A 41,720-nucleotide genomic window follows, 5' to 3' on the forward strand; every position below is an offset into this window, starting at 1 on the left:
AGTAACTAAGAAAGCTGGTAAGACAACCTATAAGAGCAACTATTCTAAGATTAAAGTTAAAAACGGAAAGATCTATGTAAAGAAAGGTGCTAAGAAAGGTACTTACAAGATTACAGTTACTGTAAAAGATACTAACTACAAAACTGTAAAAAAGACAATTAAAGTTAGAGTTAAATAATTTTGTTAGATTAGCGAAAAATTCCCTGACCACGCAGGGAATTTTTTTATTACCTTTCTTATCTCTTGCCAAGGCAACATTTGTAACGTATAATAGAAATTGTCTTTAAATGTATCCTGTGAGGAAAAGAAATATCCTGCAAAGGAGAAAAGAAGATAGAAATGCTATCTAGGAGGAATTCTTGTGAAGAGAGAATTAGTGATTGTAATTGACTTTGGCGGTCAATATAACCAGCTGGTTGCAAGACGTGTCAGAGAATGTAATGTTTACTGCGAGATTTATTCGTACAAGACAGATCTTGAGAAAATCAAAGCAATGAATCCTATGGGAATTATTCTGACTGGTGGACCAAACAGCTGCTATGAAGTCGATTCACCAACATATAAAAAAGAATTATTCGAATTAGGAATCCCGGTTCTTGGACTTTGCTATGGTGCTCAGCTTATGATGCATGTTCTTGGCGGAAAAGTAGAACTTTCCGATGTAAAAGAATATGGAAAGACAGAAGTATTGGTAGATAAGAAAGATTCCAAGATTTTTGAAAATGTATCAGAGAAGACAATCTGCTGGATGAGTCATACAGATTATATTTCAAAACTTGCGCCTGGATTTGAAGTGACAGCGCATACGGCGAATTGTCCGGTGGCAGCAGCAGAAGATGTAGAACATGGCTTATATGCGATTCAGTATCATCCGGAAGTACTTCATTCTGTAGAAGGAACAAAGATGCTATCCAATTTTGTGCTTGGAGTTTGCGGATGTGCAGGTGACTGGAGGATGGATTCATTTGTGGAAGAATCGATCAAACAGATCCGTGAAAAGGTCGGAAACGGCAAAGTGTTATGCGCTTTATCCGGAGGTGTTGATTCTTCAGTAGCAGCTGTATTGCTTTCCAAAGCAGTAGGGGATCAGCTGACATGTGTATTTGTAGATCACGGTCTTTTGAGGAAGAATGAAGGGGATGAAGTTGAAGCTGTATTCGGACCGGAAGGTTCTTATGATCTGAACTTTATTCGTGTGAATGCACAGCAGAGATTTTATAATAAACTTGCCGGAGTAACAGAACCAGAGAAGAAGAGAAAGATCATCGGAGAAGAATTTATCCGTGTATTTGAAGAAGAAGCAAAGAAAATCGGGGCAGTAGATTTCCTTGTGCAGGGAACGATTTATCCGGACGTTGTAGAAAGTGGTCTGGGTGGAGAATCTGCAGTGATTAAGTCTCACCATAATGTTGGTGGACTTCCGGATTATGTAGATTTCAAAGAAATCATCGAGCCACTTCGTGATCTGTTCAAGGATGAAGTACGTAAAGCAGGACTGGAGCTTGGTATTCCGGAGAGATTGGTATTCCGTCAGCCATTCCCGGGACCGGGACTTGGAATCCGTATCATTGGCGAAGTAACGGAAAAGAAAGTTAAGATTGTTCAGGATGCAGATGCTATTTACCGTGAGGAGATGGACAAAGCCGGAATGAACAAGACAGTCGGACAGTATTTTGCAGCACTTACAAATATGCGAAGTGTAGGAGTTATGGGCGATTTTAGAACATATGATTATGCAGTTGCACTTCGTGCGGTTAATACGATCGACTTTATGACAGCAGAAGCAGCCGAAGTTCCTTATGAAGTACTGAATAAGGTAATGAACCGAATTATTAATGAGGTAACAGGTGTCAACAGAGTAATGTATGATCTGACGAGTAAGCCGCCTGGAACGATTGAGTTTGAGTAGCTTGAAAAATCGCGGAAAAGCCCATAAATAAAGGCTTTGCAGAGTGTGAACAGCCTATTGTGGCAACGATATGGCAGCACCAACAAATTTTAGACCTATTTATATGAATAAAACCTTACTGATTTTGAGGAGTCAGTAAGGTTTTTTGTAGCAGACGTCAAAAACGTCCTTCTCATCATGCATATAGATTCTGTTATTCTGGGAGTCGTCCCTCATACATAATGCTGAGTTCACCGTAGACCCGTCCCCAGTTTCTAATGCTCATAGTCCATTTTTTTTGTGGCTTCAAAAGTTGCCAGATACAGGGCTTTCAGGAATGCTGTATCACTTGGAAATACGCTTCTCTGACGGTTGAGCTTACGGTAGGTAGAATTCAGACTTTCAATTGCATTGGTCGTGTAAATAACCTTTCCGACATCCGGTGAAAACTTGAAAATCGGCGTTATTGCATCCCAGTTATCATACCAGTGTTTCATAGAATTCGGGTATTTTGCGGTCCATTTTTCAGTAACACGATCTAGTACTTTTTAAGATAAAGTAGAAATAGTGCAATTTTCACAGGATATTATACAAGAATTACATAGAAATATATTGTATTATTGATATAGTATTCTTGAATTGTATGTGAGGAGAAAACTATGGCAGCTGAAAGAAAAACATTAACACAGTTATCTGTGCCAATATGCTTAGAAACTTTATTTTATATGCTTTCAGGTATGGTCGATACGCTTATGCTATCATCTGTAAGCGACCAGGCTGTAGGAGCAGTGGGAACAGCAAATACATATATAGGTGTTTTTATTATCATGTTCGGCGTAATATCGTCGGGTATGATAGCTGTTATGTCACAAAATATCGGAGCCGGAAGACCGGGGATAGCGTATCAGGCAAGACAACTTGGACTTATATTCAATGCATTGATAGGTATCGTAATGTCTGTAATTCTTGCTACTTTTTCTGGTGGGATACTTCGAATCGTAAGTATTGCTCCGGCTTTGCTTGAGCCGGCTGAAATATATCTTAGAATTGTTGGCGGCGCATGTTTTTTAAATGCACTGATTCCTATTTTCTCCAGTTATTTGAGAGTGTTTGGATATACAAAACATTCTTTGATAGGAACTGTTGTTGGAAATGTTCTCAATATAATACTTAATTCAGTATTCTTATTTGTATTCAACTGGGGTGTAATGGGAGTTGCTGTTGCCACGGTTATTTCAAGAGTTGTAAATCTTATTATTGTAGTAGGTATGGGGGCTGTGCTTATAAAAGCAAAACAGAGTCCTGAGCGAATTGCATCAAGAAAGATATTTGCGCAGATTGTTAAGATTGGTTTTCCTTCTGCGCTTGAAACAGCACTTTACAACATCGCAATGACCTTTATTGTGCGTTTTATGAATCAGATGGATGTGGATGGAATGAATGTTACAGCACGCTCATATGCTGTACAGATTGCAAATTTTTCATATTGTGTGGGAGCTGCCCTTGCTCAGGCAAATGCAATTATGACTGGTTGGAGAATTGGAGCAAAAGAGTTTGAGGAATGTAAAAGGGGAACGAGAAAAGCTGCGATATACGGTATCATCACAGCGACCTGTTTTTCCGTGACATTTGCATTGGCAGGACATTTTATCGTGCATATATTTACTGATGATACACAGATGATAAATCTTGTGGTAAAGTTGTTAATAGTAGATGTCTTTCTTGAATTTGGAAGGGTAACAAACCTTGTATATGGTCAGGCATTAAAAACGAGTGGAGACGCACTTTTCCCGGTTATACTAGGTGCAATATTTATGTATTTGTTTGCAGTTGGCGGAACTTATTTTCTCGGAATACACATGGGACTTCTGGCTGTAGGATCACATATTGCTATGGCAGGTGACGAATGTGCGAGAGCTGTGGGAATGGTACTTAGATGGAAGAGTGGAAAATGGAAAAGTAAAGGTCTTATAGAAGTATAGGAGAGATTATGTACTTTGAATTAAAGGAAAATAAACCGCATGGTACAAAGGATGATCCGTTTAGTACATATTATATAAAAAATGAGGGACGATCATTTCAGATACCGGTACATTGGCATGATGAACTGGAAATTATATATGTAAAAAGTGGGTTTTTGACTGTAAGTATATCAGGAGAAAATTACATTGGAACCCCCGGGGATGCTTTTGTAGTGTCGCCGGGCAATCTGCATTTCATGGGTTCACAGACTGGAGAAGTGGATTATTTTACTTTCCTTTTTCCACTTGAATATATCTCTTTTTGCACAGATGACATGTTAGATGATAAATTGCTTACTCCATTAAAAAATGGTCATTTGATGATAAGACCAAGGATCAAGGATGCAGCAAAAGAGTTGTGTGAGCAGTTGGCCGAAATATATATGGCAAAAAATGATGAAAAGAAGTTGGAAATAGCTGTTCAGATAAAGACAAAAATAATTCTTTTACAATTTATTCTTCACATGTGGGAGAATGGATTTATAATCGAAAATGATAAAAGTGGAAGAAATACTGTAGAAAAAGAGATGATTTCATACATACAGCAGAGTTTTACAGGGGAGATATCATTAAAGGAATTTGGGAAACAGTTCCATCTTTCTGAAAAATATGTATCGCAATATTTTAAAGAACATTTTCATATTACGCTTTCAAAATATGTTACATATTTGCGGTTGGAGCATGCAAAACAGTTGTTACAAAATTCGGACATTCCAGTTACAGAGGTTGCAATGCTCAGTGGCTATCAGAATGTAAGTTATTTTATCAGAAGCTTCAAAAAAACATACGGAGTGTCTCCGTTAAAATATAGAAAAAATGAGCCGAGTACATGGATTTAGCGGAGTGTGAAAGAAACATAAACGATGTTACAAACAAAAGGTTAGGGAACACCTGAAAGGGAGTTTCCTAACCTTTTGTTGTATAGAGTTGTTATCAGTCTGCTCAATCAATAAATAATCAGGCAATTTTATGCTACAGGAACATTTCCTGTAGATTTCTTTTCAATCAGCTGTGTATGCAATAAAAATGTACTGATTGAAACGCCATTAAGAAGACTGGATAACGCAAAGAATCCACTTTTTCCCAGTTCAATACGATCTTGTCTGATTGTAGTCAGTGGAGGTGATGTATAAGCAGTGATTGGCAGATCATCAAACCCGATAATGCTGACATCATCAGGAACCTGATATCCGAGCTGTTGGCATTGGATAAAGGTTCAAGTTATTTATGGGAGGATAAAAGGGATGGAAGAGAAAGTAATGAAGGATTGTAAAGTATTGGCATTATGTTCACAAAAAGGTGGAGTTGGCAAGACAACAAGTTGCGTGAATCTGGCAGTTGGATTAGCAGGTTAAAGGGCAGGTTAAATAAACCAGTAGGCGCTTTTATTGTACACCTCTTTTGCTATTCTATAGCTATCAAAGAAACACGACATGCCGGGGAGCCGGTCACAATAGCAAGGAGAGTGGCAAATATGAAAGGTTATACAACAGCACAGGGATATATGGGATATGTAGACGGAAGTTATATGTTATTCGCAAGTGAGGACGATTATTTGGAATATGTAGAAGGATAAAAGGAAAGCGTTGAGGAAAATATTATGAATGAGAAACAGATAACAAAATTGATTGGTGCAAGTATTTTTGCAGTGTTATTTCTTTGGGGAGTGTATGTATTTTCCGGATATTACAGCCAGTGGCAGGAAAAGAAAGCGCAGCAGGAGCAGCACGCAAGAGAGCAGATGGCAGAACAATATATGTCATCTTATACAGAGAAGCTGCAGAAGACACTTGAAAAAGCCGGACTGGAAGGTGTGGAGGTTTTGTATCAGTATGACAAATATTCGGGATCGACGCCGGAGTATGATGAATATGGCAGAGAAATAGAAGATGATGAGGATGAAGACAGTGCTATCTGCGATGAAGATGGTGATTATCCATTTTCGTACAGTGTTGAGTTTACATGTGTGAAGTTGGATGAAATTTATAATGAAAACAAAAGCTATAAAGAAGTCTGTAATTATATGAAGCCGGCATATGATATACTGCAAACATCCCAGGTAGAGCGAAAGTTTCTTAACTACAAAAACGACAGGAATGTGGTTGTGTATACGAACGTCTCTGATAAGATGGACATAAAGACGAAAGCTGGATGGTATATTCTTACGAAAAAGGGAGACGATGAGTACATTTTGACAGATTCAAAGAGACAGCAGTTGTATGCAGATGAGGCAGAAGAAGATGATTATGACGATGCAGATGAGTACGAGGATACAGATGAGAATGATGAAGATGACAGTGACGCGAGCGGCGGTCCTGTTATAAAAGCTGGAGGAAGACTCATGGGAGAATCTGATTCGAAAGACACGTCTGACAGCGATAATGATACGACGAGTTCTAAGAACACACAAAAGGAGAAAAAATATGATCCGTATGACGTGTATGATTATGATGATCCAGACGATTTTGCTGATGAGTGGGCAGAAGAATTTGGAGATGGAGATTACGACAATGGGTATGATGATGCATATGATTACTGGGAGGAGAAGAACAGGTAGGGGAATTATTATTTTGTGATAAGTTTTTAATAAATAAAGTGCTTGCATAAAAATAGAAATATATAATATAATTTATTTACGAAAACAAATTTGCTATTTGGACAGAACGAACGGAGAGTAAAAACAGCAGTTATAGCAGTTTTTACTCTCCGTTCTGCTATTGATAAATAAAAAAGAGCTTGCATAGCAAGCTCATCCACACACTGTGGGTCACATCAAAGTGACGATTTGAATAAATTCTTATTTGAACTTATGATGTAAAGTCTAATATGGTACTAAACTTGTCTTTAGTATAGAGAATATTGGAAATAAAGTCAATATAAAATAAACAATTAATAAAGCAAAAGGGAGGAAAACAATGGATGGTAATTACTATTTAGGTCTGGACATGGGTACTAGTTCTTGCGGATGGAGTGTTACAGATGAAGAATACCATGTTTTAAGAAGACATGGGAAAGCATTATGGGGAGTGCGTCTATTTGAAGGTGCTAAGACAGCAGAAGAAAGGCGTATGCACAGGACAGGCAGAAGAAGACTGGACAGACGAGGTTGGAGAATTAATATACTGCAGGAGTTATTTGCAGAAGAAGTCAGTAAGATCGATCCGGGATTTTTTTTGAGAATGAAAGAAAGTAAGTATTATCCGGAAGATAAAAGAGACATAAACGGGGAGCGTCCAGAGCTTCCATATGCATTATTTGTTGATCCTGAGTTCACAGATAAAGATTATCATAGAGAGTTTCCAACGATTTACCATTTGAGAAAATGGCTGATGGAGACAAAAGAAGTACCAGATATTCGATTGGTTTATCTGGCACTGCATCATATGATAAAACACAGGGGACATTTCTTGTTATCGGGAGACATAGAGCAGGTTAAAGAGTTTAAAAATACATTTGAAACATTTATCCAGAATGTTAAGGATGAAGAACTGGACTTTGATTTAGAAATAACAGGATAAGTTTTAAAATTAAATGCGACAAGAGGTTTTAAACCTCTTCCGCATTTATTTTTTTACCTAAATTTAGTGTCGGAAGATAACCTCTTCTGACATTTTTTTGTTTAAGGAGAAGTGAATCATGCCAAGAAAATATACGAGATTAACGTACGCTGACAGATTGAAAATTGCACAGTTATGTAAAGAGAGAGTATCAACAGAAGATATTGCAGAAATATTAAATGTACATAGAGGAACGCTATATCGAGAATTACAACGTGGCGGTGGTGGGAATGGCAGACGGGATCTATATGATCCGGACACAGCACAGAGAAATTTACGATAAAAGCCTGCTTATAAAATAAATATGCAATGTCAGGAGGTGAGTTCATGATAGCGAATACCGGATTAATAGGAATTGCATTTTGGATACTTGCTTGTATAGGAATAGAAAATAATAAATCAATACAACAAGTTCTTCCATACTTATTAATGGGAACATTAATTATTCTTGTTGGAATAGCAGTAGAAAAACTACAAAACTATAGAGATGAGCTGGAAGAGATAAGAAGACAAAAAAAGAGCACATCTGCCGCAAACAGATGCGCCCATGGCTTACGCCACACCAATTAAATCCAAACCAATATTAACATGGGGTGAGGTGGTAAGTCAAGCAGATATGGAATATTGGTTAGTAGAATACAGACAGTTACGAGAGACTTAAGATAAAAACTACTGATCAATATAGGAGATTAGTAGTTTTTTTATTTAGAACAGGAGGAAGAGATGAAAAACATAAAAAAATGGATCGCCGCATTCCTGGCGATCGTAATGTGTGCCAGTATTCTGCCAAATCTTCCAGCATCAGCGGCGGCAGATAAGGTGGCATATCACGGAAAAATGACCTATGGAGGAGTAACCGTAGGAAAGTTTTCAGTAAATGGGAAGGTTGCTTTTTGTATGGAACATAAAAAAAGCACGCCACCGACTGGAACGAAATTAACAACCTCAATCTATAAGAATAAAAATGTACAGAAAGTACTTTATTACGGATGGAAAGGCCAGGAACAGTGGAATGGCTTTAAAAGTGAAGCACAGGGATATGTATGTACTTCACTCGCATTGAGTTATTATTACAGTGGCGCGAAATCTGTAATCAGTTTAGGTGGTCCTACAGATGCAAAAATAGGATTATCTAAGTTTCTGAATTATATCAAAAATAAGACAGTACCGTCCAAAGAAGTAGATTTTAGCGTGTCTGTTGCAAAAAGTTATATCAGTGGCTCTGTGCAGCGGACAAAAAATATAACTTTTAAAGCAGATAGCAGAAATAAGGTAACGATAACATTACCGAAAAATGTAACGTTAAAACGTGTTACTGGTAAAACCAGTGGCACTACCGGAAAAGTACAGATCTATGGTGGAAGCACCTTTTATCTGACCGCTCCATTGTCCATGAGTGGAGCTTTTAGCACAGGTAAAATTAAAGGTACGCTTCATGAGTTCCAAAGTATTTTGTGTAAAACAAAGAGTGCTAAAACACAGAATCTTATAAAATCAGGAGTAAAAGATCCAACAAAAACGACATCACTGAAAGTAGAATGGACTGCCGCCCCGGGGAAGGTCATTATCAAAAAAATGTTGAAATCGACTGCAGGTGTGGAAGTGGCTGCTGGTGCAGGAGTAGAGTTTACCGCAATTAATTCTACTACAAAAAAGAAAGTCGTATTTAAAACGGATTCAAAAGGTGTGGCAGAAGTAACGCTTTCTGCCGGAGACTGGATCGTTTATGAGACAGATGCACCGGAAGGCTATACTCCGGCAAATCCGTTTAAGGTGCACATCGTAGGAGCTACGATTGCCAAAAAAATAGTTAATCAGGAGATTAATAGCATACAGATTCTGAAAAAAGATGCAGTGACAGGAAAACCATTAGCCAATGCAACTTTCAAGATCCGTTCCAAGGAAACAGGAGAAGATATTACCTGGAAGAAAGAAGATGGAAGCTCTTTTGTAGAATTTACAACAGGTGATAATGGTGTCGCAATTCTTCCTTATGCAACAAGCGTGAAAGAAGGCGAAACAGAATCGTTGAATTATCTGCAGCCGGGTGAATATGAACTGGTGGAAACAGATGCACCAGAAGGATATTTTAAGGCAAAGGATTTGACATTCTCAATCAAAGATGGATGGAAAGGCGAGCCGATCAGCTTAACGGTATCTGATCAGCCTACAGAAATCCTTATTTCTAAAACAGATATCACCGGTGAAAAAGAACTGCCGGGAGCAGAGCTGAGTGTGACCGATGAAGAAGGAAATGAAATTGATCATTGGATCTCAGAGGAAGAAGCTCATAAGATAACCGGACTGGTTGTGGGAAAGAAATATACGCTTACAGAGGTACTTGCACCGGATGGATACTGCAAGGCGAATAGCATTGAATTTACAGTGAAAGATGAAGGCAGCCAAAAAGTTGTCATGAAAGACAAGCAGGTGATAATCTCAAAAACAGATATAACCGGTGAGAAAGAACTGCCACGAGCAGAGCTGAGCTTAACGGACGAAGAAGGAAATGAGCTGGATCATTGGACATCCGGAGAAGAACCGCATGTGATTTCCGGATTAGTTGTGGGAAAGAAGTATATTTTATCCGAAAAAGTTGCACCAAGCGAATATTGTAAAGCAAATGATATTACATTCACGGTTGCTGATGATGGAAAAAATCAGAAAGTTGTCATGAAAGACAAACAAGTACAGATCCTGAAACTGGATGAAAAAACGAAGAAGCCACTTGTTGGTGCGGAGCTGGTAATCAAAGACGAAAAGGGAAATGAGATCGATCGTTGGATTTCAGAAGAAACTCCACACAAGGTAGATGGTCTGATAGTAGGGCAGAAGTATATCTTGTCTGAAAAAACAGCACCGGATGGATACAGCAAGGCGAAAGACGTGGAGTTTACAGTCAAAGATGATGGCGAAACACAGACTGTAGAAATGAAAGATGTCAGGACAAGAATTGAAGTAAAGAAGCTGGCATCAGATACTAAGAAACTGCTAGAGGGATGCAAACTGCAGATCATAGCTGCAGAAGATATTAAGTCGGAAGCAAAGCTGGGAGAAGATGATCAGAAAATCCTTTATAAAAAAGGAAAAGTAATTGAAGAGTTTTCTTCCGGAAAAACGAGCTGGAAAAAGGAAAAGTTTCCGGCAGGAAAATATATTCTTCATGAAGTATCTTGCCCGAAGAAGTATAAGCTGGCTAAAGATGTGAAATTCACGATCAAAAAAACATCCAAGCTGCAGACGGTCGTAATGATTGATGAACTTCAGATTGGAACGATCGATACCAATATTCCACATTCAGGACGTGAAGATAAAAATACAAATGTAAAAACAGGGGATCAGGCAAATCCGTTACTTTCTGTAATATTGCTTGCCGGATCAGCAGCACTTGTCCTTTATATAAAAAAGAGACAAGGAAAGGAAGAAGAGGATGAGGAAGCAAAAGAAAAGAAATAGAAAGATGCTGATTAGCTGCCTGTTGACAGGTAGCATCCTGTTAAGCGCGTTGCCGGGACAAGTTGTCTCGGCAGGCGAAAAAACGGTTACAAAATCAAAAACATATACGGCAGATAATAAAAATCAGACATATGATTTTCCAAAATCGATCACAAAGAATGGGAAAAAATATTTACTCAGAGTCACGAAGTATGATGTACTCTCCGAAAAGCCGGTAAAAAAAGAAAAAGAAGTACAGATTTCCAGAAAAAGCAATGTAAAAGCAAAAGGAAAAAAGGCTGATTTTCCCAAGCAGATAAAGAAAGATGGAATTACTTATGTACTTCAAAATGTTGATCAGAAAGACGTGGAGTATAAGAAAGCTTATACCCAGTCAGTGACCGGATATACAGACTATGATCATCAGGTATCAAGCAGCCAGGTACCGGCGATAAAGACGATCACGGTAAAAAACGCAGCGACAGGAAAGATGGAAAAAGTACAGTGTAAGCTTTCTGGAATAACAAAAACCAGTAAATCCGGATGGCAGAATACACATATCAATATCACATTTAAAAATTATGATGCGGATGTGTATGAGTGGCAGGGAAAACAGATTAAAAAAAATACAACTAATCCATTGAAAGGTTATGAAAGTGAACTGTTGAAATCCGTTGGAGCATCTAAGTCAGATCACAGGGTGCTCCGGTCTTACTGGGTTGGCAAGCCATATACAAAAAATGGAATGACTTACCGGAATGCCAGGGCAGATGTGCAGAGGAGCGTTGCTTATTACAGAGCAAATTACCGTGGCAGCATAAAAGAAAAAAAAGAGATGGGAGTTGTATATACAGCCAACTATTCAGGAAAAAAGGTAATAGAAAGTGACAGTGAATCTATTTACCAGATTAAGGCTGTAGCAACGTATCATCCAGAACCAGTGGATTATACGCCGATATATGTGGGGATTGGAATCTTCCTGCTGTTGGCATTGATCGTGATTATTCTATTTATTTTGAGAAGAAAAAAGGAAAAGACAGAAGAAAAGGAGAGAATAAAGAATGGACAAGTGGGCGAGTAATATTAATAAGTTATGTACAGCAGTTACACCGTATACATACATTCTTATTGCAGTTGCATTTATTGTGATTGGTGTAATGTGTGCAATTCCAAGTGAGGAATCAAGACAGAAAGGGAAAAAATCACTTCCATGGGTAATATTAGGAGCGTTATTGATCTTAGGCGCAATCTATACAGCAAAATGGATTACAGGGCAGATTGCATTTTAAATGCAATGCCTACAAGAGAGCTATGAGATGGTTATATTCATGGATATGAAGATAACTATGTTTTGAGATGTGGAGAAAAGGAGAAGGTGGAAAATGGAAACTATCAAAATTGAAATAATTAAGAAAAACGAACAAAAAACGGAAGAAAGATATGAAGGATATGTTAAGCAGTTGATCGAAAGAAAGCAGAGGTAGCAAATGGAGAAGATACAGATATTTATTGATGAGGATACATTGACTCAAGAAGAAGTAGAAGAATGTATGACGGAGATAACGGAAGATGAAGAACAGCAAGATAAATGAGTATCGTGAAAATTTAGCAAAAACCTTTCTGTCTGTTCTTGAAGAAAAACAGTTAGATTGGAAAAAAGGATGGACAGCAGAAAAGCCTCAAAATGCCGAAACAGGATATAAATACAGGGGAATCAATTTTATGTATTTGAAATTGATTGCCAGGGCGAGAGGATATGAAGATAATCGTTGGGCTTCATTCCTGCAAATAAAAAAGAATGGATGGAAGCTTCAAAATGCGAAAGGACATGGTGTAAAAGTTGAATATTGGTTTCCTTATGATGATGAAGAAAAAAAGGCAGTCACATGGAAGGAGCTGAAAGATGTAGATGGACGGATCGGAGAAGGATATTCTCTGCGAGCAACATATACCACAGTATTTAATGGTGATCTGATTGAAGGTATTCCGGAAAAAATTAAGGAAAACCATAAAGAAGTTGATCAGGAACAATTGATTGAAAAGATTGCAGAAGGCATGCAAGTACCAATCTATAACGATGGTCAGGATCAGGCTTATTATATACCTGCAAAAGATGAGATCCATTTGCCAGAAAAGGACAGCTTTTTTAATTCTTATGCATATAATGCGACTGCATTACATGAACTTGCTCATGCAACAGGGCATGAAAAAAGATTGAACAGGGAAATGAAAGGACATTTTGGAACTCCGGAATATGCATACGAAGAGCTGGTTGCAGAAATGACCTCCTGTTTTTTGTCTGCGGATCTGCAGGTAGAACAGACACAGGAACATATTGATAACCACAAGGCATATGTTCAGAGCTGGATTCAGATGATTGAAGACAAGCCGGAAAATCTGGTGAAAGCGATTGCACAGGCAGAAAAAGCTTCACAATATATGGATGAAATGGCAGAACGAGAGAAAGATAAGGCTATTGAAAAGGCAGAAGAACGAACCATGGAAGTGGACGAAAGCTGTATAGAATCCAAAAATCCGATAGAAAAACGGAAAGAAGTAATGAAAGAAACCCCTGTGCAGGATTTTCTGCAGGCATTAAAGATGAAGGACACAAATAAGATGTCTAACATTTTAAAAAGAGAAGAGCTGGAAATTGGCAACGCTGTATTCACTACGAATGAAAGTGCAGTGAAAAGTCAAGAGGTTCAGTTTGGTGATAAGTATAATCGAGTGGTTGCAAGATTTTATAGCACATATGAACCGTTGCAGGTGTTAGAGCCTGAAAAGCCAATTGTATCAAACATTTCTGCAATTGTATATCAGAATGATGTTCCAGTTGCAGTTGGAAATGTAGGTGGAAAAGAAGCAATATCCCTAAAAGAAGCTAAAGAAAACTATGAAGAGGTTAAGGAAACATGGGAAAGGCTTACAGATCAGAAAGGCATTACATGGGATAAAGATTTGCAGAAAGCCATGCAGGATACAATAAATAAAGCCAGAGCTATGCAAAAAGGACAAGAGTTGGAGCGGTAAACGTCAGAGGTAATGATTATGGAATATAGAGGCGTAGAGATTGATGGCAGCATCTTAAAATCAGAAAAAGATGTAGATGAATTTCTGGAAAGATTAACAGTAGATCGATTGAAAGTTGCAACAGAAATATTTGCTTATAAGCCTACAATGGATATGAGTATTTATATTGACGAGCTTTCAGAGAAACTTGTAAATAAGTTTGGATATACTTGGGAGAAGATAGATGAATTGGAAAAATCATGTCTTAAAAATGTAGAAAAGGAAAATTGCGAAACTATTGATCTGTGGAAAGGTTTGGAAAATCAAAATTCATTAGATGAAAATATAGAAAAAGCAATGTTGAAAAACGTAAAAGAAACAAAGAAAATGCAGCAGGAGATGGAACGATAGAAAGATGTTACAGAAGAAAGAAAAAAGCTATAAGCAAACCATGAAATTAAATCGGTTTCTTGCAAATAAATATGTGATTGCAGCAAGATGTATATTTACAGATATTTTTTTCTTTTTATTGGTTTCTTATATAGTGAATATTATATGCAATTTTCCTAAATTGGTTAAGAATCTGGAGCATCCGGAAAAATATATAGGGTTATCCAATCTGATTCCGGATTTCGTAAAAATTAGTACATATCCGATTTTGAAAGTTATATATATCATAGTCGGAGTCGGTTGCTTGCTATGTAATATCGTGATGATATATCAGATACGTTCTGGATTTGCAGAAGAAAATCTTAATGTTGGCCAAAAGGGGGTAGCCAGATGGACAACAAACAAAGAGATAAAAGAGCAGTATCGGGAAATACCGGATAGAGATAAAGAGTTCCCTGGATATGGGGGAACCATTATTTCAAGAATAGGAAAAAATTTATATATTGATCATTCTGTAATCAATAACCTGATTATCGGAATAACCAGATCTGGCAAAGGTGAAATGTTTGTAATTCCATCTATTGACGTATATTCAAGGGCTGAAAAGAAAACGTCCATGATCATTACGGATCCTAAAATGGAATTATATAAATGTTCAAAAGAAACATTGGAGAAAAGAGGGTACATAGTTCATTTATTGAATCTGGATGATCCCTTGCATTCTATGGGATTTAATCCATTGGAGCAGATTAAAGAAGAATATATGAATGGGAATTACGCAGAGGCAGAATTACTGGCACAGGCATTCAGTTATTCTATTTTTAATCCAGATAGCCCGGCAAATACAGATTCTTTCTGGCAGGATACATCTTCTTCATTGTTAACTGCATTGATATTAGCACATGTAGATGATTGCCTGCGAGAACACGAAGAAGAAAAGATAAATATGTATTCAATCATCAATACTTTTACAGAATTAGCCACTATCACAAATGAAAAAAATCCAAATGTAACGGCACTGGATAGTTATTTTGCGCAAAGACCGGCATTGGATCGTGCAAAAATGAAATATGCTGGTATTCAGGTTACCGGAGATCGTACAAAGGGATCAATATTTGCATCCATGCTTACTAAACTTACAATATTTACTTTTGAGAATATTGCAAAAATGACAGCTAAGAGCAGTGTACAGCTAGAAAATATCGGATTTAGTGAAAAACCAATGGCAATATTTTTAGGTATTCCGGATTACGATAAATCGACACATTTCTTGGCAACGGTGTTTATACGTCAATTAACATTTGTGCTGGAAAAGAAAGCTACCAGATCAAAAACTGGTAAATGTGATAGACCGGTGAAGTTCATTTGTGATGAATTTGGAAATTTACCGGCAATAGAAGGTATGGCGAATATTATTACAGTATGCCTTGGAAGGAATATATCATTTGATCTTTATATTCAGGCACATTCACAAATGAAAAAGCTGTATGGTGACGATGCAGAAACATTGATGGGAAACTGCGGAAATCACATATTCATATTAACGAATGATGATGCAACTGCTAAAAACTTTTCTGAAAATCTGGGAAATGAAACGATCGTAGATATCCAAAGATCGGGAGATAAACTGACAATGAAAAAATATTTTTCGGAATCAACAATGGAAAAGCCATTACTTAGCATGAACCAGTTGGAAGAGTTGCAAGAAGGTGAGTGTGTAATTAAGCGTGTGATGAAGCGGCGAGATCTGAAGGGACACAGAATTCGACCGACACCGATTTTTAATTCTGTAGAATCTGGAAAAGTATTTTTGTTCCGTTATGAATATCTGCAAAATACATTTCCAAATCCGGATCAGATTGATATGAATAAAATGAATCCGGAAGACTGCAGTTACATACAACTGGAGAATATTGTATTTGATTACCGAAAAGCATTTGCTCATTTTCAAAATGGTGGGGACAGTCGGTCTGCGGAACCAAAAAAGTTGTCCGAATTGTCAAATTGTGATGAAATCATTCGCTTGACAAAGCATATGTTCGGCATAGATGTAAATACGAATACATTTATTATAGATCTGATAAAAGTAATAAATGATAGTGATGCAAAAAAAGAAGATAAGCAAGCCATGATCAGTATGATCGAGTTCAGTATGGCAGCTTAGAGGAAGGATTTGATTATGCACAGGAAAAAATATTACATAGGTGCAGCGTTGATTGCAGCATTGGTCATTCTGTTTCCAGCAACAGCATTTGCTGTAGACGAAAAAGGCATATTGAAAGTGCTCATGAGGAACAATGATATTCTTGCAATCAACAACATAGTTTCATCAGCAGTCCGGTGGTGTGGATGGTCACTAGTGAAAGGGCTGGCATGGGTTGCCACGAATGCAGCTAATTTATTTGATAATTGCTTTAAATTAGTGGATTTCACAAAGTGGGGGCCGGTAGAAAACTTTATCAAAGCATGGAAACCGGTATTTGTATCATTAGTTTCGCTATCGCTGCTTTTTCTTGGCATTGTACTTATCTTTTGGCATGAAAAGAAACCAAAGTTTGTCATGAATCTGTGCCTGGCGGTATTAATCGTATCGTCTTCCGGCTATCTGATCCAGCAGTTGAATGGCTTTCTTGCTGATGATATGCGTAGTGCAATCGTGAACGATAATGCGGCGGAAAAATCAAAGGGCATTGTATATGACATGGTGGGTTCTTCCGTATTTGACCTTATATATTTAGATGATCACATTAAAGGTGGTCTTATGAATATGACGAAGAAAAATCGGGTTACCTATTCCGATTTTTCAGAAAATGATATGGCAATGATTGATATCAACGAAATAGTGAAGCCTGATGATGTGAAAGAAAGCTCAAAAGATCTGATGTCTCACAGAATCCTATACAGACAGGATAATATCCAGGTAAAAGAAAGTTATAACGGAATTGCCTGGACAGATTTATTAAATGAATACTATTACCGGTATAACATACAGTGGTTTAACTGCATATTAGGGTTATGTTCTCTGATATTGATCTATGTCTGCCTGGCATATAAAGTAGTTCGGATTATATACGAAATCGTGATACAGCGAGTGCTTGCAGTATTATATTCCGCTAATTTATCAAATAGCCAAAAGACGTTAAAAATTATGGATAGCATTAAAGACAGCTACATTACGTTAGTTCTTGTGATGATATGTTTGAAAATATACCTGTTAGCATATAAGTTCATAAATCAGACAGGATTTTCAGGATTCACACAGGCTATGATCCTTCTTTTTATCGCTTTTGCGGTAATTGATGGACCTAATATTATCCAGAAACTTACTGGTATTGATGCAGGATTATCTTCCGGAACCGGAAAAATCATGGCAGGTATTCAGGCTTCCAGAATTGCAGGAATGATGATGAGTAAAGGACTTAGCGGAATGACAAATAGCAGTACTTTGGATAAAGAGAGTCGTACGAATAATACGGATCAGAGCGCAAAGGCAAATATTGCAGAAAATATGAATCAGAAAAATGCGGAAATGCCTGGAGAAGCAAGTACAAATGCAAACGAAACGAATGAAAATCAAAAAGAAGAAAATAGCCAGAATGATGCTGGAAATGCTATGAATTTGCAAAATAACAATACAGATCCGGAAATGGAAAACGCAGTTGATTCCGCAGAGTTAGGAACGGAATCTGCAAATTCTATAGAAAGCTTGAATGGGGCAGATAGCGGAGAAATGACAGGGGCAGAACTTCCGGAGTCTGAAAGTATAGATGCAGAGATCCCGATTTCTAATGACATGATGGATAGTTTGAATGGCGTTGATCCGTTAAATAAAAATGCAAATCTGGAAGATATGAACAAAGAAATCAGCCATCCGGATGAGTTGACAAAAAGAGATATCAATCATAATGGAACGGTAGAGTTTGACGGACAGATTTTTCATCAGACATGGAAAGGTGTGTTAGAAGCAGATTCTTCTAATGGAAAAACGATGGATTCTACAAGTAAGACACAAGGACAGATGGAACAGAAGAAGACAGCTCCAAAGGATATTTTTAATCCATAAAAAAATGGCAGGAAGGAAGAAAGGCAATGCGATATCTGGTAGCAAAAGATATTAAATCCGAAACGAAGGTTTCAAAAAATATTTATATTTACGACTTTTTCTTTATCTTAATATACATGAGTGTATCACTGGTGCTTGCAAATTTAGTGCACCCGTCACTTAAGATTGTTTTTTTCATTTATTCTTTGGGGATGGCTGTGTTCTTAACCGCAAAATCTTACTATAACAAAAAAAGGCGTAATTACGAAAGCGTCATGATTATGCTGCGGAGAGATAAAGAAAGTTATTCCCCGGTCTTGAATAAAAGCCGGAGGCGGGAACGTATAGAGAAGGAAGAGGGATACCAAATGAAGAAAGGAAAAAAGGTAAAAAAAAGTATTCTTGAAAAAATAGATGTTGCAGAGTACCTGGAGGAAGGCTATTACCGGATGAAGGATGGAACTTATATGAATCTTGTTCAGATCAATTCAAAAGACCTGATCAATTCATCGGCGGATGAAGTGGAGTACGATTGCATGAAGTTTGCGAAGTTGTACAAGCTGTTTGAAAATGACTTGAAATTGGTAGTGTTAAATTTCCCTTGCGATACAAAGGAACAGCAGGCTTATCTGCAGCGGAAAATAAACGCAACGAATAATCAAATGTACAGAAAGTTCCTGCAGCAGAAATATGATGAGCTTGTATGGCTGGCGAAAAATAATACAACCAGAGAGTATTATTATATGGTTTATGCGAAAACACAGGAAGAGATGCAAAAAGAGATGTTGACATTGAAATCTACGCTTCATCTTGGAAATGATGGATTATTACTGGAAATACCGGAAGAAAAAAAGCACAAAATATTATACCGCTTATATAATAAAAATTCACTGGTCGCATAGGAGATAAGGATGTTTAGGAAAAAGAAAAAAAAGCAAAAGAAAAATAGTTATGATCCATATTTGATGGAACGAATCCAGCCGCAGGGGGGAGTCACATTTGCGGACAGTCGCTATGTATTAACCGGAAGCGGATATGAGACATGTATACACATATATGAATTTCCGCAGAAACTGGAAGAGTTTTGGTTATCCAAAATTTGTAATATCAATAACACGATCACAACCGTTGATATTGCAACCGATAATATTATCGAGGTGCAGAAGAATATTAACAGGTCAATGAGAGAGCAGCAGAGCCGCTATATGGAAGCGACCGATTTTCAGGAAAAATATAATGCTAAGCAGAGATATCAGGAGATGGAACGACTCTACGATGAAATATCTGCAATGGGTGAAGTAATCAAATTATTACATGTCCGTATTTTTGTGGCAGATCCATCCTGGAATCAGTTGGAAGATAAAGTAAAAAATATCATGGCAAAATTAGAAAGTGGTGGATATAAAACTGCAATTTTCCTGAATGAATCCGAGACAGAGTGGATGTCTGTATTTCGTTCATATAACCGTCAGCAGCAAGAACCTTTCTTTACATATGGACAACCGTTAACTGCAAGTGTTGTGGCGGCCGGAAATCCGTTTCACTACAGCTCCTTAGAAGATCCGACAGGAGATTTTCTGGGACGTACGCCATGTGGTGGAAATGTTTTATTTAACGAATTTACAAAAACAATTACAAGGCTGTACTATAACTCCATTGTTTTCGGAACAATGGGTTCCGGAAAATCTACTCTTTTGAAAAAACGTTTTCTGAGCAATGCGATCAAAGGAAATTATGTACGTACATTTGATATTTCCGGAGAATTTACGATCCTAACCAAAACACTTGGTGGCAAAGTAATTAAACTGGATGGAACAAATGGCGTATTAAATCCATTAGAGGTATTACGTGCGGAAGACAATGAAGGAATCTCCTTTATCCGGCATATCTCTAAGGTTTCCACTTTGTATAAATATCTGGTGGAAGGAAATACAAGCGTAGAAGAAATCGTTGAGTTTGAAGAGCTTTTGAGAGAACTATATAAGAATTTCGGAATGGAATTGAAAAGTGGACAGGCTGTTACCCAGATTACTGGATTGCCGGCGGACAGATATCCGATTTTTTCAGATTTTCTAAAATTTCTTGATAAAAAAATAGAAGAAATGCAGGAAAGTACCTATGTAAATGAAGTAGGGATGGAGCTGATCAAGAAAAAATTAATTTTGGTAGATAAGATCCGGCGTGTGATTGGAAACGTTGTTGAAACATATGGATCCTTATTTGATGGGTATACATCTATTGACAATATATTGGATGAGCAAATCGTAACTTTCGATTTGTCAACCGTAAAAGAAATGAAAGCATCGATTTTTGATGCACAGATTTTTAATATGATCTCTCTGTGCTGGGATAACTGTGTAACGAATGGAAAGTTAATGTCAGAAATGTATCGAAAAGGTGAGATTGAATTAGAAGATATTACCAGTTTCCTGATGATTATTGATGAGAGCCATCGATGGCTGAATGCTAAAAAAAGACACGCGCTGGAATTAATTACCATTTATTTACGAGAGGCAAGAAAATTTTTTGGCGGCATCATGTTGGCAAGCCAGTCCATTCGTGACTATGTTCCGGAAGGATCTGCAGATGAGGCAATCGATGATTTGAAAAAGATTTTTGAATTGACACAGTACAAATTTATATTTCATCAGGATTCCAACACACTGCCGTTACTTGACCGGATATTTGAAAGTACATTGACCAGATCGCAGCGAAATAAGATCCCTAAATTGGAAGTTGGCGAAAATATCTTATGCATTGCATCGGATAAAAATTTGGAGTTCCGCGTGCATCTGACGAAAGAGGAAGAAAAGCTGTTTAACGGAGGCGTTTAGTGGATGTTACAAGGAAGATAAAAAAAACAATATTTATAATAGGAATTGCTGCGTTGGCATTAATGCTGATCGGAGTCACTACAACAACACAGAGTATCGTAATGATTTTAGGTATCATTAATGGAGAAAACGAGAATGGAAATGATGATGTTCAGGATGTAGAAATCGATTTAGATGGGATGCCGCCCTGGGTTACAAATGAAATCTTGGTAACTAGTTTGCAACTGCAGGAAAAATATGGAATCTATGCTAGTGTGACGATCGCGCAGGCTCAGCAGGAAGTTGGCGGTACATGGGATGGAACGTCTCTATACAATACAGCGTCAAAAGAATATAACTTATTCGGACTCAAAGCAACGGGAACTGGAAGTAGCTGGAAGGGTGAAGTCACATGGGATGGAACCAGAGGAGCCACCGGTACATATCGAAAATATACGTCCTACTCGCAAGGACTGAAAGATAGGGCGAGGCTTTTACTTACTTCTTCAGCTTATAAAAAGATAGCAGAAACAGCAAGAAAGAGATCTGGAAGCCAGGCACAGTTAGAAGCATTATCAAAATCTCCATGGTGCGAGAATCAGTATAATACTTTGAATATGTATATGAAAAAATTCAATCTTTCCAGGCTGGATCATATGACTGTGGCAGGATTATCTAATACCGATAGCACCGGAGGCGAATCTACCGGAGGGCAGGATCTGAAGCACGCTACAAAAAAACAGAAAAAGGTATATAACGTAGCCATGCAGGGAAGTTTGTTTGGCTGCCGTGGCGGCCAGTGTCAGAAATGGGTTGCTACGGTATATCAGAAAGCGTTAGGTGGACGGTATAAATCTATATGCTGTGCACACAATGGTTGGATGACATGGGGCGTATCTACTTCGACAAAAAATATTCCGATTGGGGCAACGGTTTATAACAGGGGTTCCGGAAAATCGGGAAGCTGCCACGCATTGCTCGGTCATGTTGGTATATATGTTGGCAACGGCATGGTTGTGTCGAATACCGGTATTTGGAAAAAACAGACATTAACTTCATTTGTGAAAAATGGATGGTTTGGATGGGGTTGGAACGCAGGCGAACCATTGAATTAATAGGTTGCACCAATGGATAGGCTGGTGTATCACACCGTAACCATTTAACGATAGATTCCTTCCGGCTGATCCGGCCGGAAGAGAAAGGAGAAGATGGATGAAATCAAGAAGAATAATAGGAGTATTACTTATTATATTTGCAGTTGTATTGATGGGCATTATCTTTTTTGGAATGCCTGGACAGAGTAAAAAATCAGGAGAAAACGCAAAAATAGAAAAAGTTAAAAAAGAAAAAATACGTACTAATAATGAAGAGAAAAGTGAAGAAGAAAAGACACAACAGGATGAATATCCACAGGAAGAATCAGAATTGAGTGATATTAAATGTGAAATCTGTGATATGCGGACGGAAGTGAAAGAGCAGATAAAAAATTATGCAGCATTTGAAAATGCAATCAAAAACTGGATGCTGATGAATGGATATACAAATGAAAAAATTATATCCAGAAATGATGTGACCACACAATATGATTCGGGGAAAAAATTATATTGGATGATCTTAGAAAAAGGAAACAAATCTTTTTACGTTGTGGAAGATATGCAAAGCGGAACTTGTAAAACCATCGACAAGAAATAAAAATGTAAACAAATGAGGAGTGAGGAAAATGAGACAGATGTATATATGTTGTCCGAGTGACAAGAAACTAGCATGTGAAGCAATTGCCAGAGAAAAATATAAAGATATGAAGATCTGTAAAGATCTAATGATGGCGGATGTGATGTTTGTCGTTGGGCCACCGGAATCCTGGAGTGAAAAAATGTGTCAGGATATGGAGTGGGGACGGACAGTGGAAATGGAATTGAAATACGTTAATGAGAAAATGGTAGATTCGAAATTCTATGAAGCGTTAATTTCTGAAAAAAAGACGGTTCAGATGTTACGCTCAGAGAAAATCTATGATTATGAGAGGGAACGCTAATGGCAAGCGAAAGAAAAAAACGAAACCGTAATATATTTTTCTCAATCGTTCTTTTTCTTTTTATTGGAGGATATACAGTTTTTTTTACATCCAGATTTTGGCTGCGTATTCCGGTTCAGTCTGGAAATGCTACGAAAATAGGTACTACAGTAGATTGGAATGACCGAGAAGTAAAATTGATCAGATGGGAATATTCTAAGCAGCAAAATGAAATGGAAGTGGAACTTGACATTACAAACAAAAGATATGATGGAATTAACCGATACAAGTTTTCGGCAGTGGATCTGAATGGAAATCCTCTATATGTCGATAAGATCATTGAAGAAGATGACTGGATAGTGTTGCAAATAAAAGATCTGCCAAGTCGTTGGTCCGATATCTCACTTCGGATGGACATGCCGAAAGAGAGTGAAGACACGACGTTAAAACTGTATAGCAGCTTACAGGATGTAAAAAAAGTTGGAAAAATTGAGAAGAGATCCCGAACAGAGTATAAAGTCTTGCGCTGTGACAGCCAGATAGCAGATTATAATAAGAAGATTCAAAAAGCGGAACAAAAGCAAGGCAAACTGAATCAGGAAAATCTCCGGATTGATGATAAGATTGCAGAATTAAAAGAAAAGGAAACTTATCAAACAGATGAGGAGAAAGAAAATACAGAGCAATTGATATCCGATGCAGAGAGCCAGAAGCAGATGAACACGGATGAAATGGAAGAATTGAAAAACAAAGTAACGGAATATCAGCAAAGAGTATCTAACATTGAAAAACAGAAAGAGAAAATAGCAAATGAGTAACGTTTATCAGATCATAAAAGAACAGATCCGGATTATTGATTATGCACCACGGCTGGGATTTACTGTGAAACGAAAAGGAAAATATTATAGTTTGAAAGAGCATGACTCTGTGATCATAGATCCGGAAAAAAATTGCTTTTGGCGTAATTCTGTTCCGACTATGGGAACTGCGATTGGGAGAGGCGGATCGATCATTGACTTTGTTCTTGAGTTTACCAATATGGATCTTCATGAAGTATTAAAAGTGCTGACACAGGAGATTGGTGGAGCAGAGCAATTGTCACAGCTTCCGCAATTTGAAATCCGGTCAGCAGATAAAAAAAGGATATTCCGGTTACCGGAGAAAGACCAGCATATGCATAATGTTTTTGCGTATTTGGTTAAGACAAGAAAAATTGCTCCGGATATAGTGCAGGAAATGATTCATAGAAAGCAGTTATATCAGGATGTCCATAAGAACTGTGTGTTTGTCGGATATGACCATGCAGAAAAAGAAAAGCCGGTATTTGCCTGTCTACGCGGAACCAATACATACAGATCTTTTTATGGAGACGTTCCAGGATGTGATTATAAACAGGGAATATATGTAGATAACCAGGCGGCCGCTATATATATCACGGAAAGTATGATTGAGAGCTTATCAGTCATGACGCTTAAGCGAGAACATTGGAAAAATTTCAATTATCTTGCTCTAGCTGGTGTCGGAAAAGTGGAAAGTATATATTCTTATCTGCCGGATAGGAGTATAAAGGAAATCTGGATCGGAACAAATAACGATCACGGTGGAAAGCTGGCTTGTGATCTCCTGAAAAAGATCATAGGAAAGGAAAGACCGGATGTTCAGATTATAGTAGATCTTCCGGAACAGGAAAATGATTGGAACGACTTGCTTAAGAAGAAAGGATAAAGATATGCTTGTTTACGTTGGGAATACAGAAAAAGGCTATTGGACAGAAGATGTAGCGAAAAAACATGGATGGCAGGTAAAATACATAAAATCCAGTTTGCATATAGAAGATCAGGTAAATGATATATTGTCCTGTGAAGGGTGTAAAGTGATTGTGTATGATATTGGTCAATATGCTACTCCGGCAAAAGAAATTGCTGAAGTGATCAAAAAAATACAACTTGCGAATCAGGCATTGCCGGTGATGGATGCGACCGATATTAACAGACAGAGTGATCTGATCATGCATTTAAATTATCAGGGGATTTTTACATGTGTATTTTGTGATCGTTTGGCTGATAAAAAGGAAGAACTGGAAGCGTGCATTGCCGGGAAACGTACAAGACCAGATATGGGACAGAATTTTGAAGATGAAGTTGAAATATCACAGAAAAATAATGATATTGCTAATGCAAAGACTATAGGTGTAGTGGGAGCTATAAAGCGGATGGGAACTACTACGCAAGCTATACAGCTTGTGAAATATCTCATATATAGCGGATACAAGGCTTGTTATATTGAAATGAATGAGCATAAATGGGTAGAAGCACTAGTAGAAGCATATGAAGATGTGGAAGTTGATCCGGTGAATGGAAAGGCGACATATCGGGGAATTGATATGTACTATAAGATGGAAAAACTTCCGGATATTTTGCAGCAAGATTATGATTATTACATATACGATTATGGGGTGTATGATGACCGTGGATTCAATAAAATTTCATTCCTGGAAAAAAATATACAGATCAGCGTTGTCGGCGTTAAGCCTGGGGAATTTGAAAAAACATACATGTTGATTGAAAATAACTTCTATCAAAAAATGGCATACATTTTTAATTTTACATCAGAAGACCGGGAAGAACAGGATGATATTTTAGAATTGATGGGTGATAAAAGGGACAGCACATTCTTTGCGAAAGACTGTAGAGATCCATTTAAATTAACACATCTTGAATTATATCGTGATATATTGGATGATCCGGAACAGAAAAAAGAAAAGAAAGCGAAAAAGAAAAAAGGCTTTTTCAGAAGAGGAAAACATGAGTAAATACAGGAAAAATATAGTGGAAGACATTCAGGCAAAAAATGACTTCCAGGAATCACAGAGAGAGCTGAAGAAAAAGCATCATATAGATGATGCTGAAGAAAAAATTATAGTAGAAAAAAGCAGCGTATTCCGTACGTTGGTAAAAGTGATCGGGACGCTGATCCGGATTGCAGCGACAATAGTGATCGCTGCACTGGCAATAATAGGACTTGCCGGGCTTATATATCCGGCACCACGAACAGAGCTTTTTAAAATCGGAACAGAAATGTATCTGCAGCTTAGTGCATGGATCCCAAAATAGAAAAAGGGGCAAGTCTTGGCGGAGACTTGCCCGAAAGGAAAAATGCTTACGTTATGTACTTATGAAAAAAGATTCTCCCTATGCATCTATATTAATGAAAAAATGTATAGATGTCAATATATAAAATGGAAATTAAGGAGGAGGTGAGCGTATGAGAATCAAATATAGTTTGTTACCCAAATTACGAAATTTAACAAATAAGGAGATGGATTTCTTCCTTTGTATTGCAAAGGTTCAGGATATCAGCGGTAACATTTATGGAGTACACTATAAATATATATGTAAAAAAACTGGCATGTGCAAACAGAGCTTTTATAATTCTCTGCGCTCACTGTCTGAAAAAGGAATTATCACTTATGAAAAGAAGACGGAATCAGATTATGATATCGTCATATTAAGAAATGATTTTTCATATCCGGAATCATTCAAGGAAGGTTATGTGAACCTTCACCGACAGGTATTTCATCAGAAGAAATTCCAAAAGCTGAAGGCAAATGAAAAATATCTCTTAATGGAGCTCCTTAAGCGGACGCATGAAAACCGGAGCAGCTATCAGGTTGGTGTGCATAACTTTTATAAGATATTTCGGGAAATGTTAGGCGTAACCAGTAGAGTATTGCGTTACTATATACATTCCCTGAAAGAGTTCTTTTCTATTGGCATCAAGGATAAAAAATACTATATGACATACCGTCATTCCGTATTTTCACCGATGCAGAAGCAAGGTGTAGAGGAGCAGGAATTTGAGTACTTTGTGGCAACTGAATGTAGAAGAAATCGTTTGCAAAGCACACAGCAGGAGCTGGCTGACACGGCAAACTTATTGAAGCAGTACCGTCCGATGTTAAAAGAGGAAGGAAAGTCGCTAAACGCATTGAAACGGATGTTGGCATCTGCAATCCGGATCAATGGTGAGAACGGTAATCTTCTGAACTGTCGATACGTACATAAAATTTTAAAACAGAGCATTATTGGATAAGCAACAGATCTTTCAGCATAGCTGTCAGGTCTGGTTTAAGTGGAAGAATATGGTCTCCAGGAAAAGGAAAGCTCTGAATCCGGGGAAAACACAAGAAAAATAGCATAGAGTTAATCGTAAAAGCAGCCTATAACGTAATATGGATGCTTTTTCTTTTTATTGAACAGTCCAAAATCATGTACATATTTTAAAGATCGGTCTAAATCCATTCCGGATATCAGAAATTAAGTCTAATCTGATGATCATAAATTGCGGAATCAAGTCTAAAAATGTTCCTGCCATTATTACCAGAAAACCTTATTTATAGGGCGATACAGGGACGTAGAAAAGCAGAGCATATTATTCCTATATGCATATTCATACTATCCTATATATTATATTTATGCTAAATTGGATAAATTTCTTGGGAAAGATACAGATTCATATCTATAAATGGAATGGAATATACACAGAAAGAGATTTCTATAAAAAAGAAAAAGATATGGGACGTTGCTTTACGGTTAAGGAAGACCAATATTTACATATATCTGAAGTTCATTTATACTATATAATATAAATATGAAGGAATAAAAATACATGAGAAAAATAACATTTACATTTGGAAAGAAAAGAAGTTATGAAAGATACTATGAACAGTATATGAATTTAATAGGGATGGACAATTTGGAAAAAAGTAGAAGTTTAATCATTGAAAAGATTAAAAGAACTGCTGCAAAAGCAGGTGGAGATCAGTCCCAACGGGAAAAAGAACGTACAATTGTAGAAACTATGAAAGCGGATATTAAAGGATTTGAAAATTCACTTAATAGAGAGGGTGATATTGCAATTCTAATTGGTGTTGTTACTTTGATATTTACTGCTATTGATATAAAGGCGGAAGGAATATTGAATAAATTGGCAATGATTATAGTTATAATAACTGGTATAATTGATGTTTATATGGGATATCTTATTATTGTTAGAAAAAGAAATGCAGATAAAAGAGGCTTTTTATTATCTATATTGGAAGATTGGAAGTATGATGATGTTAATGAAAAAGAGAATGTAAAAACAGTTAATTTAAATATTGTATGCAAAGTAAAAGGGAAATAAAATATGAAGCATTGGAAGAGAACTATAGTTGCTGAGCTTGCAGAACCGGAAGAAAAGTTATTAGCAGATACCTGTCTGGATGAAGAACCTGAAGTAGAAGAAAGTAAAGATGTTCCGGACGTTCCACCGGAAATGAAACAACGGATTTATGAAGGATTATATGAAATCTTAAAAGATCTGTATCCGGAGGAATTTGAAGATACAGATCCTGAAATGTAAAATTACATAAAGTAGTAATTTAATGTTTCTTGGAAGAGTATGAAATTGGCTAATCTTATACCGGAGCAGTTAGAAAAAATGAAAAAATCGCGCCAAATTTTATGGGTTCTATATATAGCGAAAGCCGGCATTATAGCTGGCTTTTCGTGTATTCTACCTTCCGCCCTCCGCACAGATCGAGTGGCCGGACTCGCTCTGCAAAAGAGCTGTTAAAGAGGATGCAAAAGCAATAGAAGAAAAAGAGGATGAGAAAGTGTAATTCCCTCAACAGAAGAAATTTAATTGAATCAAACAGATGCAAAAGGAACGGTTTAATGCCGTTCTTTTTCATTATAAAAATACATAAAAGAAACAGTCAAAAATAGTCAGATGGCTGCTGGTGAGAATCGGAATGGTAATGATGAAATAGCATTGTTGATCGATTGTGTAAAATGCAGATTTATTTGTGTACCATTCCCAGCACCGCATCCTGCGTTGGTCTGCCCGGCTCCCAGACCACTTGGCGTTGCGGCATATTATTCTGAGGAAAATATGCTGCTGAAAGCACGCCAGAAAAAGGAAGGATGAGATTCCCCTTTTTCCAATCGGTTCCCCCAGGGGAACCCCTTTTTTGTCAGCGTAATTTTGTTGGCTATTCTCTTTCGCTATCTATGTGCTAAGTTCTCCACACGGGTTTGCGAATTTGTATCATAACAGATTCCAGCGCATACGCAAGGTCCACGTTGTTCTCCACCATGCGTATGCGCTGAAACCTGTTCGTGCATGATACACGCAAACCCAGACGTGAGGAGAACTCAAAAAGCACATAGATAAAGAAAGGAGAAAAAGGATGCCAAAATACGCTGACAGAAAAAAAGAACGCTCCCCGCCGGAGTCGAATCTAAAAAGCACATTAAAAATGAAAAAAGTTTCATTTATAGGTTAATCAATAGGTTGTGATAAGCCTTTGCAAATGAGATAATAAGTGTATCACAATTGATGTGCTTGTAAAGACATCAACCGGGCAAGAGGAGAAAGGAGTAGCCATGGAAGAAATGACGAAAGAAGAAATGCAACGGTTTTTAAACCGGGAAGCAGAAAAAGGTTCATCGGAATATGAGGCGTTAAAAGCTTTAGCTGGTATTTTGGGAATCAAATTTCCAGAACTGGAAATAGCTGATAAATAAGCCTTTTGGCTTAGAGAAACCAGAGAGGGTGGGCTTGCCACCGCCCTCCGATAAAAAGATTATAACAAAAAGGAAGATATTTTACAATGGATGAAAGGGGCAGAATGAATTATGAAATGTCCATATTGTGACAAGGAAATGATAGCAGGATACATACAAAGTAGCGGACATATTTACTGGAGTGAGAATATAAGAAAAGTTGTCGGAATACCACCACGAAAGAATGGTATGTGTATCAGTGATAACACGGGTATGGGATCTGGACATATGGCAAAAGCAGGTTGTTGTAAGGAGTGCCGGAAGATTATTATGGATATATAACTATAAATGATCGGAGATGTATTGTTTTTATTCACACAATAATATATAGTGAAATATATATAAATACAATTGATTCATTAATAAAAAAGAAAATATTGAAGGGCGTAAAATGCATAAAAAAAATAAAGCAATTGAAAGTACAATACAGTGGATAAAAGATAATAAATATACGGAAGAAATCATTAGCATTTCTGATGTAGAATTATTATCTGGTCTTAAAAGAGAGGTTATTTCTGAACTTCAAGGAGATTATCCGGTAGATATAATATTTTCTGCTATGCAGAAAGTAGAAGTTACCTACAGAAATAAATATTACGGAGTTATGAAAGCTACTATTGTCGGTGGATTTGATGCTATGAGATATAAATATTCTATGACAGATATGTTTGAAGGTAGTTATCTTAGTAATAGGCTGATAGGTATTGAATTTATTGGAGAAGAAGCTAGAATAACAGACAATGTTAATTTGTAAAAATAGGCGGAGGTATGTTATGAAATTATATGAATTAAAAAAGAATAGCATTGAAATAAAAAAAGAAGATATGACCGTGGGATGTGCAGTTAATGATACAAATGCAAGTCCAGAGCTTATTAAAAAGTTTCGTAACAAGGAAGAAGCTCTGGAAGAGCTGAAAAAATACAATACGGAAATAGATGAGTTTAGCTCCGCAACAGGTACAATGTGCAACGTCACAGAATACTATGTGGAGGAAAATGAATATGATGAAGACGGAGAGTGGAACTCCGGTGGAGACATATGGGAAATCAGTAAATAAGAGGGTGAATCCATGAAAAAACTCAAAGAAGTTAATATTGGAGATAAATTCGGATCATGGACTGTAATAAGCGAGTCTGATAAGACAGATTCGTCTCATAATAAATATTACACGTGCAAATGTGAATGTGGGACAATTAGAGAAATTGTAAGAAACAAATTAACTTCCGGGCATACAAAATCCTGCGGGTGTAAACGGAAAAAAGACATGACAGGTAAAGTTGTAAAAGACTTGTTGTTTATAGAACCTGTGAGAGCAGAAACTTCCGGCAGAATGGTGTGGAAATGCAAATGCTTGAAATGCGGAAGATATTGCGAACGATTAATATCACGCGCTAGAGATGTAGGAACATGTGGTCATCATAATCAAGAGAATGGTAGAACACTGAAGGAGAACACGAAAAAACTTATAAGAGTAGAGAACACATGTGTACAAAGTCTTGCTCAAAGAATGTCAAAAAATAATACATCTGGGATTAAAGGTGTGTCCTGGGATAAGCAGAGAGGCATGTGGAAAGCGCAAATTACATTTAAAGGGAAGAACTACTACCTCGGAAGATACGATAAGAAAGAAGAAGCCGCAGCAGCAAGGAAAGAAGCAGAAAAAGAAGTGTTCTGGCCGATAATAAAAAAATATGGTAAAAAGCAAGAAGAGGCAAGATAAGAATTAAAAGACAAAGAAACATAAGTAGTAACAGATGCAAAAGGAACGGTTTAATGCCGTTCCTTTTGCAATTTAAAAATATGTAAATAGAATATTTCAAATAGCCATGTGGCTGCTGGTGAGAATCGGAATGGTAATGATGGAATAGCATTGTTGATCAATCGTGTAAAATGCTGATTTATTTGTGTCCCATTCCCGGCACCACATCCTGTGTTGGTCTGCCCGGCTCCCAGACCACTTGGCGTTGCAGCATATTATTCTGAGGAAAATATGCTGCTGAAAGCACGCCAGAAAAAGGAAGAATGGGAGTCCCCTTTTGCCGATCGGTTCCCCCAGGGGAACCCCTTTTTTCGTCAGCGTAAATTCGTTGGCTATTCTCTTTCGCTATCTATGTGCTAAGTTCTCCACACGGGTTTGCGAATTTGTATCATAACAGATTCCAGCGCATACGCAAGGTCCACTTTGTTCTCCACCATGCGTATGCGCTGAAACCTGTTCGTGCATGATACACGCAAACCCAGACGTGAGGAAAACTCAAAAAGCACATAGATAAAGAAAGGAGAAAAAGGATGCCCAAATACGCTGACAGAAAAAAAGAACGCTCCCCACCGGAGTCGAATCTAAAAAGCACATTAAAAAAATAATTTTGAAAAAGGAGATTTTATTATGACAAGAGAAATGCTGAAAGAAGAATTAGGAAAAAGAGGTTTAAAATTTATTGAAAAAGAAGTGGTGAAAAACGGAGAAATGTTACACGCATTTGAGTTTGAAACCAAAGAAAAGGATGGGTATGGAGTAGCTGTGTTGCTGTATCCAGATGAACTTATTGCCATAGCTGAAATGCGTGGAGATAAAATGGATAGGGTTGTTGATGAAATTATTGAAGCTGTCAGTGATGAAAATATTCCAAAAGAAATTAGTTCTTTTTTGAACAAGGAAGATATTTTAAAACATTTGTATATCGAAGTAGAAAAAGTAAATAACAATGCGCTGGATGAAATCAGAAGAAAATGCGAATATTGTGAGGAAATCGAAAGCTTCCTTGTTAGAAGAGTAGTTGAAAATGATTCCTTGTATATGGAGACGAAATTAAAAAGAGGTATGCTGGAGCAGTTTAAAATTGATGAAGAAATGGCATGGAAAATGGCAGAAAAGAATACATTTGCAGAAGGACAGATTTTGAAAGTTTCATTTGGAGACAATACAATGTTAGTTGCAACAAATGAACATGGAAATAAGGGGGCTGTCCAGTTCCTTAATAAAGAAATGATGAATGAAATTAAAAAGGAATATGCGGTTGAAAACCTTGTAATCTTGCCAAGTTCTATTCATGAATGTATCGTTGTTCCGAAAACAGAGGATACGGATTTGGGTGATTTATCCAGAATGGTTCGTGATGTCAATGTAAGTACAGTAGCCGAAAGAGAGCAGTTGGCGAACAGAGCATTTATTATCTAAGAAAAATGGAAATATAAATTTCCAACACATAAAAACATAGCAGAGAAAGAATCTGCTGAAAAAAAGTAAGGTGTCAGCAATGACACCTTATGAAAAAGAAGTATTTTTCAGAGTGGTCGAAAGACCACTCTTTTTCTTTGAAAGAAATAATTTTAGGGTGTCATTCCTGACACCCTAAGTAGAAAAAGTATTCAGAGCAACTGAAGCATATCGGAGCAGTAAAGCGGAGAAAGAAAATAAATTTTCTTTTTTTATTGAAAAAAGTAGAACTTCGGAGAAGTAAAGAGCAGTAAAGCGGAGAAAGAAAATAAATTTTCTTTTTTTATTGAAAAAAGTAGAACTTCGGAGAAGTAAAGAGCATAAGAGGAATCTGACATCAACTTACGTTGATGGTTAGGCAAAGCCTAACGATTCCATGCTCTCAAATATAAAAAGTGTGGTGACAAAAATGTATTGATAACTATATAATAAAAAGATATAATAACATATATAAAAATATGGAGGAAACAAAATAATGAACATATCAGTGCGTGGATTAGATGCGGCAGTCGTTAAGAAAATTGATGAACTTGCCAGGAAGAACAAAGTGAGCCGGGAGGAATATATCCGGAGGTATTTGACAAAAGTATCTGAGCTGGAAGATATCCAGAACATCGATGAAAAATATCATAATCTAGTAGATGCTGTAGTTGATCGACTGGAACAGGCAAATGACATTATCGAATCCAATACTCTTGCGTTGGAGAAGATTAGTGAAAAGCTGAAATAATGAAGGAACATAGTTAGGTGTCATTCCTGACACCTAACTCGAAAATTTAATAAAGGAAGAAAATTCATATGAGGAAGAAATCATTTTATATAGCAGAAGAAAACGAAAAGATCTTAAATGAACTGCAAGCGAAATTGGGTTTTACTACATCCAGCCAGGTTATTAATTATCTGCTCTCAAAAGAGAATGAAGCGTGGGAAGAAAAGATTGCAATTGCTGTGAGAAAGGAGTTGGAACAAAATTATCTTCAGAAAGAACGTATGAAATGGGCAGTACAAACAGCGGAACAAAATTCTATAGTGCTACTGGATGCTGTGAATACGATTTTACACAGTAAACAATTGTCTACTTGTATTGGATGTGATTTTGCGCCATCTCCGGTGATTTCGCAATCGAGAAAAAACTTGAAAGATAAAATACAGCATTTCAAGCAGAAAAGTGATGAAAGAAAACGATTGAAAAAATAAGGTGTCATTCCTGACACCTAAGAGGAAGAAGGAACTAGGTGTCATTCCTGACACCTAAGAGGAAGAAGCGACAGGGTGTCATTCCTGATACCTAAGAGGAAAAAGTGACAGGGTGTCATTCCTGACACCTAAAAGGAAGAAGTAGCAGGGTGTCATTCCTGACACCTAAGAGGAAGAAGGAACTAGGTGTCATTCCTGACACCTAAAAGGAAGAAGCAGGAGGGTGTCATTCCTGACACCTAAGAGGAGAAGTGACAGGGTGTCATTCCTGACACCTAAGAGGAAGAAGTGACAGGGTGTCATTCCTGACACCTAGAGGAAGGAGGAACTAGGTGTCATTCCTGACACCTAAATGGGATGGGAAACATCAAAGCAGGAGTAATAGTAAAAAATCGGTTCTGTAAACCAAGCAGTAGTAAGTATAACCAGTATATTAATTATATGGACCGCCCAGAAGCAGTAAGAACAGAGCATACGATGGAGTATGATCTTTATGCGGATTATATGGGAAATCCAGAAAAAACTACAGGATTATTTACCGCTGAAAAGAATAGGTTGACAGAAGCGGAATCTAAAGAGATGAAAAAAAGATTTGCGGCAGCGCAGGAAAAAGGATCACTGATGTGGCAGACGGTGATTTCCTTTGATAACAGTTGGTTAAAAGAAAATGGATTGTTGCACGATGGGATACTGGATGAAAAAAAGATATATGAAGTAACCAGGAAAGGAATGCGGAAGATGCTGCAAAAAGAAGGATTGGAAAATGCGATATGGAGTGGCTCTATTCATTACAATACAGATAATATCCATATCCATGTTGCTACAGTAGAACCAGATCCTATGCGGAAAGTGAAAGAGTATCAGGAGTATGAATGGAAAGAAGAAAACGGAAAAAAGGTGAAAGCTCCGGTAAGGAATAAAAACGGAAAACTGGTAAGCAGTCAGGAAATGGTTGGAAGATTTAAGTTAAGCAGTATTGAAGCCTGTAAAAGTACGATCGCAAATGAAATTATAAAAAGCAGGGATATCAATCATAAAATTAATGAGATCATACGTGGGACGATCATTAAGCAGAAAAAAGATCATTCACTTGCAGAGGATAAAGAACTGGCACACGCATTTTTTCAGTTATATAAAAAGTTGCCGGAATGTGATAAAAAGATGTGGAATTACAGTACGAATCTTATGAAAAGCATTCGACCTGATATTGATGAATTGAGCCGTAGATATATTGATCAGTATCATAAAAATGATTTTCAAAAATTAGTGTCAGAATTAAAAATGCAAAGTCTGAAATATCAAGAGGCATATTCGACAAAAGGAAATCCGGAAGAATATGTAAATAACAAAATAAAGGATTTATACAAGAAACTTGGAAATTGCATCTTAAAAGAATTGCGAGAATATGACAATGAAATAAGAAGTAATGCGGAACAGGAATACAGAGCAGCGGAGCAGGCAGAGGAACAGGGACGAAAAGAAAAATTACCTGAGCCGGAGCTGGAAGATAACTGGTGTCCTGTGGAGGAAGACTGGAAGTATTCTGATCAGGTGGAATCAAGCAGAGGAGTAGTATGGTCCAATATTTACAAAAAAGCAAAAGAACTGATTTATGAAAAAGAAAAATTTGTAAGTGGAATCCGGCTGCTGGAGCAGGAGCCGGAAAATGCATTGGCATTGTATGAGCTGGGGACTTGCTATAATTACGGTCGTGGTGTTGAGGCGGATGAAGAAAAAGCGGGGGAATATTTCAAAGGATCCCTGCAAATATTTCAAGATGTTTATGAGAGCTTAACCAGTTTAGAAAAAGATAAATTTTTAAGACAATATGTACCATATCGAATTGCCAAGCAGTATGCATATGGACAGGGCGTTGATAAAGACTATGAACAGGCAAGAAAGTATTATGAAGAAGCTGCAGGAGAAGGGAATATTTATGCCATGTACTCACTTGGAAATATTTATTATTACGGGCAAGATGTAGAGGTTAGTTATGATCAGGCAATACAGTATTTTAATAAATCTGCAATTGGTGGTAATGCGTATGCAGCGTATCGATTAGCCAGTATGTATGAGAAAGGTGTTGGAGCAGCGGTGGATCAGGAAAAAGCGCAGAAATATTACCGGGATGCATACGAAGGATTTTCCAAAATGCTTTCAAAAAGCAGTGATGATATGTTGGGATATAAAATTGCCATGATGGAATTAAAGGGGCAGGGAACGGAGAAAAATATAGAATTTGCAGAAGCACATTTGAAAAAAGCAGTAAAAAAGAAAAACTATTATGCGATGTATCAATTGGCAAAGATTAATCTGGAAAATGGAGATATTGAAAGTCTTAAAGAGTCAGAAAAACTTTTGATGAAAGCAGCGGAAAGATTTGATTATGCACAGTATGCATTAGGAGATATTTATACGGACAAAGAAAGCCCGTTGTATCAGATGGAGAAAGGTATTAAGTGGCTGGAAAAGGCAAGGAATAACGGAAATGAATATGCATCCTATAAACTTGGAAAAATCTATTCAGATATGCATTCGGAATATTATGATCTGCATAAGTCAATCGGTTATCTGGAAGGAAGTACAGAGAATAACTATGTGAAGGAGCTTCTTGGAAAATGTTATTTAAAATTGCCGGAGAAAGAACAGCAGCGGAAAGGTGTGGATATATTAAGAGATGCTATGGAAAAGGGAGCTTCCGAATCAACACAGTATGTGCTGGGAAAATATCTGGCATATCAAGGAGAACAAAAGAGTGAGATAAAAGAGGGGATGCAGATGCTGACGGAGCTTGCAGAAAATAATTATGAATATGCACAAGTGTCACTGGGAATTTTTTATATGAAGAAAGAGCCTGGCGAACAGAATTTTGAGTTAAGCAAATATTGGTTGGGAAAGGCAAAGGATCAGGGCAATGCATTTGCAGAGGAAATATTAAAAAACGTGGAAATGCGTACAGCTATGTATGCTGGGAAAAAAAGAAGCAGTGTAAGGTTGGAGTATATTAGGTATGGATCGGCATTAAACAAGGCAATCGTTTCTTTGAAAAGATCTATGAATAATGAGTATGAGCAGCGACAGAACGAATGGGAACATGAGCTGCTGACACGATTACCGGAGAAAGAACAGGAGTATGAGAGGTAAATCTACTTGACAATATTATATATATAATATATTATACTATATAATCAATATAAAATAAAATCGGAGGAAAACAAATGGAAAATTTGATTTTTTTTAATAACAAAGGTGGCGTGGGAAAAACGGCGAGTGTAACAACAATTGCTCATATTTTAGCGACAGAATTTCAAAAAAAGGTCTTATTGATTGATCTGGATCCGCAGATGAATACAACCTGTTTATATAGCGAAGTAGATTTTTTACAATTATTTGCCAAGGTATATAACGGTGAAAATGTACATACGCCGGGAAGTAAATCTGTGGAAGATCTTTTGATGGATCGTGAAATGGATATTCACGATGCAATTAAGAAAACAGAATATGAGAACCTGGATATCATTCCCAGTTATCTGACGTTATCAGAAACAGAGGAACGGATGAAAGCCGATGTAAAAACGCCGCAGCAGTTTCGGTTACAGAAACACTTAAAAGCAGTGCAAAATGAATACGATTATTGTATAATGGATAGTAGTCCATCGGTTTCGATTGTCAATATAAATGGCTTAGCGGCTGCTGACCGGGTGTACCTTCCGGTAAGATGTGATGGCGGCAGCTTACTAGGTGTAGCAATTACCATGAATCTGGTACAGACAGTGCAGGAATATAATCCGCGTCTTAAGATTGGCGGTATATTTTTCACACAATGGAATGGACGAAAAAATGTTTCTAAAACAGTTTATGAATTGTTACAGGAGGCATTTGGAAATTATATCCTTCCGACAAATATTAGTGTAACGAAAAATATTGAAGAAGGATCACTGGTTCAAAAACCGTTATTGGCATATGATAATGGTAAAGAAAAATGCCGGGCAACAAAAGAGTACATGCAATTAACAAAATATATAATGGGAGTGAAGGAAGATGCCAAAGTTTAATAAAGAGTTATTCAGAGGGTTAGACAGCCTTAAAGCTGAACAGACAGAAGAACCTACGCTTAAAGTAGGAGCTGGATTATTAAATGATAAATCAAAGAATGATTTAAAGATATCGTATCTTAATAGAGACGATATTGAAAAAAATGAAATGAATAAGTACAGTATAGCCGAAATTAACAGCCTTGCATGGTCGCTCGACCATACCGGACTAATTCAGCCATTGCATGTAAAAGCAATGGAGAACGGAAAATATAAATTGTTAGGTGGAGAAAGAAGACTGACAGCGATTGACCAATTGATTGCAGATCCGGAAAATACAAAATGGACACAGGACAGCCTTATCCCGTGTGTAGTAAAAGATCCAGAAGAGATAGATCTTCCACTTAGTAGTAAAAATAAGGAAAGGCTTTCGATTATTACGACAAATAAGGAAGCAAGGAATTACACAGATGCGGATCGAATGATGGAGATCCGTGAATGGAAAGAGATTATTCAGGAGTTAAGAGAGAATGGAGTAGAGAGTATTCCTTTTGCCAGCAAAGATGGAGCAGAAGATGAATTGATGATCAAAGGTGAAAAAACAAGAGACATTCTTGTGCAAACAACCGGTATGAGCAGTGGGACAATAAATAAATTCGAAAACGTTGAAAAGCACGCATCTGATGAACTAAAAGAAGCAATATTGCTCGGGAAAACAACCATCAATACGGCAGATGAGATTGTAAAAAAGATGGATAAGGATGAGCAGAGAGACTATCTGAAAGAAGCAGAAAAAACAGGGAAAGATATAACACCGTCAGGAGTAATGGAAAAGAAAGAAGAAAAAATAGCAGATAACCCGAATGCGGTATCTTTAGAACGTTTCAAAAAAGATGTGAAAGGAATTACAAAAAGTCTGAAAAAGCAGTATGTTTATTTGACGAAAGAAGAGAAAATGCGTTATGATGAATGTATAGAGATATTAAGAACTTTACTGAATAAGGAGTAGCGCAGCATGGAAAAAGTACAGACCAGTTTTTATATAACGAAAGAAATCAAGGATTTGGTGAAATTTCTTTCCAAGCGAGAGGAAATCACAAAGACGGTTTTTTATAGAAGAGCAATAAGAAATTTTTTCTCTGTAAATTCAAAGATTGATCCAAGAGTAATGCTTACGGAAAGAAGCAATCCGGATTATATAAGACGGGATGTGCTGGAAACAATGATATTTGATGAAGATCAAATATCATTAATAGAAGAAAAAGCCGAAAGGTTGGGATGTAGTAAAAGCTGTGTAATCTTTCAGGCTTTGATCGATTATTGTGCACTACTATTGACCGTAGATGCTTCAGGCGTTGAAATAAAAGAAACGAAAGACTATTATTAAAAATTATTTAGGTGTCATTCCTGACACCTAAAGTAAAAATGAAAACAGGGTGTCAGGAATGACACCTAAACAAGATGTGGGAAAGGAGAATGCCAAGATGAAAAACTATTACAGCACGATAGATAATATAGTACTTACATTTTCTGATATCGAAGAAGATAGTACTGGGTTTGAGACAATTACCTTTCGCTTTGAACGACCAAATGATAAAGGTTTTGATTTTGCAGAAGGAAAACTCCCGGAAAATCAGATTTATAAATCTTATGGATTTTCGGAAGATGAGATGATGCAGATGCAGCAATATCTTAGAAATAACAGTTTTATCATATGGGAGATCGCCAGAGAAAGAGGGGAAAAACAAAGTGCCTAAAGCGTTATTGGATTTTTTGGGATATACATTTTATTTTTACTCAAATGAAAACGGTGAACCGATTCATATACATGTATCGAAAGGGAGACCATCTGAAAATTCTGCAAAATTTTGGATAAAAAGAGATGGCGTTATATTAGAACATAATAAGGGAAATATTCCTAAAAGTGATCTGAAGAAAATTCAAAAGTATATATGTGCGAATAGAGCGGATATTGTGAACCGTTGGTATGAGTATTTTGGATTTTAAAAGAATTAGGTGTCATTCCTGACACCTAAAGTAAAAATGAAAATAGGGTGTCATTCCTGACACCTAACACAAGATGAGGTGAAAAGCTATGAAGAAAAAATGGATCGCAGCAGTTGTTGGTTTAGTTGTTGTTTTGGGTGCTAGTATAGGCATATATAAATATAATGCATATGCTGCAAAAGAGAAAAATTATGTGGTGGAGTATGGAGATAAATTAAGTACGGATCCGGCAGATTATATTGCCGGAAATGAAACAGCATTAGAGAATACAAAGTTGGATCTGTCCAGAGTAGATACATCAAAAGTAGGAACTTATCAGGCATATGCAACCTACAAAGATAAAACGGTACAGTTTAAAGTAAAAGTACAGGACAGCAAAAATCCGGAAATCACATTAAATGATGTAGCAGCAAATATCATTGTGAACCGGGATGCGAAAGCATCTGATCTGGTAAAGAGTGTGACGGATAAATCTGGTATTAAGAGCATCCAGTTTTCCAGATGTGATATTAAAAAAGAAGATGTAAATGACTTAAGCAAATATACATTGAGTTTTCCGAAAGCCGGAGAGAACAAAATTGAAGTTGTGGCAGAAGATAATAACGGCAATCAGAGTATGAAAGAAGTCACTGTTAAAGTGACGGAAGATTATCTGAAGCATGTAAAGGGCTTCCGAAATTTCAAAGTAATCAAAGGAAATAAAGCAGACTGGATGAAAGGGATCAAAAAAGATAAACTGATCAAAAGTATTCAGGCAGACGATTCCAAGGTGAAGCTGAAAAAGGTTGGAAAATATAAACTGGTATATAAGATTACCGGATCAAACGATACAGTTGTTACAAAGACTGTGAAAGTAACAGTAAAGAATAAACCGGTAACTACGGTCGCAAGATCAAATAGCTATAGTAATAGCACCGGTACAACCGGCAGATCATATCGTTCCGGATCAACATCCTCTTCCTACGGCAAAAGGAGCAGCACTGGCTCAACGAGAAGAAGTAGTAGAAAAAGTAATAGTGGGAGAAAAAGCAGTAAAGGAACATATGATGATTTGAAGCCAGGACAAAGTTGGAACATTAAGTACAGGGAACGCAATGTTGATATTGGTAATGGAAGTACTGCTGATAGTTTTGACTGGTAGAAGAATAAAAATTTAGGTGTCATTCTTGACACCTAAATTTTAAAACTATATTATATATAAAAATAAATGTTTGAAAAATAGGGTGTCATTCCTGACACCTAAATTTTGAAGTGATATTATATATAAAAATAAATGCTTGCACGGAGAAATGACAGAATTGAGAAAGAAAAGAATTACATCATATTACATAACAGAAACACTAAAAGAACTTATAAGTTATCTGATTCAAATGGAAGAGATTAGCAAAATTGTATTTCTGGATCGGGCAGTATCGTACTTTTTTGAAGTGGATCCAGTTATGTAATATGATGTAATTCTTTTCTTTCTCAATTCTGTCATTTCT

Annotated in this window: 42 protein-coding genes and 3 pseudogenes; 43 read left to right on the forward strand and 2 right to left on the reverse strand. The window is 37.1% G+C overall.

What is annotated here, in order from left to right; genetic code table 11:
* The first annotated feature begins 361 nt into the window (after nucleotides 1–361).
* Nucleotides 362–1,909, forward strand: coding sequence for a glutamine-hydrolyzing GMP synthase (guaA, locus tag H8S07_RS13210; RefSeq protein ID WP_021859699.1), 1,548 nt, complete (start codon nucleotides 362–364; stop codon nucleotides 1,907–1,909).
* Nucleotides 1,910–2,102: 193 nt separating this feature from the next.
* Here guaA and H8S07_RS13215 read toward each other — a convergent pair.
* A pseudogene (locus tag H8S07_RS13215) lies at nucleotides 2,103–2,430 on the reverse strand (transposase); the annotation flags it as partial.
* Between the two features lie 117 nt (nucleotides 2,431–2,547).
* Between H8S07_RS13215 and H8S07_RS13220 the strand changes: the two are divergent.
* A complete protein-coding gene (locus tag H8S07_RS13220; protein ID WP_118287972.1) occupies nucleotides 2,548–3,870 on the forward strand; it encodes an MATE family efflux transporter in 1,323 nt (440 codons plus the stop codon).
* Between the two features lie 8 nt (nucleotides 3,871–3,878).
* A complete protein-coding gene (locus H8S07_RS13225) occupies nucleotides 3,879–4,748 on the forward strand; it encodes an AraC family transcriptional regulator (RefSeq protein WP_186856185.1) in 870 nt (289 codons plus the stop codon).
* A gap of 128 nt (nucleotides 4,749–4,876) precedes the next feature.
* On the opposite strand, the pseudogene H8S07_RS14965 reads toward H8S07_RS13225, so the two are convergent.
* Nucleotides 4,877–5,119 (reverse strand): annotated as a pseudogene (locus H8S07_RS14965) (substrate-binding domain-containing protein); the annotation flags it as partial.
* Nucleotides 5,120–5,153: 34 nt separating this feature from the next.
* Between H8S07_RS14965 and H8S07_RS13235 the strand changes: the two are divergent.
* The 40 genes and pseudogenes from H8S07_RS13235 (at nucleotide 5,154) to H8S07_RS13425 (ending at nucleotide 41,377) form a co-directional block, all read left to right on the forward strand.
* A complete protein-coding gene (locus H8S07_RS13235) occupies nucleotides 5,154–5,264 on the forward strand; it encodes a ParA family protein (protein WP_330598592.1) in 111 nt (36 codons plus the stop codon).
* Nucleotides 5,265–5,509: 245 nt separating this feature from the next.
* On the forward strand, nucleotides 5,510–6,466 hold the full coding sequence (locus H8S07_RS13240; protein ID WP_186856204.1) for a hypothetical protein: 957 nt from the start codon (nucleotides 5,510–5,512) through the stop codon (nucleotides 6,464–6,466).
* A 358-nt stretch (nucleotides 6,467–6,824) separates the two neighbouring features.
* The gene (gene cas9, locus H8S07_RS13245) at nucleotides 6,825–7,427 is read left to right on the forward strand and encodes a type II CRISPR RNA-guided endonuclease Cas9 (RefSeq protein WP_186856186.1); all 603 of its coding nucleotides are present in this window, start codon (nucleotides 6,825–6,827) and stop codon (nucleotides 7,425–7,427) included.
* Nucleotides 7,428–7,545: 118 nt separating this feature from the next.
* Complete coding sequence (locus tag H8S07_RS13250; RefSeq protein ID WP_207722435.1) at nucleotides 7,546–7,749, forward strand: helix-turn-helix domain-containing protein; 204 nt, start codon at nucleotides 7,546–7,548, stop codon at nucleotides 7,747–7,749.
* 44 nt (nucleotides 7,750–7,793) lie between these two features.
* On the forward strand, nucleotides 7,794–8,036 hold the full coding sequence (locus H8S07_RS13255; protein WP_186856187.1) for a hypothetical protein: 243 nt from the start codon (nucleotides 7,794–7,796) through the stop codon (nucleotides 8,034–8,036).
* 153 nt (nucleotides 8,037–8,189) lie between these two features.
* Nucleotides 8,190–10,922 carry a SpaA isopeptide-forming pilin-related protein gene (locus H8S07_RS13260; protein ID WP_186856188.1) on the forward strand — a complete coding sequence of 911 codons (2,733 nt, stop codon included), beginning with the start codon at nucleotides 8,190–8,192 and terminating at the stop codon, nucleotides 10,920–10,922.
* Nucleotides 10,897–11,982: a hypothetical protein gene (locus H8S07_RS13265; protein ID WP_186856189.1), complete on the forward strand. Its 1,086-nt coding sequence runs from the start codon at nucleotides 10,897–10,899 to the stop codon at nucleotides 11,980–11,982. Before H8S07_RS13260 ends, H8S07_RS13265 begins: the two co-directional genes overlap by 26 nt.
* Nucleotides 11,963–12,190, forward strand: a complete 228-nt coding sequence (locus tag H8S07_RS13270) for a hypothetical protein (RefSeq protein WP_117538482.1) — start codon at nucleotides 11,963–11,965, stop codon at nucleotides 12,188–12,190. Before H8S07_RS13265 ends, H8S07_RS13270 begins: the two co-directional genes overlap by 20 nt.
* A 280-nt stretch (nucleotides 12,191–12,470) precedes the next feature.
* Nucleotides 12,471–13,934, forward strand: a complete 1,464-nt coding sequence (locus H8S07_RS13275) for an ArdC family protein (protein WP_186856190.1) — start codon at nucleotides 12,471–12,473, stop codon at nucleotides 13,932–13,934.
* Nucleotides 13,935–13,952: 18 nt separating this feature from the next.
* On the forward strand, nucleotides 13,953–14,324 hold the full coding sequence (locus tag H8S07_RS13280; RefSeq protein WP_186856191.1) for a hypothetical protein: 372 nt from the start codon (nucleotides 13,953–13,955) through the stop codon (nucleotides 14,322–14,324).
* Nucleotides 14,325–14,328: 4 nt separating this feature from the next.
* Entirely contained in the window at nucleotides 14,329–16,467 is a 2,139-nt protein-coding gene (locus H8S07_RS13285; RefSeq protein WP_186856192.1) for a VirD4-like conjugal transfer protein, CD1115 family, read from the forward strand.
* A gap of 15 nt (nucleotides 16,468–16,482) precedes the next feature.
* Nucleotides 16,483–18,366 (forward strand): pLS20_p028 family conjugation system transmembrane protein, encoded by a 1,884-nt coding sequence (locus H8S07_RS13290; protein WP_186856193.1) that lies wholly within the window; start codon nucleotides 16,483–16,485, stop codon nucleotides 18,364–18,366.
* A gap of 26 nt (nucleotides 18,367–18,392) precedes the next feature.
* A pseudogene (locus H8S07_RS15040) lies at nucleotides 18,393–18,641 on the forward strand (DUF5592 family protein); the annotation flags it as partial.
* Nucleotides 18,642–18,713: 72 nt separating this feature from the next.
* Nucleotides 18,714–19,247, forward strand: a complete 534-nt coding sequence (locus H8S07_RS14535) for a hypothetical protein (RefSeq protein WP_147323706.1) — start codon at nucleotides 18,714–18,716, stop codon at nucleotides 19,245–19,247.
* Between the two features lie 9 nt (nucleotides 19,248–19,256).
* Nucleotides 19,257–21,179 (forward strand): VirB4 family type IV secretion system protein, encoded by a 1,923-nt coding sequence (locus tag H8S07_RS13300; protein WP_117538487.1) that lies wholly within the window; start codon nucleotides 19,257–19,259, stop codon nucleotides 21,177–21,179.
* 62 nt (nucleotides 21,180–21,241) lie between these two features.
* Nucleotides 21,242–22,273 carry a glucosaminidase domain-containing protein gene (locus H8S07_RS13305; protein WP_243176038.1) on the forward strand — a complete coding sequence of 344 codons (1,032 nt, stop codon included), beginning with the start codon at nucleotides 21,242–21,244 and terminating at the stop codon, nucleotides 22,271–22,273.
* Nucleotides 22,274–22,370: 97 nt separating this feature from the next.
* Nucleotides 22,371–22,850, forward strand: a complete 480-nt coding sequence (locus H8S07_RS13310) for a hypothetical protein (RefSeq protein WP_117538489.1) — start codon at nucleotides 22,371–22,373, stop codon at nucleotides 22,848–22,850.
* 28 nt (nucleotides 22,851–22,878) lie between these two features.
* A complete protein-coding gene (locus tag H8S07_RS13315; protein WP_117538490.1) occupies nucleotides 22,879–23,193 on the forward strand; it encodes a hypothetical protein in 315 nt (104 codons plus the stop codon).
* A complete protein-coding gene (locus H8S07_RS13320; RefSeq protein WP_117538491.1) occupies nucleotides 23,193–23,990 on the forward strand; it encodes a coiled-coil domain-containing protein in 798 nt (265 codons plus the stop codon). Before H8S07_RS13315 ends, H8S07_RS13320 begins: the two co-directional genes overlap by 1 nt.
* A complete protein-coding gene (locus H8S07_RS13325) occupies nucleotides 23,983–24,897 on the forward strand; it encodes a DUF3991 and TOPRIM domain-containing protein (RefSeq protein WP_117538492.1) in 915 nt (304 codons plus the stop codon). Before H8S07_RS13320 ends, H8S07_RS13325 begins: the two co-directional genes overlap by 8 nt.
* A complete protein-coding gene (locus H8S07_RS13330) occupies nucleotides 24,863–25,984 on the forward strand; it encodes a hypothetical protein (protein WP_117538493.1) in 1,122 nt (373 codons plus the stop codon). The genes H8S07_RS13325 and H8S07_RS13330 overlap by 35 nt, the downstream gene beginning before the upstream one ends.
* Complete coding sequence (locus H8S07_RS13335) at nucleotides 25,977–26,285, forward strand: hypothetical protein (protein WP_117538494.1); 309 nt, start codon at nucleotides 25,977–25,979, stop codon at nucleotides 26,283–26,285. The genes H8S07_RS13330 and H8S07_RS13335 overlap by 8 nt, the downstream gene beginning before the upstream one ends.
* 151 nt (nucleotides 26,286–26,436) lie before the next feature.
* Nucleotides 26,437–27,264 carry a hypothetical protein gene (locus tag H8S07_RS13340; protein ID WP_186856195.1) on the forward strand — a complete coding sequence of 276 codons (828 nt, stop codon included), beginning with the start codon at nucleotides 26,437–26,439 and terminating at the stop codon, nucleotides 27,262–27,264.
* Nucleotides 27,265–27,840: 576 nt separating this feature from the next.
* Entirely contained in the window at nucleotides 27,841–28,356 is a 516-nt protein-coding gene (locus tag H8S07_RS13345) for a hypothetical protein (RefSeq protein ID WP_186856196.1), read from the forward strand.
* A 3-nt stretch (nucleotides 28,357–28,359) separates the two neighbouring features.
* On the forward strand, nucleotides 28,360–28,575 hold the full coding sequence (locus H8S07_RS13350) for a hypothetical protein (protein WP_117538458.1): 216 nt from the start codon (nucleotides 28,360–28,362) through the stop codon (nucleotides 28,573–28,575).
* 1,025 nt (nucleotides 28,576–29,600) lie between these two features.
* Nucleotides 29,601–29,741: a hypothetical protein gene (locus H8S07_RS13355; protein ID WP_186856205.1), complete on the forward strand. Its 141-nt coding sequence runs from the start codon at nucleotides 29,601–29,603 to the stop codon at nucleotides 29,739–29,741.
* A gap of 111 nt (nucleotides 29,742–29,852) precedes the next feature.
* A complete protein-coding gene (locus H8S07_RS13360; protein WP_117538456.1) occupies nucleotides 29,853–30,062 on the forward strand; it encodes a PF20097 family protein in 210 nt (69 codons plus the stop codon).
* A gap of 109 nt (nucleotides 30,063–30,171) precedes the next feature.
* On the forward strand, nucleotides 30,172–30,534 hold the full coding sequence (locus H8S07_RS13365; RefSeq protein WP_117538455.1) for a hypothetical protein: 363 nt from the start codon (nucleotides 30,172–30,174) through the stop codon (nucleotides 30,532–30,534).
* Nucleotides 30,535–30,553: 19 nt separating this feature from the next.
* Nucleotides 30,554–30,838, forward strand: coding sequence for a hypothetical protein (locus H8S07_RS13370; protein ID WP_117538454.1), 285 nt, complete (start codon nucleotides 30,554–30,556; stop codon nucleotides 30,836–30,838).
* A gap of 12 nt (nucleotides 30,839–30,850) precedes the next feature.
* On the forward strand, nucleotides 30,851–31,501 hold the full coding sequence (locus H8S07_RS13375) for an AP2 domain-containing protein (protein ID WP_117538453.1): 651 nt from the start codon (nucleotides 30,851–30,853) through the stop codon (nucleotides 31,499–31,501).
* A 666-nt stretch (nucleotides 31,502–32,167) separates the two neighbouring features.
* Nucleotides 32,168–32,959, forward strand: a complete 792-nt coding sequence (locus H8S07_RS13380; RefSeq protein WP_117538452.1) for a DUF5688 family protein — start codon at nucleotides 32,168–32,170, stop codon at nucleotides 32,957–32,959.
* Between the two features lie 514 nt (nucleotides 32,960–33,473).
* The gene (locus H8S07_RS13385; RefSeq protein ID WP_117538451.1) at nucleotides 33,474–33,728 is read left to right on the forward strand and encodes a ribbon-helix-helix protein, CopG family; all 255 of its coding nucleotides are present in this window, start codon (nucleotides 33,474–33,476) and stop codon (nucleotides 33,726–33,728) included.
* Between the two features lie 68 nt (nucleotides 33,729–33,796).
* Nucleotides 33,797–34,195 (forward strand): hypothetical protein, encoded by a 399-nt coding sequence (locus H8S07_RS13390; protein WP_117538450.1) that lies wholly within the window; start codon nucleotides 33,797–33,799, stop codon nucleotides 34,193–34,195.
* A 357-nt stretch (nucleotides 34,196–34,552) separates the two neighbouring features.
* Nucleotides 34,553–37,339, forward strand: coding sequence for a MobP2 family relaxase (gene mobP2 / locus H8S07_RS13395; RefSeq protein WP_186856197.1), 2,787 nt, complete (start codon nucleotides 34,553–34,555; stop codon nucleotides 37,337–37,339).
* 74 nt (nucleotides 37,340–37,413) lie between these two features.
* Nucleotides 37,414–38,250 carry a ParA family protein gene (locus H8S07_RS13400; protein WP_117538448.1) on the forward strand — a complete coding sequence of 279 codons (837 nt, stop codon included), beginning with the start codon at nucleotides 37,414–37,416 and terminating at the stop codon, nucleotides 38,248–38,250.
* Nucleotides 38,237–39,238 carry a ParB N-terminal domain-containing protein gene (locus tag H8S07_RS13405; protein WP_186856198.1) on the forward strand — a complete coding sequence of 334 codons (1,002 nt, stop codon included), beginning with the start codon at nucleotides 38,237–38,239 and terminating at the stop codon, nucleotides 39,236–39,238. Before H8S07_RS13400 ends, H8S07_RS13405 begins: the two co-directional genes overlap by 14 nt.
* A 6-nt stretch (nucleotides 39,239–39,244) precedes the next feature.
* The gene (locus H8S07_RS13410; RefSeq protein WP_186856199.1) at nucleotides 39,245–39,616 is read left to right on the forward strand and encodes a hypothetical protein; all 372 of its coding nucleotides are present in this window, start codon (nucleotides 39,245–39,247) and stop codon (nucleotides 39,614–39,616) included.
* 97 nt (nucleotides 39,617–39,713) lie between these two features.
* Entirely contained in the window at nucleotides 39,714–39,986 is a 273-nt protein-coding gene (locus H8S07_RS13415; protein ID WP_186856200.1) for a hypothetical protein, read from the forward strand.
* Nucleotides 39,979–40,236, forward strand: a complete 258-nt coding sequence (locus H8S07_RS13420) for a DUF4160 domain-containing protein (RefSeq protein WP_226977151.1) — start codon at nucleotides 39,979–39,981, stop codon at nucleotides 40,234–40,236. Before H8S07_RS13415 ends, H8S07_RS13420 begins: the two co-directional genes overlap by 8 nt.
* Nucleotides 40,237–40,324: 88 nt before the next feature.
* Nucleotides 40,325–41,377: a hypothetical protein gene (locus H8S07_RS13425; RefSeq protein ID WP_186856201.1), complete on the forward strand. Its 1,053-nt coding sequence runs from the start codon at nucleotides 40,325–40,327 to the stop codon at nucleotides 41,375–41,377.
* The last annotated feature ends 343 nt before the right edge of the window (nucleotides 41,378–41,720 follow it).

Origin of the sequence: Dorea hominis (genome assembly GCF_014287705.1) — a bacterium.
GTDB lineage: Bacteria > Bacillota > Clostridia > Lachnospirales > Lachnospiraceae > Dorea_D > Dorea_D hominis.

Bases quoted from the DNA above. Each gene is read 5' to 3' on its own strand.
- H8S07_RS13220 (WP_118287972.1), top strand. From the start codon at position 2,548: ATGGCAGCTGAAAGAAAAACATTAACACAGTTATCTGTGCCAATATGC.
- H8S07_RS13225 (WP_186856185.1), top strand. From the start codon at position 3,879: ATGTACTTTGAATTAAAGGAAAATAAACCGCATGGTACAAAGGATGAT.
- H8S07_RS13235 (WP_330598592.1), top strand. From the start codon at position 5,154: ATGGAAGAGAAAGTAATGAAGGATTGTAAAGTATTGGCATTATGTTCA.
- H8S07_RS13240 (WP_186856204.1), top strand. From the start codon at position 5,510: ATGAATGAGAAACAGATAACAAAATTGATTGGTGCAAGTATTTTTGCA.
- cas9 (WP_186856186.1), top strand. From the start codon at position 6,825: ATGGATGGTAATTACTATTTAGGTCTGGACATGGGTACTAGTTCTTGC.
- H8S07_RS13250 (WP_207722435.1), top strand. From the start codon at position 7,546: ATGCCAAGAAAATATACGAGATTAACGTACGCTGACAGATTGAAAATT.
- H8S07_RS13255 (WP_186856187.1), top strand. From the start codon at position 7,794: ATGATAGCGAATACCGGATTAATAGGAATTGCATTTTGGATACTTGCT.
- H8S07_RS13260 (WP_186856188.1), top strand. From the start codon at position 8,190: ATGAAAAACATAAAAAAATGGATCGCCGCATTCCTGGCGATCGTAATG.
- H8S07_RS13265 (WP_186856189.1), top strand. From the start codon at position 10,897: ATGAGGAAGCAAAAGAAAAGAAATAGAAAGATGCTGATTAGCTGCCTG.
- H8S07_RS13270 (WP_117538482.1), top strand. From the start codon at position 11,963: ATGGACAAGTGGGCGAGTAATATTAATAAGTTATGTACAGCAGTTACA.
- H8S07_RS13275 (WP_186856190.1), top strand. From the start codon at position 12,471: ATGAAGAACAGCAAGATAAATGAGTATCGTGAAAATTTAGCAAAAACC.
- H8S07_RS13280 (WP_186856191.1), top strand. From the start codon at position 13,953: ATGGAATATAGAGGCGTAGAGATTGATGGCAGCATCTTAAAATCAGAA.
- H8S07_RS13285 (WP_186856192.1), top strand. From the start codon at position 14,329: ATGTTACAGAAGAAAGAAAAAAGCTATAAGCAAACCATGAAATTAAAT.
- H8S07_RS13290 (WP_186856193.1), top strand. From the start codon at position 16,483: ATGCACAGGAAAAAATATTACATAGGTGCAGCGTTGATTGCAGCATTG.
- H8S07_RS14535 (WP_147323706.1), top strand. From the start codon at position 18,714: ATGAAGAAAGGAAAAAAGGTAAAAAAAAGTATTCTTGAAAAAATAGAT.
- H8S07_RS13300 (WP_117538487.1), top strand. From the start codon at position 19,257: ATGTTTAGGAAAAAGAAAAAAAAGCAAAAGAAAAATAGTTATGATCCA.
- H8S07_RS13305 (WP_243176038.1), top strand. From the start codon at position 21,242: ATGCTGATCGGAGTCACTACAACAACACAGAGTATCGTAATGATTTTA.
- H8S07_RS13310 (WP_117538489.1), top strand. From the start codon at position 22,371: ATGAAATCAAGAAGAATAATAGGAGTATTACTTATTATATTTGCAGTT.
- H8S07_RS13315 (WP_117538490.1), top strand. From the start codon at position 22,879: ATGAGACAGATGTATATATGTTGTCCGAGTGACAAGAAACTAGCATGT.
- H8S07_RS13320 (WP_117538491.1), top strand. From the start codon at position 23,193: ATGGCAAGCGAAAGAAAAAAACGAAACCGTAATATATTTTTCTCAATC.
- H8S07_RS13325 (WP_117538492.1), top strand. From the start codon at position 23,983: ATGAGTAACGTTTATCAGATCATAAAAGAACAGATCCGGATTATTGAT.
- H8S07_RS13330 (WP_117538493.1), top strand. From the start codon at position 24,863: ATGATTGGAACGACTTGCTTAAGAAGAAAGGATAAAGATATGCTTGTT.
- H8S07_RS13335 (WP_117538494.1), top strand. From the start codon at position 25,977: ATGAGTAAATACAGGAAAAATATAGTGGAAGACATTCAGGCAAAAAAT.
- H8S07_RS13340 (WP_186856195.1), top strand. From the start codon at position 26,437: ATGAGAATCAAATATAGTTTGTTACCCAAATTACGAAATTTAACAAAT.
- H8S07_RS13345 (WP_186856196.1), top strand. From the start codon at position 27,841: ATGAGAAAAATAACATTTACATTTGGAAAGAAAAGAAGTTATGAAAGA.
- H8S07_RS13350 (WP_117538458.1), top strand. From the start codon at position 28,360: ATGAAGCATTGGAAGAGAACTATAGTTGCTGAGCTTGCAGAACCGGAA.
- H8S07_RS13355 (WP_186856205.1), top strand. From the start codon at position 29,601: ATGGAAGAAATGACGAAAGAAGAAATGCAACGGTTTTTAAACCGGGAA.
- H8S07_RS13360 (WP_117538456.1), top strand. From the start codon at position 29,853: ATGAAATGTCCATATTGTGACAAGGAAATGATAGCAGGATACATACAA.
- H8S07_RS13365 (WP_117538455.1), top strand. From the start codon at position 30,172: ATGCATAAAAAAAATAAAGCAATTGAAAGTACAATACAGTGGATAAAA.
- H8S07_RS13370 (WP_117538454.1), top strand. From the start codon at position 30,554: ATGAAATTATATGAATTAAAAAAGAATAGCATTGAAATAAAAAAAGAA.
- H8S07_RS13375 (WP_117538453.1), top strand. From the start codon at position 30,851: ATGAAAAAACTCAAAGAAGTTAATATTGGAGATAAATTCGGATCATGG.
- H8S07_RS13380 (WP_117538452.1), top strand. From the start codon at position 32,168: ATGACAAGAGAAATGCTGAAAGAAGAATTAGGAAAAAGAGGTTTAAAA.
- H8S07_RS13385 (WP_117538451.1), top strand. From the start codon at position 33,474: ATGAACATATCAGTGCGTGGATTAGATGCGGCAGTCGTTAAGAAAATT.
- H8S07_RS13390 (WP_117538450.1), top strand. From the start codon at position 33,797: ATGAGGAAGAAATCATTTTATATAGCAGAAGAAAACGAAAAGATCTTA.
- mobP2 (WP_186856197.1), top strand. From the start codon at position 34,553: ATGGGAAACATCAAAGCAGGAGTAATAGTAAAAAATCGGTTCTGTAAA.
- H8S07_RS13400 (WP_117538448.1), top strand. From the start codon at position 37,414: ATGGAAAATTTGATTTTTTTTAATAACAAAGGTGGCGTGGGAAAAACG.
- H8S07_RS13405 (WP_186856198.1), top strand. From the start codon at position 38,237: ATGCCAAAGTTTAATAAAGAGTTATTCAGAGGGTTAGACAGCCTTAAA.
- H8S07_RS13410 (WP_186856199.1), top strand. From the start codon at position 39,245: ATGGAAAAAGTACAGACCAGTTTTTATATAACGAAAGAAATCAAGGAT.
- H8S07_RS13415 (WP_186856200.1), top strand. From the start codon at position 39,714: ATGAAAAACTATTACAGCACGATAGATAATATAGTACTTACATTTTCT.
- H8S07_RS13425 (WP_186856201.1), top strand. From the start codon at position 40,325: ATGAAGAAAAAATGGATCGCAGCAGTTGTTGGTTTAGTTGTTGTTTTG.